55 protein-coding genes and 1 pseudogene (2 of these 56 only partly in view) are annotated in these 56245 nt (G+C 64.8%); 38 read left to right on the top strand and 18 right to left on the bottom strand.

What is annotated here, in order from left to right; genetic code table 11:
- The 4 genes from ugpQ to OKW38_RS17485 all read left to right on the top strand — a co-directional run.
- A protein-coding gene (gene ugpQ / locus OKW38_RS17500; RefSeq protein ID WP_429362460.1) for a glycerophosphodiester phosphodiesterase crosses the window boundary here: on the top strand, positions 1-350 show its end. 403 nt of this gene lie to the left of the window's left edge; the window shows 350 of its 753 coding nt (coding positions 404-753); its start codon lies off the left edge, out of view; it ends in the stop codon at positions 348-350.
- Positions 351-726: 376 nt separating this feature from the next.
- Entirely contained in the window at positions 727-2007 is a 1281-nt protein-coding gene (locus tag OKW38_RS17495) for a dicarboxylate/amino acid:cation symporter (protein ID WP_184062578.1), read from the top strand.
- A gap of 45 nt (positions 2008-2052) precedes the next feature.
- Positions 2053-4119, top strand: a complete 2067-nt coding sequence (locus OKW38_RS17490; RefSeq protein ID WP_429362459.1) for a sensor histidine kinase — start codon at positions 2053-2055, stop codon at positions 4117-4119.
- 31 nt (positions 4120-4150) lie between these two features.
- The gene (locus OKW38_RS17485; protein ID WP_018419283.1) at positions 4151-5500 is read left to right on the top strand and encodes a sigma-54-dependent transcriptional regulator; all 1350 of its coding nucleotides are present in this window, start codon (positions 4151-4153) and stop codon (positions 5498-5500) included.
- A gap of 59 nt (positions 5501-5559) precedes the next feature.
- On the opposite strand, the gene OKW38_RS17480 is transcribed toward OKW38_RS17485, so the two are convergent.
- Positions 5560-6096 (bottom strand): TlpA disulfide reductase family protein, encoded by a 537-nt coding sequence (locus tag OKW38_RS17480; protein ID WP_429362457.1) that lies wholly within the window; start codon positions 6094-6096, stop codon positions 5560-5562.
- Positions 6097-6299: 203 nt separating this feature from the next.
- Between OKW38_RS17480 and OKW38_RS17475 the strand changes: the two genes are divergently transcribed.
- Positions 6300-6983 carry a hypothetical protein gene (locus tag OKW38_RS17475; protein WP_429362456.1) on the top strand — a complete coding sequence of 228 codons (684 nt, stop codon included), beginning with the start codon at positions 6300-6302 and terminating at the stop codon, positions 6981-6983.
- 332 nt (positions 6984-7315) lie between these two features.
- Here the strand turns inward: OKW38_RS17475 and OKW38_RS17470 are convergent, their stop codons facing one another.
- Positions 7316-8926: a YifB family Mg chelatase-like AAA ATPase gene (locus OKW38_RS17470; protein ID WP_429362454.1), complete on the bottom strand. Its 1611-nt coding sequence runs from the start codon at positions 8924-8926 to the stop codon at positions 7316-7318.
- Positions 8927-9046: 120 nt separating this feature from the next.
- Positions 9047-9301, bottom strand: a complete 255-nt coding sequence (locus OKW38_RS17465) for an accessory factor UbiK family protein (RefSeq protein ID WP_026228952.1) — start codon at positions 9299-9301, stop codon at positions 9047-9049.
- A gap of 388 nt (positions 9302-9689) precedes the next feature.
- Here OKW38_RS17465 and OKW38_RS17460 point away from each other — a divergent pair, with 388 nt between their 5' ends.
- The 7 genes from OKW38_RS17460 (at position 9690) to ptsP (OKW38_RS17430) (ending at position 17423) form a co-directional block, all read left to right on the top strand.
- Positions 9690-10028 carry a P-II family nitrogen regulator gene (locus OKW38_RS17460; RefSeq protein ID WP_013088261.1) on the top strand — a complete coding sequence of 113 codons (339 nt, stop codon included), beginning with the start codon at positions 9690-9692 and terminating at the stop codon, positions 10026-10028.
- Between the two features lie 46 nt (positions 10029-10074).
- Positions 10075-11541: an ammonium transporter gene (locus tag OKW38_RS17455; protein ID WP_429362452.1), complete on the top strand. Its 1467-nt coding sequence runs from the start codon at positions 10075-10077 to the stop codon at positions 11539-11541.
- Positions 11542-11793: 252 nt separating this feature from the next.
- Positions 11794-13083 (top strand): glutamate--cysteine ligase, encoded by a 1290-nt coding sequence (gene gshA, locus OKW38_RS17450; protein WP_090802854.1) that lies wholly within the window; start codon positions 11794-11796, stop codon positions 13081-13083.
- A 103-nt stretch (positions 13084-13186) separates the two neighbouring features.
- Positions 13187-14143: a glutathione synthase gene (gene gshB / locus OKW38_RS17445; protein ID WP_090802856.1), complete on the top strand. Its 957-nt coding sequence runs from the start codon at positions 13187-13189 to the stop codon at positions 14141-14143.
- Between the two features lie 243 nt (positions 14144-14386).
- Positions 14387-14914 carry a PTS sugar transporter subunit IIA gene (locus OKW38_RS17440; protein ID WP_429362451.1) on the top strand — a complete coding sequence of 176 codons (528 nt, stop codon included), beginning with the start codon at positions 14387-14389 and terminating at the stop codon, positions 14912-14914.
- A 124-nt stretch (positions 14915-15038) separates the two neighbouring features.
- Positions 15039-15308 (top strand): HPr family phosphocarrier protein, encoded by a 270-nt coding sequence (locus OKW38_RS17435; protein ID WP_018419292.1) that lies wholly within the window; start codon positions 15039-15041, stop codon positions 15306-15308.
- A gap of 372 nt (positions 15309-15680) precedes the next feature.
- Positions 15681-17423 (top strand): phosphoenolpyruvate--protein phosphotransferase, encoded by a 1743-nt coding sequence (gene ptsP, locus OKW38_RS17430; protein ID WP_090805570.1) that lies wholly within the window; start codon positions 15681-15683, stop codon positions 17421-17423.
- Positions 17424-17523: 100 nt separating this feature from the next.
- Here the strand turns inward: ptsP (OKW38_RS17430) and OKW38_RS17425 are convergent, their stop codons facing one another.
- The 3 genes from OKW38_RS17425 to gpmA all read right to left on the bottom strand — a co-directional run bounded on the left by OKW38_RS17425 (position 17524) and on the right by gpmA (position 21195).
- Positions 17524-18282 carry a HesA/MoeB/ThiF family protein gene (locus tag OKW38_RS17425; RefSeq protein ID WP_090802861.1) on the bottom strand — a complete coding sequence of 253 codons (759 nt, stop codon included), beginning with the start codon at positions 18280-18282 and terminating at the stop codon, positions 17524-17526.
- 234 nt (positions 18283-18516) lie between these two features.
- A complete protein-coding gene (locus OKW38_RS17420; protein ID WP_090802863.1) occupies positions 18517-20094 on the bottom strand; it encodes a S41 family peptidase in 1578 nt (525 codons plus the stop codon).
- Between the two features lie 354 nt (positions 20095-20448).
- Positions 20449-21195 (bottom strand): 2,3-diphosphoglycerate-dependent phosphoglycerate mutase, encoded by a 747-nt coding sequence (gpmA, locus tag OKW38_RS17415; RefSeq protein ID WP_429335688.1) that lies wholly within the window; start codon positions 21193-21195, stop codon positions 20449-20451.
- A gap of 137 nt (positions 21196-21332) precedes the next feature.
- On the opposite strand from gpmA, the gene OKW38_RS17410 reads away from it, so the two are divergent.
- From OKW38_RS17410 to OKW38_RS17390, 5 genes are all read left to right on the top strand, one after another.
- Entirely contained in the window at positions 21333-21758 is a 426-nt protein-coding gene (locus OKW38_RS17410) for a rhodanese-like domain-containing protein (protein ID WP_090802869.1), read from the top strand.
- On the top strand, positions 21755-22015 hold the full coding sequence (grxC, locus tag OKW38_RS17405) for a glutaredoxin 3 (protein ID WP_090802871.1): 261 nt from the start codon (positions 21755-21757) through the stop codon (positions 22013-22015). The genes OKW38_RS17410 and grxC overlap by 4 nt, the downstream gene beginning before the upstream one ends.
- A gap of 147 nt (positions 22016-22162) precedes the next feature.
- Positions 22163-22639, top strand: a complete 477-nt coding sequence (gene secB / locus OKW38_RS17400) for a protein-export chaperone SecB (protein WP_018419299.1) — start codon at positions 22163-22165, stop codon at positions 22637-22639.
- Between the two features lie 22 nt (positions 22640-22661).
- Positions 22662-23660: an NAD(P)H-dependent glycerol-3-phosphate dehydrogenase gene (locus tag OKW38_RS17395; RefSeq protein ID WP_429362450.1), complete on the top strand. Its 999-nt coding sequence runs from the start codon at positions 22662-22664 to the stop codon at positions 23658-23660.
- A gap of 111 nt (positions 23661-23771) precedes the next feature.
- Positions 23772-24332 carry an O-acetyl-ADP-ribose deacetylase gene (locus tag OKW38_RS17390; protein WP_429362448.1) on the top strand — a complete coding sequence of 187 codons (561 nt, stop codon included), beginning with the start codon at positions 23772-23774 and terminating at the stop codon, positions 24330-24332.
- Here OKW38_RS17390 and trmL read toward each other — a convergent pair.
- Entirely contained in the window at positions 24305-24775 is a 471-nt protein-coding gene (gene trmL, locus OKW38_RS17385; protein WP_090802877.1) for a tRNA (uridine(34)/cytosine(34)/5-carboxymethylaminomethyluridine(34)-2'-O)-methyltransferase TrmL, read from the bottom strand. The two genes, OKW38_RS17390 and trmL, sit on opposite strands and share 28 nt — an antisense overlap.
- Positions 24776-24793: 18 nt before the next feature.
- A complete protein-coding gene (locus tag OKW38_RS17380; protein WP_429362447.1) occupies positions 24794-25540 on the bottom strand; it encodes a phosphoribosyltransferase family protein in 747 nt (248 codons plus the stop codon).
- Between the two features lie 121 nt (positions 25541-25661).
- Here OKW38_RS17380 and OKW38_RS17375 point away from each other — a divergent pair, with 121 nt between their 5' ends.
- The 8 genes from OKW38_RS17375 to OKW38_RS17340 all read left to right on the top strand — a co-directional run bounded on the left by OKW38_RS17375 (position 25662) and on the right by OKW38_RS17340 (position 33045).
- Positions 25662-26627, top strand: coding sequence for a methyltransferase domain-containing protein (locus tag OKW38_RS17375; protein WP_429335691.1), 966 nt, complete (start codon positions 25662-25664; stop codon positions 26625-26627).
- A 396-nt stretch (positions 26628-27023) separates the two neighbouring features.
- Positions 27024-27500 (top strand): DUF2244 domain-containing protein, encoded by a 477-nt coding sequence (locus tag OKW38_RS17370; RefSeq protein ID WP_429362446.1) that lies wholly within the window; start codon positions 27024-27026, stop codon positions 27498-27500.
- Between the two features lie 64 nt (positions 27501-27564).
- Complete coding sequence (gene coxB / locus OKW38_RS17365) at positions 27565-29217, top strand: cytochrome c oxidase subunit II (RefSeq protein WP_090802883.1); 1653 nt, start codon at positions 27565-27567, stop codon at positions 29215-29217.
- Positions 29218-29261: 44 nt separating this feature from the next.
- Positions 29262-30875 (top strand): cytochrome c oxidase subunit I, encoded by a 1614-nt coding sequence (gene ctaD / locus OKW38_RS17360; protein ID WP_429362445.1) that lies wholly within the window; start codon positions 29262-29264, stop codon positions 30873-30875.
- Between the two features lie 109 nt (positions 30876-30984).
- Positions 30985-31119, top strand: a complete 135-nt coding sequence (locus OKW38_RS17355; RefSeq protein WP_090802886.1) for a cytochrome oxidase small assembly protein — start codon at positions 30985-30987, stop codon at positions 31117-31119.
- 42 nt (positions 31120-31161) lie between these two features.
- Positions 31162-31800: a cytochrome c oxidase assembly protein gene (locus tag OKW38_RS17350; RefSeq protein ID WP_429362444.1), complete on the top strand. Its 639-nt coding sequence runs from the start codon at positions 31162-31164 to the stop codon at positions 31798-31800.
- A gap of 50 nt (positions 31801-31850) precedes the next feature.
- A complete protein-coding gene (locus tag OKW38_RS17345; RefSeq protein ID WP_090802890.1) occupies positions 31851-32060 on the top strand; it encodes a DUF2970 domain-containing protein in 210 nt (69 codons plus the stop codon).
- A gap of 127 nt (positions 32061-32187) precedes the next feature.
- Positions 32188-33045: a cytochrome c oxidase subunit 3 gene (locus OKW38_RS17340; RefSeq protein WP_429362443.1), complete on the top strand. Its 858-nt coding sequence runs from the start codon at positions 32188-32190 to the stop codon at positions 33043-33045.
- 160 nt (positions 33046-33205) lie between these two features.
- Here OKW38_RS17340 and OKW38_RS17335 read toward each other — a convergent pair whose 3' ends face one another.
- Positions 33206-33415: a twin transmembrane helix small protein gene (locus tag OKW38_RS17335; protein ID WP_074300894.1), complete on the bottom strand. Its 210-nt coding sequence runs from the start codon at positions 33413-33415 to the stop codon at positions 33206-33208.
- A 111-nt stretch (positions 33416-33526) separates the two neighbouring features.
- Between OKW38_RS17335 and OKW38_RS17330 the strand changes: the two genes are divergently transcribed.
- From OKW38_RS17330 to OKW38_RS17310, 5 genes are read left to right on the top strand one after another with little or no spacing between them, the layout of a single operon-like run.
- On the top strand, positions 33527-34243 hold the full coding sequence (locus OKW38_RS17330; protein ID WP_429362441.1) for an SURF1 family protein: 717 nt from the start codon (positions 33527-33529) through the stop codon (positions 34241-34243).
- Positions 34244-34294: 51 nt separating this feature from the next.
- On the top strand, positions 34295-34969 hold the full coding sequence (locus OKW38_RS17325; protein WP_184066991.1) for an SCO family protein: 675 nt from the start codon (positions 34295-34297) through the stop codon (positions 34967-34969).
- A 22-nt stretch (positions 34970-34991) separates the two neighbouring features.
- Positions 34992-36101 (top strand): COX15/CtaA family protein, encoded by a 1110-nt coding sequence (locus OKW38_RS17320; RefSeq protein ID WP_090802896.1) that lies wholly within the window; start codon positions 34992-34994, stop codon positions 36099-36101.
- Between the two features lie 5 nt (positions 36102-36106).
- Positions 36107-37012 (top strand): heme o synthase, encoded by a 906-nt coding sequence (cyoE, locus tag OKW38_RS17315; RefSeq protein ID WP_090802898.1) that lies wholly within the window; start codon positions 36107-36109, stop codon positions 37010-37012.
- 4 nt (positions 37013-37016) lie between these two features.
- Entirely contained in the window at positions 37017-37646 is a 630-nt protein-coding gene (locus OKW38_RS17310) for an SCO family protein (protein WP_429362440.1), read from the top strand.
- Between the two features lie 75 nt (positions 37647-37721).
- Here the strand turns inward: OKW38_RS17310 and OKW38_RS17305 are convergent, their stop codons facing one another.
- On the bottom strand, positions 37722-38012 hold the full coding sequence (locus tag OKW38_RS17305; protein WP_090802901.1) for a YciI family protein: 291 nt from the start codon (positions 38010-38012) through the stop codon (positions 37722-37724).
- A 270-nt stretch (positions 38013-38282) separates the two neighbouring features.
- Between OKW38_RS17305 and OKW38_RS17300 the strand changes: the two genes are divergently transcribed.
- On the top strand, positions 38283-39095 hold the full coding sequence (locus tag OKW38_RS17300) for a MetQ/NlpA family ABC transporter substrate-binding protein (protein WP_429362439.1): 813 nt from the start codon (positions 38283-38285) through the stop codon (positions 39093-39095).
- 77 nt (positions 39096-39172) lie between these two features.
- Here OKW38_RS17300 and OKW38_RS17295 read toward each other — a convergent pair whose 3' ends face one another.
- Positions 39173-40099, bottom strand: coding sequence for a bifunctional helix-turn-helix transcriptional regulator/GNAT family N-acetyltransferase (locus tag OKW38_RS17295; RefSeq protein ID WP_429362437.1), 927 nt, complete (start codon positions 40097-40099; stop codon positions 39173-39175).
- Between the two features lie 366 nt (positions 40100-40465).
- Here OKW38_RS17295 and OKW38_RS17290 point away from each other — a divergent pair, with 366 nt between their 5' ends.
- The 5 genes from OKW38_RS17290 (at position 40466) to nagE (ending at position 47931) form a co-directional block, all read left to right on the top strand.
- Positions 40466-41200 carry a GntR family transcriptional regulator gene (locus tag OKW38_RS17290; RefSeq protein WP_090802906.1) on the top strand — a complete coding sequence of 245 codons (735 nt, stop codon included), beginning with the start codon at positions 40466-40468 and terminating at the stop codon, positions 41198-41200.
- 74 nt (positions 41201-41274) lie between these two features.
- Positions 41275-42378 carry an N-acetylglucosamine-6-phosphate deacetylase gene (nagA, locus tag OKW38_RS17285; RefSeq protein ID WP_429362435.1) on the top strand — a complete coding sequence of 368 codons (1104 nt, stop codon included), beginning with the start codon at positions 41275-41277 and terminating at the stop codon, positions 42376-42378.
- Complete coding sequence (locus tag OKW38_RS17280) at positions 42362-43378, top strand: SIS domain-containing protein (RefSeq protein WP_429362433.1); 1017 nt, start codon at positions 42362-42364, stop codon at positions 43376-43378. The genes nagA and OKW38_RS17280 overlap by 17 nt, the downstream gene beginning before the upstream one ends.
- A gap of 38 nt (positions 43379-43416) precedes the next feature.
- A complete protein-coding gene (gene ptsP / locus OKW38_RS17275; protein WP_429363783.1) occupies positions 43417-45984 on the top strand; it encodes a phosphoenolpyruvate--protein phosphotransferase in 2568 nt (855 codons plus the stop codon).
- Between the two features lie 132 nt (positions 45985-46116).
- A complete protein-coding gene (gene nagE / locus OKW38_RS17270) occupies positions 46117-47931 on the top strand; it encodes an N-acetylglucosamine-specific PTS transporter subunit IIBC (protein ID WP_429362432.1) in 1815 nt (604 codons plus the stop codon).
- A gap of 107 nt (positions 47932-48038) precedes the next feature.
- Here nagE and cydX read toward each other — a convergent pair whose 3' ends face one another.
- The 5 genes from cydX to rpoH form a co-directional block, all read right to left on the bottom strand.
- Positions 48039-48155, bottom strand: a complete 117-nt coding sequence (cydX, locus tag OKW38_RS17265; protein WP_184062516.1) for a cytochrome bd-I oxidase subunit CydX — start codon at positions 48153-48155, stop codon at positions 48039-48041.
- A gap of 36 nt (positions 48156-48191) precedes the next feature.
- A complete protein-coding gene (gene cydB / locus OKW38_RS17260) occupies positions 48192-49328 on the bottom strand; it encodes a cytochrome d ubiquinol oxidase subunit II (protein WP_429362430.1) in 1137 nt (378 codons plus the stop codon).
- A gap of 34 nt (positions 49329-49362) precedes the next feature.
- Complete coding sequence (locus tag OKW38_RS17255; RefSeq protein WP_090802916.1) at positions 49363-50955, bottom strand: cytochrome ubiquinol oxidase subunit I; 1593 nt, start codon at positions 50953-50955, stop codon at positions 49363-49365.
- Positions 50945-51205: a cytochrome oxidase putative small subunit CydP gene (gene cydP, locus OKW38_RS17250; protein ID WP_018419327.1), complete on the bottom strand. Its 261-nt coding sequence runs from the start codon at positions 51203-51205 to the stop codon at positions 50945-50947. The genes OKW38_RS17255 and cydP overlap by 11 nt, the downstream gene beginning before the upstream one ends.
- Before the next feature lie 417 nt (positions 51206-51622).
- The gene (rpoH, locus tag OKW38_RS17245) at positions 51623-52558 is read right to left on the bottom strand and encodes an RNA polymerase sigma factor RpoH (RefSeq protein ID WP_090802918.1); all 936 of its coding nucleotides are present in this window, start codon (positions 52556-52558) and stop codon (positions 51623-51625) included.
- A gap of 354 nt (positions 52559-52912) precedes the next feature.
- Between rpoH and OKW38_RS17240 the strand changes: the two genes are divergently transcribed.
- Both OKW38_RS17240 and OKW38_RS17235 read left to right on the top strand, forming a co-directional pair.
- A complete protein-coding gene (locus OKW38_RS17240) occupies positions 52913-53485 on the top strand; it encodes an acyloxyacyl hydrolase (protein WP_429362428.1) in 573 nt (190 codons plus the stop codon).
- Positions 53486-53526: 41 nt separating this feature from the next.
- Positions 53527-53910, top strand: coding sequence for a nuclear transport factor 2 family protein (locus OKW38_RS17235; protein ID WP_008921685.1), 384 nt, complete (start codon positions 53527-53529; stop codon positions 53908-53910).
- A 197-nt stretch (positions 53911-54107) separates the two neighbouring features.
- On the opposite strand, the pseudogene OKW38_RS17230 reads toward OKW38_RS17235, so the two are convergent.
- A pseudogene (locus tag OKW38_RS17230) lies at positions 54108-55094 on the bottom strand (2-isopropylmalate synthase); the annotation flags it as partial.
- 381 nt (positions 55095-55475) lie between these two features.
- Positions 55476-56245, bottom strand: the 3' portion of a protein-coding gene (ybiB, locus tag OKW38_RS17225; RefSeq protein ID WP_187628737.1) for a DNA-binding protein YbiB. Its footprint extends 202 nt past the window's final position; the window shows 770 of its 972 coding nt (coding positions 203-972); its start codon lies off the right edge, out of view; the stop codon is at positions 55476-55478.

The raw sequence follows: 56245 nt of genomic DNA, 5'->3' as shown, positions 1-56245 counted from the left end.
GCGCACTGGTCGCCCAAGGCGCGCTCGAGCTTTGGCAAGGGCAGACGCAGCCGCTGTTGTCGTCGTTTTCGTTCGATGCGCTCGCCGCCGCGCGCGATGCCGCGCCATCGCTGCCGCGCGGCATGCTGTTCGAGCAGGTACCGGCGGACTGGCTGCGCATCGTGCGCGAACTCGACTGCGTCTCGCTGCACGCGAGTCACCGCTATCTGAGCGAACCGCTGGTCGCGCGGATCCGCGCGGCCGGGCTGCGCGTGCTCGCTTACACGGTGAACGATCCGGCGCGCGCGCGGTTGCTCGAAGAATGGGGCGTCGACATGATCTGCACGGACCGGATCGATCTGTTGACGTGACGTTGCGCTCGCAAGCTCCGCACAAACCCCTGCGGGTTTCCCCGCAAACGCGCGCGCACCGAATTCCGGATTCCCCGACAGCGCTCGTCCTGATTTCCGGAAACCCGGACGGCGCGCGCCGAGCTGTGCCGGAAAATCCATAAAAATCAAGGCTTCCAGTCTGAAATCAAACTGGCATCGACCTTGCGAAAGAAAGCGCGTGGCCGCCACGGCCCGACAAAAAAGCAAGGAGACAAAATGTCCGATTTCCCTTCCCGGTATTTCTGAATTCGTCGTCTTTGCAGCGGTCCGCCAACGTGCGCCCGCGCGACGACGTTTCGTTCGCGTGTCGCGCCTCGCGGCGGGTCATCAGCTCATATCCCTCGCAGGAACCATCGTGAAGAAACCTATCCATAAAGTGCTGTACGTCCAGGTGATCGTGGCGATCATCGTCGGCATCGTACTCGGGCATTTCTACCCGAACCTCGCCATCGACATGAAGCCGCTCGGCGATGGCTTCATCAAGCTGATCAAGATGGTGATCGGGCCGATCATCTTCTGCACGGTCGTGACGGGCATCGCCGGCATGGAGGACATGAAGAAGGTTGGACGCGTCGGCGGCAAGGCGCTGTTGTACTTCGAAATCGTCTCGACCTTCGCGCTGGTACTCGGCCTCGCCGCCACGCACCTGCTGCGACCGGGCGCCGGCTTCAACGTCGATCCGGCCTCGCTCGACGGCCGCGCGGTTGCGTCGTATGCCGCGAAGGCGCACGGCCAGTCGACGGTCGACTTCTTCATGCACATCATTCCGGACACGCTGTTGTCGGCGTTCGCGCAGGGTGAGATCCTGCAGATCCTGTTGATCGCGCTGCTGTTCGGCGCCGTGCTCGCAACGGCCGGTGAGAAGGGCAAGCCGGTGACCAACTTCATCGAAGGGCTCTCGCACATCCTGTTCGGCATGGTGCGCATCATCACGAAGCTCGCGCCGATCGGCGCGTTCGGCGCGATGGCCTTCACGATCGGCAAGTACGGCATCGGCTCGCTGCTGCCGATGCTCAAGCTGGTCGGCACGTTCTATCTGACCTCGATCGTGTTCGTGGTGGTCGTGCTCGGCGCGATCGCGCGGGCGGTGGGCTTCAACATCCTGCGTTTCGTCGCATACATCAAGGAAGAGATGCTGATCGTGCTCGGCACGAGCTCGTCCGAAGCCGCGCTGCCGCAGCTGATGCTGAAACTCGAAAAGCTCGGCTGCTCGCGCTCGGTGGTGGGCCTCGTGGTGCCGACCGGCTACTCGTTCAACCTCGACGGCACCAACATCTACATGACGATGGCGGTGCTGTTCATCGCTCAGGCGACCAACACCGACCTTACGTGGGGCCAGCAGCTGACGCTGCTCGCGGTGACGATGCTGACCTCGAAGGGCGCGAGCGGCGTGACCGGCGCGGGCTTCATCACGCTCGCGGCGACGCTGGCCGTGGTGCCGACGATTCCGCTGTCGGGCATGGTGCTGATCCTTGGCATCGACCGGTTCATGAGCGAGTGCCGCGCGCTGACGAACATCGTCGGCAACGGTGTCGCGACGGTCGTCGTGTCGGCCTGGGAAAAGGAGCTCGATCGCAGCAAGCTGAACAAGGTGCTGCGCGGCGAGGTGGCGGTCAAAGAGCCGGCCGGCGTTTGAGTCGCGCCTCGCCAACCCTGTCGTGACCAGCGCGGACGCTTAAGCATGAAACCGGCGTCCGCGCGACCTTCCGAGGCGTCTGGCGGCGAGACCGCCGGCAAAAGTCGCGGCCCAGCCCTCGACGCGTCTGGCGGCGACGCCTTGCCGCCCTATGCCACAATGTCCGATGCACATCGTTCGGACTTTGCCAACGTGACCCGCCGCCTGCTGATTCTCTTCGCGCTCGCAGCCGGGCTCGCGGCGGCATGCTGGCTCACCTACAGCCTTGCGTGGAAAAGCGGTGTCGACACGCTGCGGCGCAACGCCGCCGTGCGCGCCGAGCGCACCGCGAGCGCGCTCAAGAGCACGCTCGAACGCTACGAATCGCTGCCGTATCTGCTCGCCGAGCATCCGATCGTGCAGGATGTGCTGATCGATCCGAATCCCGCCAACGTCAAGCGAGCGAATCTCTATCTCGAAGACCTGAACCGCCACGCGCGCGCGACGGTCACCTACATCATTTCGCTCGACGGCTACTGCATCGCCGCCAGCAACTGGCGCGGGCCGGGCAGCTTCGTCGGCGCGGGCTATCAGTTCCGGCCGTATTTCGTCGATGCAATGAAAGGCGGCGTCGGCCGCTTCTTCGGCATCGGCACGATTTCGCAGGCGCCCGGCTACTACATCTCGCAGCCGGTGCGGCGCGACGGCAAGATCGTCGGTGTGGCGGTCGTCAAGCTCGATCTCGAATGGTTTCAGGGCGTGGACGCGTCCGAGCCGCTCGTCGTCACCGACGATCATGGCGTGATCTTCCTGTCGTCGGTGCCGGCATGGAAGTACCACACGATTCGGCCGCTGCCCGGCCAGATCGCCAATTCGATCTACCAGGCTCGCCAGTACGCGCGGCAGCCGATCGAGCCGCTACCGGTGACGGTCGAGCGCATACTCGAAGGCAATGCGCAGATCCTGCGCATCGGCGGCGGGCGCTCCGCGCCGCGCTTCCTCGCGTCGCGTCACGCCATGGGCGAGCCGGACTGGCATCTGATCACGATGTCGCCGGTCGATCCGGTCGATGCCGACGCGCGCAAGGCGACCATCGTCACCGGCTTCGGCTATGTATCGCTGGTGCTGCTCGCGTTCTACTGGCGCATGCGGCGCGCGCGCGTGCGCGAAATGATGCGCAGCCGCGCGCTGCTGCAGAAGGCCTATGCCGAGCTGAATCAGCGCGTCGCCGAGCGCACCGCCGATCTGTCCGAGGCGAACGAGCAGTTGCACAAGGAAGTCGCCGAGCGTACACGCGCCGAGCAGGAACTGCGCGCCGCGCAAGACGAACTGATCCAGGCGAGCAAGCTGGCCGCGCTCGGTCAGATGGCGGCCGGCATCACGCACGAGCTGAACCAGCCGCTCGCTGCGCTGCGCAGTTTTTCCGATAACACGCGCGTGCTGCTCGAACGCGGCGATCAGGCATCGGCGCGCGAGAATCTCGAAGCGATCGCGGCGCTCACCGAGCGCATGGGCAACATCACGAACCAGTTGAAGCTGTTCGTCGGCCGCGCGCGGCCGCGCAGCGCGCGCGCGTCGATCGTGCGGGCCCTGCGCAACGTCGTCGCGTTGCTGCAAAAGCGCCTGCAGGGCGTCGAACTCGAGTTCGTGCTGATCGATATCGCGGCCGACATCGACACCGACGCCGCCGCTGCGGCAGGCGGCGCGCGCACGCCGCTGAATCTCGCCGACGATCATCCGGAGCTGGTCGCGAATTGCGACGATCTGCGGCTCGAACAGGTGCTGATCAACCTGCTCGGCAACGCGCTCGACGCAACCGCCGGCATGAACCCGCCGCATATCACGGTCGAGGTGGAGGCCGGCGTCGCGAACCTGTCGATCGCGGTCGGCGACAACGGCCCCGGCATTCCCGACGACGTGTTGCCGCACCTGTTCGAACCGTTTTTCACGACGAAGGAAATGGGCCAGGGGCTCGGCCTTGGCCTCGCGATTTCATCGTCGATCGCGCGCGATTGCGGCGGCTCGCTCGTCGCGCGCAACGCGCCGCACGGTGGCGCATCGTTCGTGTTGACGCTGCGTCGTGCGCGTGTGCAGACCAGCCCCTCGTACGATCCGCTGACCGCGGGCTCCTGATTTCACCCCGAAGCATCACCCGGAACACGCAATGAACGACGGCCTGCAAGTGCTGTATATCGAAGACGACGAACTGGTGCGCCGCGCGAGCGTGCAGAGCCTGCAACTGGCGGGCTTCGACGTGGTCGGCCATGCGTCGGTCGAGGCTGCGGCGAAGCTGATCAGCGCGGACTTCTCCGGCGTGATCGTCAGCGATATCCGGCTGCCCGGCGCGAGCGGTCTCGACCTGCTCGCGCAGTGCCACGAGCGCGCGCCCGACGTGCCGGTGATTCTGGTCACCGGCCACGGCGATATCTCGATGGCCGTGCAGGCGATGCGCGACGGCGCCTACGACTTCATCGAAAAGCCGTTCGCGTCCGAGCGGCTGATCGAAACCGTGCGGCGCGCGCTGGAGCGCCGCAAGCTCGTGCTCGAAAACCTCGCGCTGCGCCGTGAGCTGGCCGGGCAGAACGCGGTCGCGCCGCGCATCATCGGCCGCAGTCCGGCGATCGAGCAGGTGCGGCGGCTGATCGCCAACGTCGCGCCGACCGATGCGTCCGTCCTGATCAACGGCGATACCGGCGCGGGCAAGGAGCTGATCGCGCGCAGCCTGCACGAGTTGTCGCCGCGGCGTGACAAGCCGTTCATCGCGGTGAACTGCGGCGCGCTGCCCGAGCCGATGTTCGAATCGGAGATGTTCGGCTACGAGCCGGGCGCGTTCACCGGCGCGGCCAAACGGCGGATCGGCAAGCTCGAACATGCGTCGGGCGGCACGCTGTTTCTCGACGAGATCGAGAGCATGCCGCTCGCGCTGCAGGTCAAGCTGCTGCGCGTGCTGCAGGACGGCGTGCTGGAACGGCTCGGCTCGAATCAGCCGATTCGCGTCAATTGCCGCGTGGTCGCGGCTGCAAAAGGCGACATGGCCGAGCACGTCGCGGATGGCTCGTTCCGGCGCGATCTGCTGTACCGGCTCAACGTGGTGACGATCGCGCTGCCGCCTTTGAGCGAGCGTCGCGAGGACATCGTGCCGCTGTTCGAGCATTTCCTGCTCGATGCTGCCGTCCGTTATCAGCGGCCGGCGCCGATGCTCACCGATCGCCAACGTGCGAGTCTGATGCAGCGAGACTGGCCGGGCAACGTGCGCGAGCTGCGTAATGCCGCCGACCGCTTCGTGCTCGGCATCGCCGACGAACCGGTGCTGTCGTTCGGCGAAGACGGCGGGGCCACCCATCCGCTGAAGGAGCGTGTCGAGCAGTTCGAGCGCGCGATGATCGCCGAGGCGTTGGAGCAGGCGGGCGGCGTGGTCGCGGTCGCGGCGGACCGGCTGCAGCTCGGCAAGGCGACGCTCTACGAGAAGATCAAGCGATATGGCCTTGCGGCCAAAGGGGAAGGGGAGCGGTGAGGAGGCGTACGCCGGCGGCGGGAGGTTGCGCCGGCGCGTGGGGATCTGCTTGCGCCGGCTTAAGCCGCGCCAGCCTTCAGCGCTTTCGCGAGCAACTGGTCGAGTTCCGCGAACTGCGGCTCGCCGACATAGCGCTTCAGGATCTTGCCGTCTTTATCGACGACGAAGGTGGTCGGCGTGAGCTGCACGTTGCCGAACCGCTTGGCGGCCGAGCCGTCGTCCATCGCGACCTTGAACGGCAGCTGACGCGTTTGCGTGTAATTGGTCACGTACATCGGCGCGTCGTAGTTCATTGCCACCGCGACGAATTCGAGGCCCTGGCCCTTGAAGCGGTTATAGGTCTCGACCATCTGCGGCATTTCCTTCATGCAGGTGTCGCAACTCGTTGCCCAGAAGTTGACCAGATAAACCTTGCCTTTGAGGTCCGCGGTCGTGAGCTTCTGTCCCGATAGCAGCGTGAAGGTCGCATCGGGTACGCGCTGCTGGCCGGCAAACGCGAAGTAACCGGCGACGGCGAGCGCAATGGCGATGGCCACCGCAATCAGATAGCGAAGCGGGTTCGTGCGCCGGACGGCGGTCGGTGAATTGGAACTCATGGACGGATCCTCGTGAGTCGCGCGCGGCGCGGAACAATGGGGCGGTGTGATGGCCCGCGGGCCGGTACTGAGCAACGCTTCTATTCTAGCTCCAATGGGTTCGGCTGCGCCGAAATGGCGGGACGGCTGCGCTCCGCGTCGGCCCGGCAGTCGATCAGCGGATAATGGCGCTTTACGCTCCGAGAAGCCCGATCTTCCGTCCCATGCTCCGAACCGTTCTTCGCGTCTGCTCTTTAGTTGCCCGCGTTTCTTGCCGTTTTCCGTTGATCAGCCGATTGTCCGCCCGCCGTGCGGGCGTGTTCCAACCGGCGGGCCTATTTCTCCGCGCATTCACGCGATCCGGTCACGCTCGAACCGTGATCGGCGCGGCGACGGCCGCGTTGGCGCTCGGCGTCGCGCTCAGCGCCTGCTCACCGACCTTCAACTGGCGCACCGTGATGAACAACGACAAGGGCTACACGGTCGACTTCCCAGCCAAGCCGGGCAACGATCAGCGCGCGGTGCAGATCGGCGGCACACCGATGCAGATGGCAATGCAGACCGCCGAAGCGGGCAATGCGGTCTTTGCGGTCGGCACCGTGATGCTGCCCGACGACAGCGACGCGACCCAGCGTGCCGCACTCGATTTCCTGCGCGCGGGACTGGCGCGCAATGTCGGCGCGACGCCCGATGCTCACCCAGCGCAAATCCCGCTGGCGGCGGGCGGCAAGATACCGGGGCTGGAAATGACGGTGAGCGGCGCGGCGGGCGCCAAACACGAGACGCGCACGGTGTATGCGCGGCTCGTCGCGCGCGGCCGGCACGTGTACCAGGCGGCGATCATCGCCGATCAACCGCTGCCGCAAGAGCAGGTCGACCAGTTTTTTTCGTCGTTCCAGCTGTACTGAATGCGGTATTTTTGGCCGGTCGGGCGCACCTCAGAGGGCCGAACGCAGTGAAAGTTCCTTCGCAGGTTTGTACGCTAATTGCCGGTTTACGTTGAGATTTTTGAGTTACGCGCACAGCCTGTGGATAACTCTGTTGAGAAGTCGGCCTCAATGGCCGCAAAAGCCCATCAGGCGGGCCTTCCGGCAAAATCCACAGGCGTAGGGAATTTAAAAAAATACATTTGAATCAATGGCTTGGCGAGATGCGCGTCTGCGCGCTTTTGAGTTGTATCAAAATCTAACAGGATCGCGCGTATGTGAATAAGTCAAGTCTTGACAGTCGTTTTTTCTCCTCATAACGAGCCAAAAGCGCGGCGGTATTGGATTGCCTCGGCGACCTGCGCGGCGCTCGGCATCGCCGCGCCAGCCAGGTCCGCGACGGTGCGCGCGACCTTCAACACCCGGTAGTACGCCCGCGCCGACCAGCCAAAGCGCTCGCCGGCTTCGCGCAGCAGCGCCTCGCCCGCTGCGTCCGGGCGGCATACATCGTCCACTTCGCGTCCGTCCAGCTCGCGGTTGGTCTTGCCTTGCCGGGCCAGTTGCCGCTCGCGCGCAGCGCTCACGCGCTCTGCGATCGCCACGCTTGCTTCGCCGGTGGTGGCGGCGCGTGCCGCGAGTTCGGTGGCGGTCAGTGCTGGAATTTCGAGCTGGATGTCGATGCGGTCGAGCAGCGGTCCCGACAATTTACGCAAATAGCGCGCCGCAACTTCAGGCGTACAGCGGCAGCGCCCGCCCGGATCGCCGCGCCAGCCGCACGGGCACGGGTTCATTGCGGCGATCAGTTGGCAGGCGGCGGGGAAATCCGCTTGCCAGGCGGCGCGCGAGATCGTGATGCGGCCAGCTTCGAGCGGCTCGCGCAGCGTTTCGAGCACCACGCGATCGAATTCGGGAAGTTCGTCCAGAAAGAGCACGCCCAGATGCGCGAGCGTGATCTCGCCAGGCTGCGGCGGATTGCGTCCGCCGACCAGCGCCGCCGCGCTCGACGAATGGTGCGGCGCGCGAAACGGCCGCTGGCGCCACTGCGACGGCTTGAAGCCGATGCGGCTCGCGGACAGTAGCGCGGCGGAGGCGAGCGCTTCGTCGTCGGTCATGGGCGGCAGCAAGCTGGGCAGGCGTGCCGCGAGCATCGACTTGCCGGCGCCGGGCGGTCCGATCAGCAGCACGTGATGGCCGCCGGCCGCCGCGACTTCGAGGGCGCGCCGAGCGGCGCGCTGGCCAATCACGTCGGCCATGTCCGGCGCCGGGGCAGCGGCGTGCTCGTTGAGCTCGGGCGCGGCGACAGGACTAAGACGCGCGTCCGGCGAGCCTGCGAGATGCGCGCATAGCGACGGCAGATCGGCGGCGCCGAACACGTCGACGCCGGGCACGAGCGCCGCTTCCGCCGCGCTCGCGGCCGGCAGGTAAAGCTGTGGGGTATGGAAGGCCGGTGCGGCTAGTTGATCGAGGAGGGCGGGCAACGCAGAACGCGCTTCAGATGAAGCGTCGGCGTCGCCGGCGTTCGCCAGAGCGCCGCGCGCGGTGCCGCAGGCCATCGCGAACGCGCCGCGCATCGGCCGCAGCGCGCCGGTCAGCGAGAGCTCGCCGGCAAACTCGCGATGGAGCAGCGATTCGGCGGGAATCTGCCCGCTTGCGGCGAGGATGCCGAGCGCGATCGGCAGATCGAAACGACCGGATTCTTTCGGTAGATCGGCCGGCGCGAGGTTGACGGTGATGCGGCGGACTGGAAAATCGAAACCGCAGTTCTGCAGCGCCGCGCGCACGCGTTCACGGCTCTCGCGCACTTCCAGATCGGGCAGGCCGACGATCGAAAAGGACGGCAGCCCATTGGCGAGGTGAACCTCGACGGTCACATCGGGCGCACGGCCAGCGGCCGGCGCGCGGCTGCGCACCACGGCAAGCGACATATTCTCTCCCGTCGGACGGCGCGCTCACATCGCGCGCAAATCCCCTAAAACGCTGATGACGTCACGGCCCGCTTGCCTGTGATGAGCGGCACTGCGCAGCGCGAAGGCTGCGAGCAGCGCTTACGGCGTCTGCGTGAGCGGCAATTTCTGCTCGAGCTCGGCGACGCGGCGCTCGAGTTCTTCGAGGCGCGCGCGCGTACGCACGAGCACCTGGGTCTGCGTATCGAATTCCTCGCGCGTGACCAGATCGAGCTTCGAGAAGCCCTGCGACAGCATTGCCTTGACGTTGCGTTCGACATCCTTGGCCGGCGAATTCTTGAACAGATCGCTGACGCGAGCCTGGAAGTCGTTAAAAACGTCGTTCGGTTGTTTCATCGTATTCCCCTTGGTGCACAAAAAAAGTGCATGTTTCATTGCGCCCGTGCCCCGTTACGGCGAACGGGCGATCCTGGTGCGCGCGACGTATTGGTTGCCGCGGCCGCGTGAGCGTGTTTGGTGCGCGCCCTCGCGTTCAGAACGTTCGAACACTCTAGCAACGATCCCCCCGCCGCGCCACCGCCCGCCGCGCCGCTGGCCGTTCGGACAAGGCCGCTCGGGCGCGCTGCGCCACGCGCGCGAGGCGCGCTCCGACACAACATGGCATAGGAGTTGCTGTTACTGCCCCGCGCGCGCACTGCCAGGGCGCTTTTCCCGGTAGCGCAGGAGACACCGTCACGGGTACGCCACGGGGCACAACGGATCAGCAATAACTAGCGAGGATTTCATGAAACTCATTACCGCAATCATCAAGCCGTTCAAGCTGGATGAAGCGCGCGAAGCCCTGTCGGCGATCGGCGTGTCGGGCATCACGGTGACCGAAGTCAAAGGCTTCGGACGGCAGAAGGGCCACACCGAGCTGTATCGGGGCGCCGAATACGTCGTCGACTTTCTGCCGAAGGTGAAGATCGAAGCGGCGGTATCGGACGACATCGTCGATCAGGCGATCGAGGCGCTCGAGCGCGCCGCGCGTACCGGCAAGATCGGCGACGGCAAGATCTTCGTCACGCCGATCGAGCAGGTGGTTCGGATCCGCACCGGCGAGACCGGCGCGGACGCACTGTAAAAGACCAGAACATCGCGACACGGACAGCGACAAGAGGAAAACCAAGATGCGCAAACTAATGATGTCCCTGCTGATGGCCGGCTCGCTGCTCGCGGGCGGTGTCGGCACCGCCCTCGCGGACGATGCGTCCGCTCCCGCAGCCGCCTCCGCTCCCGATACGACGGCGAGCGCGCCCGCACCGGACGCCTCCGCCGCAGCCGCTGCCCCGGCGGCCTCGGCTCCCGCCGCCGATGCATCGGCCGCCGCCGCGGCCGCGCCGGCCACCCCGACCGCGCCGTTCTCGGTCGATTCGTCGAAGATCAACTCCGGCGACACCGCGTGGATGCTGACCTCCACCGCGCTGGTGCTGTTCATGACGATCCCGGGTCTCGCGCTGTTCTACGGCGGCATGGTCCGCAAGAAGAACGTGCTCGCGACGCTGATGCAAAGCTTCGCGATCACCTGTGTCGTGACGATCGTCTGGACCGTGGTGGGCTACAGCCTCGCGTTCACGCCTGGCAGCTCGTTCATCGGCGGCTTCTCGCGCGTGTTCATGACGGGCATGAACTACATCAAGGGCGACAAGGCCACGACGCTGACCGTCAGCCACCTCGCGCCGACGATCCCCGAGACGGTCTACTTCGTCTACCAGATGACCTTCGCGATCATCACGCCGGCGCTGATCACCGGTGCGTTCGCGGATCGCATGAAGTTCTCGGCGATGCTGGTGTTCATGACGCTGTGGTCGATCATCGTCTACTCGCCGATCGCGCACATGGTGTGGGAGCCGAGCGGCTGGCTGGCTAGCGCGGGCATCCTCGACTTCGCGGGCGGCACGGTGGTGCACATCAACGCCGGTATCGCGGGTCTGGTCTGCTGTCTGGTGCTCGGCAAGCGCGTCGGCTATGGCAAGGAAGCGATGGCGCCGCACAACCTGACGCTCACGCTGATCGGTGGCGCGATGCTGTGGGTCGGCTGGTTCGGCTTCAACGCGGGTTCGGCCGTGGCAGCGGATGGCCGTGCCGGCTTCGCGATGTTCGCGACGCAGGTGGCGACCGCCGCGGCGGCGCTCGCGTGGATGTTCGCCGAATGGGCAGCCAAGGGCAAGCCGTCGGTGCTCGGTATCGTGTCGGGCGCGGTCGCGGGTCTGGTGGCGATTACGCCAGCGTCGGGCTTCGTCGGCACGGTCGGGGCGCTCGTGATCGGTATCGTCGCGGGTGTGGTCTGCTTCTGGGCGGCCACGTGGCTCAAGCACAAGTTCGGGTACGACGATTCGCTTGACGCGTTCGGCGTGCACTGCATCGGCGGGATCATCGGTGCGCTGCTGACCGGCGTGTTCGCGGTCAAGGACATCAGCGGCTCGGACGGCAGCGTGATCCTGCAGGCGAAGGGCGTGCTGACGACGCTGATCTACAGCGGCGTGGTGAGCTTCGTGCTGCTGAAGATCATCGACCTGGTGATGGGCATCCGCGTGACCGAAGAGCAGGAGCGCGAAGGCCTCGACGTGAGCCTGCACGGCGAGAAAGTCGAATAACGGAGAACCTGTCCCGGTTCGGCCCGGGCTCCCGGGCCCGTCAGTAAGAAAAAATGGTTAAGCAAGCGCAGCAATTTCGCCCGCCTTCATGGCGGGCTTTTTTCTTGCTGATCGGGTTGCGAACGGCGATTTTCCGCGCCTATCATCGAGATAGGGAGAATGCATTCGAGTCTGCTTGCGAATGGAGAAACCGTCCCCAAATGGACAAAGCATTTGCTCTACAATCTTTTTTCTCCAGTCTGCGAGTGATCAATGGTTCCGCACCTAGTTACGGCGTTAAACGGCCCGCTGCTCGACCTCGAGCGGAAGATCCTCGACGCCACGCCCGCTATCGAACGCTGGTTCCGGCTCGAATGGCAGGAGCACACGCCACCGTTCTACTGTTCCGTCGATCTGCGTAACGCGGGCTTCAAGCTCGCGCCGGTCGACACCAATCTGTTTCCCGGCGCGTTCAACAATCTGTCGCAGGAAGTGCTGCCGCTCGCGGTGCAGGCCGCGATGGCCTCGATCGAAAAGATCTGCCCGGACGCGAAGAATCTGCTCGTTATTCCCGAGCGTCACACCCGCAACGCGTTCTACCTCGAAAACGTCGCCCGGCTTGCGTCGATCATGCGCCAGGCGGGTCTGAACGTACGCTTCGGCACGCTCGACGAAACCATCAACGGCCCGGTCACGATCGCGCTGTCGGACGGCCAGAAGCTGGTGCTCGAACCGCTCGAGCGCTCGCAGCGGCGCCTTGGTCTGAAGAACTTCGACCCGTGCTCGATCCTTCTGAACAACGATCTGTCCGGCGGTATTCCGCCCGTGCTCGAAAACCTGCACGAGCAGTACCTGCTGCCGCCGCTGCATGCGGGCTGGGCGGTGCGTCGCAAGTCGACGCATTTCTCGTGCTATGACGACGTCGCGAAGAAGTTCGCGAAGATGGTCGAGATCGATCCGTGGATGATCAATCCGTATTTCGCGCACGTCGAGGGCGTCGACTTCCAGCAGCGCACCGGCGAGGAAGCCCTTGCCGATGCGATCGACGGCGTGCTGAAGAAGATCGCGCGCAAGTATCGCGAGTACGGCATCTCCGAAAAACCGTATGTCGTGATCAAGTCCGATGCGGGCACCTACGGCATGGGCGTGATGACCGTGCACGACGCGTCGGAAGTCGCCGCGCTGACGAAGCGCGAACGCACGCGCATGGCCGCGACCAAAGACGGCCTCGAAGTGCACGACGTGATCGTGCAGGAAGGCGTCTACACGTTCGAGCGCATCGGCGAGGAAGTCGCCGAGCCGGTCGTCTACATGATCGACCGCTATGTGGTGGGCGGCTTCTATCGCGTGCACGGCAGCCGCGAGCGCGACCAGAACCTGAACGCGCCGGGCATGCACTTCGTGCCGCTCGGCTTCGAACACACGGCGCTGCCCGATGCGCACGCGAAGCCCGGCGCGGCGCCGCCGAACCGCTTCTATATGTATGGCGTCGTGGCGCGGCTCGGGTTGCTGGCCGCATCGGTCGAACTCGAAAAGACCGATCCTGAAGCGATCCAGGTCTAAGCCGCCTCGCGCGGCAGGATGGCGGCATGCGTGCCGCCATCGCCGTCTTCAAAGACTATATTGACGAACAATGTCACGCCCCTCAGGGCGCACCGGGACTTTCATGGACATTCTTTTCATCGCCGATCCGCTCAGCCATTTCAAGGTCTACAAAGACACGACCTACGCGATGATGGCCGAAGCGGCGCGGCGCGGCCACACGGTGTACACCTGCGGGCCGAAGCATCTGGCGTGGACGGGCGGCGATGTCGAGGCGAACGTGCAGCGCATTGCGATCGTCGGCGATACCACGGATCTGCATCGTGATGTCTGGTTTGCCGCCGATGCCGCCACGCCGCGCGCACTCGCGAGCTTCGGCGCGGTCGTGATGCGCAAGGACCCGCCGTTCGACATGGAATACGTGACGTCGACCTGGCTGCTCGAACTGGCCGAGCGTGGCGGCGCACGCATCTTCAACAAACCGCAGGCGATCCGCGATCATTCGGAGAAGCTCGCAATCGGCGAGTTCGCGCAGTTCGTCGCGCCGACGCTGGTCACTCGCGACCCGGCGCGTCTGCGCGCGTTCCACGAACAGCACGGCGACGTGATCCTGAAGCCGCTCGACGGCATGGGCGGCATGGGCGTATTCCGCGTGAAGGCGGACGGCATGAACCTCGGCTCGATCGTCGAAATGCTGAGCCACGACGGCGCGCGCTCGGTGATGGCGCAGAAATTCATCCCCGAGATCAAGGAAGGTGACAAGCGCATCCTGCTGATCGGCGGCGAAGCGGTGCCGTACTCGCTCGCGCGCATTCCTCAGGGTAATGAGGTGCGCGGCAATCTGGCGGCCGGCGGACTGGGCGTCGCGCGGCCGCTCAGTGAGCAGGATCGCAAGATCGCGGATACGCTCGCGCCGGTGCTGGCGGCGCGCGGCCTGCTGCTGGTCGGACTCGATGCGATCGGCGACTGGCTCACCGAAGTCAACGTCACGAGCCCGACGTGTTTCCGCGAGATCATGGACCAGACCGGCTTCGACGTCGCCGCGATGTTCGTCGACGCGCTGGAGCGCGCGGTCGGCTGACGCGTGGCGCTCGCGTGGCGCGCCGACGCAGCGGCCTTGATTGCCCGGCTGCACCCCCAATCTGTGTAGTAAATCCGCATCAGGCGTGGCGTCGGCATTGGCGCGAAAATGAGGCTGCTACAATGCCCGCTCGCCCGACGATGCATTCCCGCCCTCGCGACCCACGGCCGGTCCGGGGCGATGGCGAACCGGGCTCGAGTCCCGGTCCACGGTTTGGGGCCGTTCTTTTGCAGTAAGGCTGACATGGCAGGCATTCTGATCATTGCGCACGCTCCATTCGCCACCGCGTTGCGCGATTGCATTTCCCACATCTATGGCGGTTTGCCGGCGCGTATCGGCGTGATCGACGTGTCGCCGGATTGCGATCCTGCGCAGGTCGTCGCGTTCGCGAATTCGGAAGTCGTGCGGCTGAAGGAAGAGAACGGCGCGCTCGTGCTGACCGACATGTTCGGCGCGACGCCGGCCAACATCGCGGGCCGGCTCGCCACCGTGCCGGACGTGCGTGTGCTGTGCGGCGTCAATCTGCCGATGCTGGTGCGCGCGGTCTGCTATCGCGCGACGCCGCTCGACACGCTCGTCGACAAGGCGCTCGCCGGCGCGACCAAGGGCGTGCACGCGATCGGACCGGCGATGCCGACGCCGGTCACGCCGCCAGCGTGCGCTGCCGAGTGCCTGTCGGCGCTGCCGCCTGACGCGGCGGCCGCCGACTGTGTTCCCGCTTTGCCGGCCGATGCCGATCTGACGCAAAAGACGGACGCGACCGGCCTGTAAGCCGGGCTGGTTCGCAGGCAAGCTTCGACGGATTCAAGCGGTTTCACAACGGTGCCGATCGCATTGAAGCCGCTTTGCAGTAACACTTTTCACCATTTCATTCACCCGCGCTTCGGACCATCACATGCTGCAACAGGAAACGACAATTGTGAACAAGCTGGGGCTGCACGCGCGCGCGTCGGCCAAGTTGACGCAACTCGCGGGCAACTACCAGGCGGAAATCTGGATGAGCCGCAATGGCCGTCGTATCAACGCGAAGAGCATCATGGGCGTGATGATGCTGGCCGCGGGCATCGGCAGTACCGTGCTGATCGAAACGGAAGGCACCGACGAACAGGACGCGATGGACGCGCTCTTGAAACTGATCGCCGATAAATTTGGCGAAGGTCAATAAAGCCGCGCGCTTTGCGTTCGACAAACCCGAAAATGCCGCGGCTCAGTCCGCGGTTTTTTTTCGGTGCGCCGACATCTGAATATCAGAAGAGGCGCGCTGTTAATCGACATTAAAGGGATCTAGAAGCGGCGCGAAAGCCATCGGGAAGAGTGCGTAAGACGACATGCGTTTTCAATGTTTAAACCATATGTTTTGCGCGACGTGTATAGAGCGAAGCTTCGCCGGGTACGAGGGCACCTCATTGCGATAATCCGTGCTGCGCTGCACACACCGCCGACACACTTCAAAAAGGCGCGGAATTTATAATGCCCAGTACAGTCTGAGAGCATTGCAGCGGTTTGCCGCGGCATTACACAACTAGAGGAGGTGCGCGTGTCATTCACGCTGCATGGAATTCCCGTGTCACGCGGTATCGCCATCGGGCGGGCCTATCTGATCGCCCCGGCAGCACTCGACGTAGACCACTATCTGATCGAACCGCCCCAGATCGAAGGGGAGGTCGGGCGTTTTCGCGCGGCTCAGCAACGCGTGCATGAAGAACTCAACGTATTGCGCGCCGATCTTGCCGCGGATGCCCCGAGCGAAATGGGCGCGTTCATCGATGTTCACACGATGATCCTGAACGACGTCATGCTCGTTCAGGAAACCATCGACCTGATCCGCACGCGCCGCTACAACGTGGAATGGGCGCTGACCGAACAGCTCGAAAGACTGTCGCGCCATTTCGACACTATCGAAGACGAATACCTGCGCGAGCGCAAGGCCGATATCGAGCAGGTCGTCGAGCGCGTGCTGAAGGCGCTCGCGGGCGCGCCGGGCATCGTCGGCAACGTGCATGGCGCGTGCGACGAGATGATCGTGGTCGCGCACGACATCGCGCCGGCCGACATGATGCAGTTCAAGACGCAGACGTTCCAGGGCTTCGTCACCGATCTGGGCGGGCGCACGTCGCACACCGCGATCGTCGCGCGCAGCCTCGGCATTCCGGCCGCGGTCGGCGTGCAGCATGCGAGCGCGCTGATCCGCCAGGACGATCTGATCATCGTCGATGGCGACCACGGCATCGTGATCGTCGATCCCGCGCCGATCGTGCTCGAGGAATACTCGTACCGGCAAAGCGAGAAGGAGCTCGAGCAGCGCAAGCTGCAACGGCTCAAGTTCTCGCCGACGCAAACGCTGTGCGGCACGCGCATCGAACTGTGCGCGAACATCGAGTTGCCGGACGACGCGCGCGCGGCGGTCGAATCGGGCGCGACCGGCGTGGGTCTGTTCCGCACCGAGTTTCTGTTCATGAATCACAAGCACCGGATGCCCGAAGAGGAGGCGCAGTTCAGCGCGTATCGTCGCGCGGTCGAACTGATGAACGGCTTGCCGGTCACGATCCGCACGATCGACGTCGGCGCCGACAAGCCGCTCGATTCGATGGGCGGCGACGGCTACGAGACCGCCGCGAATCCGGCGCTCGGTTTGCGCGCGATTCGCTGGAGCCTGTCCGAGCCGCAGATGTTCCTCACGCAGTTGCGCGCAATCCTGCGCGCGTCGGCGTTCGGCAGGGTGAAGATCCTGATCCCGATGCTCGCGCACGCGCAGGAAATCGACCAGACGCTCGATCTGATCCGCGAAGCGAAGCGTCAACTCGACGATGCGGGTATCGCTTACGATCCGAACGTGCAGGTGGGCGCGATGATCGAGATCCCGGCCGCCGCGATCGCGTTGCCGCTGTTTCTGAAGCGGCTCGATTTCCTGTCGATCGGCACCAACGATCTGATTCAGTACACGCTCGCGATCGATCGCGCGGACAACGCGGTCGCGCATCTGTACGACCCGCTGCATCCGGCCGTGCTGCATCTGATCGCGTTCACGCTGCGCGAGGCGAAGCGCGCGGGCGTGCCCGTGTCGGTGTGCGGTGAGATGGCGGGCGATCCGGCGTTGACGCGTCTGCTGCTCGGCATGGGTCTGACCGAGTTTTCGATGCATCCGAGCCAACTGCTCGAGGTCAAGCAGGAGGTGCTGCGCTCGCATCTGAAGACGCTCGAAAAGCCCGTTGCCGACGTGCTGGCTTCGTTCGAGCCGGAGGAGGTGCAAGCGGCGCTCAAGCGGGTCGCGCTGGTTTGAATCTGACGCGCATCGTCTTGCCTCGTTGAACGAAAAAACGCCGCACATGTGCGGCGTTCTGCTATTTCGGCGTCACGCGAACGGGCAGTGCGGAACCGCCTCAAGACCCGGGCGCGTGGCCGCACACCGGACAATCCGGCTGACGTCCGATGCGCATCGTGTTCCATTCCATCCGCAGCGAATCGAGCATCGTCAGGCGGCCCACGAGCGGCGTGCCGATTGCGCCGATCACCTTCAGCGCTTCGGCAGCCTGCATCGAACCGATGATGCCGACCGTCGGCGCGAACACGCCCATCGTCGAGCATGCGACTTCTTCGAACGGCTGGTCTTCGGGAAACACGCACGCGTAGCACGGCGACGCTTCATCGCGGAAATCGAAAGTGCTGATCTGGCCGTCGAAGCGCAGCGCCGCGCCCGACACGAGCGGCACGCGATGCTTGACGCACGCGCGGTTGATCGCGTGACGCGTCGCGAAGTTGTCGGTGCAATCGAGCACGACACTCGCGTGCGGCACCTCGCGGTCGAGCCACGCATCGTCGACGCGCTCGGCCACCGCGTTGACGACGACCTCGGGATTGATCCGCGCGAGCATGTCGCGCCCGGACTCGACCTTCCTACGTCCAACCGACGCGCTCACGTGCAGGATCTGTCGTTGTAGATTAGTCAGGTCGACGATATCGGCATCGACGAGCGTCAGACGGCCGACGCCCGCCGCCGCGAGATACAGCGCGGCTGGCGAACCGAGCCCGCCCGCGCCGACGATGATCGCGTGGGCGTCGATAAAACGCTGCTGCGCCTCGATGCCGATTTCATCGACGAGGATGTGGCGGGAGTAGCGAAGGAGTTGATCGTCATTCATGGCGGGGCGCGTGGGGTGTGTCGCTATGTCGCGTGTCGCGCAAGGAGAGGCAGGCCGAGGGGCCGCGGCGCGCATTCGTGGCTGTTATTTTAATCGCGCGGGGCGGGTGGCGGTTGCGGCTTGCCGTGATGCGCCACCGGTTAGGCGGCGGCTTTTGCTGAAACTGTTGCGGCGTGTCTTCGCAGACTATCGTGCTGCGAAGACACGCGCGGGGTTCGCTGCCTGTCGGTCAGCTTACTTGCCAGCGGGAGCCGGTGCCGAAGCCGGCGCCGGTCCCGATGCGCCCGGCACCGGTTGCGTCGGCTTCACCGCGACCGGCGCGGAGGCCGACGTGCCCGGCTTGTTCTGCGCGAGACGGCGCTCCATCAGCGACTTCGATTCCTGAACCGGCTTGCCTTCGAGCTTGTCGACCGCCTGTTGCAGCATGAAGTCGTCGGCCGAACCGAACTCGACCGGCTTGCGTTCGCGCTCCTTCTGGCGCTGTTCCGGCGTCTTCTTGTCGTTCTGCTCTTCGAGTTGACGCAGTTGCTCCATGCGCTCCTGCTCGCGCTGCTCCGCTTCCTTCTTCTCGTTCGGGTCCTGCGTGTTCGCGAGGTGATTCGAGTAGTCGACTTCGCGGGTCACGAGCGCGTCGTCCGGATCGCCGTCCGCGTACTGATCGACCGGAATGTCGGGGCGGATGCCCTTGTTCTGGATCGAACGGCCGCTCGGCGTGTAGTAATACGCGGTGGTGAGGCGCAGTGCGGTGTCGGCCGTCAGGGGGCGCACGGTTTGCACCGAACCCTTGCCGAACGTGGTCTTGCCGAGAATCAGCGCGCGGTGCTGATCCTGCAGCGCGCCCGCGACGATTTCCGACGCCGACGCCGAATACGCGTTGGTCAGCACGATCATGGGCACGGTCTTGAAGATGGCCGGGACGTCCTTGAGCGGATCGCTGTCGAACGATTGCAGACGGTAGTTATCGTAGGTGTCGCGATAGATCTGCTTCGAATCCGGAATCTGGCCGTTGGTCGACACCACCACCGAATTCGGCGGCAGGAACGCACCCGCGACGCCAACCGCGCTTTGCAGCAGACCGCCGCCGTTGTTGCGCAGGTCGAGGATGAGGCCCTTCAGGTTCGGCTCCTGGCGCGCGAGATCCTGCAGCTTGGCCGCGAGGTCGGGCGTGGTGCGTTCCTGGAAGCTCGTGATGCGCACGTACGCGAAGCCCGGCGCGACGATCTTGCCCTTCACCGACTGCACCTTGATGATCGCGCGCGTGACGGTGAGCGGGAACGTGCGGTCGTCGGTCTTGCGGAAGATGGTCAGCGTGACCTTGGTGCCCGGATCGCCGCGCATCTGCTTGACCGCCTGGTCGAGCGTCATGCCGCGCACGGGCTTGTCGTTGATGCGCGTGATCAGGTCGCCCGGACGGATGCCGGCGCGGAACGCGGGCGTGTCTTCGATTGGCGAAATCACCTTGATCAGGCCGTCTTCCGACGAAATTTCGATGCCGAGGCCCGCGAAGCGGCCCTTGGTCTGTTCCTGCAGCTCTTCGTAGTCGGTCTTGTCGAGGTACGACGAGTGCGGGTCGAGGCTGGACACCATGCCCTTGATCGCGGCGGTGAGCAGCTTCTTGTCGTCGACCGGTTCAACGTATTCGTGCTTGATCTGCCCGAACACTTCGGCGAAAAGCCTGAGCTGGTCTAGCGGCAGCGGGGCGACCGCAGCGCTAGCGGGTTGCTGGGCCGAGGCGGAGTATTGCAGGGTGGCAAAGACACCGGTAGCAAGGCCCGCGGCAATCAGGCCGAAATTTTTCAGGTTCTTTCGCATAGAGTCTGTTGCGGTCGGAAGCGCGTGGCAGCGTATATAAAGATTGGACGGACAAGTATAACTGCACACCCGCCTGCTCAGGGCGCGGTGCAGGCAATCGTGGTTCGACAGTACGGGAAGGTCCTGGTTCTTGCGACCCGAGCCGCGGATGGCGAGCCGTACGACATGGCACTCGGCGGGTCGGAACTGAGAGTTGCCGCGCAAGGCCAGCGGATGCGCTCGCCGCTACGGTGAAGCCTGCAGCGGGCCTCTGAATCTGCCCGCCGGGCGCAATACAGAATTTCTTGTCGGCCCGGTTGTCTGCGTGCGGCTCCGCGCGTTTTCGTGGCGTGGGCCGCGCCCGGAAATGCCGGATCAGCCCGCCTTGCCCTGGCTCGCGACCGCGGCTTGCGCCTTGGCGATCGCGTCCTGGTCGCCGAGATAGTAGTGCTTGATCGGCTTCAGGTTCTCGTCGAGTTCATAGACGAGCGGCACGCCGTTCGGGATGTTGAGGCCGACGATGTCGTTGTCCGAGATGTTGTCGAGATACTTGACCAGCGCGCGGATCGAGTTGCCGTGCGCGGCGATCAGGATGCTGCGCCCCGACTTGATGGCCGGCGCAATCGACTCGTTCCACAGCGGCAACACGCGCGCGACCGTGTCTTTCAGGCACTCGGTCAGCGGCAGTTGCTCGCGCGGCACCCTGGCGTAGCGCGGATCGGTGTACGGCGCGCGCTCGTCGGTGGGCTCGAGCGCGGGCGGCGGCGTGTCGTAGCTGCGGCGCCAGACCAGCACCTGCTCGTCGCCGAACTTCGCGGCGGTTTCGGCCTTGTTCAGACCCGACAGCGCGCCGTAGTGGCGTTCGTTCAGGCGCCACGAATGCACGACGGGCAGGTACATCAGATCCATCTGGTCCTGCACATGCCACAGCGTGCGGATCGCGCGCTTGAGCACCGACGTGTAGGCGATGTCGAACGTATAGCCCGATTCCCTGAGCAGCCCGCCCGCCTGCTGCGCCTCGAGGTTGCCCTGCTCGGTGAGGTCGACGTCGACCCAGCCGGTGAAGCGGTTTTCCTTGTTCCAAGTCGATTCGCCGTGGCGGATGAGAACGAGTTTGTACATGAGAGTTGCCGGTCGGTAGTGAGGAAGCGGTCTCGCTCTGTGCGGCGCCTCGGGCGGCGCATCGCCATCGCGTCGAACGGTTATTTTATAATGCTCGGGTTGACCTTTTCGATTTCTCTCTTTCCGGCGGATCTTCCGTGAAGTTTTTCACCGAATACACAAACCTTGTCCTGATCGCAATCGTCCTTATCTCTGGTGGGTTGCTGCTGTGGCCGACCATCAGTCGGCGTGGACGTGGCGGCCTGTCGGCCGCTGAAGCCACCCAACTGATCAACCGGCGCAACGCGGCGGTCATCGATCTGCGGCCGTCCGCCGATTACGCCAAGGGGCACCTGCCCTTGGCACGGCATTTCGAATTCGCAGAGTTGCAGGCGAAAGTCACGCAACTCGCGAAGAACAAGAGCAACCCGGTGCTGCTGGTGTGCCAGACCGGCCAGCAGTCGAACAAGGCCGCGCGTATCGTGCAGGAAGCGGGATACGCGGAAGTCCATGTTCTCGAGGGCGGCGTCGACGCCTGGCAGAAAGCCGGTATGCCGGTTGTGAAACAAGGAGCAGCCAAGTGAACAAAGTGATCATGTACAGCACCCAGGTGTGCCCGTATTGCCAGATGGCCGAACGTCTTTTAAAGTCGCGCGGCGTCGAGCACGTTGAGAAAGTACTGATCGACAAGGACCCGGGCCGTCGTGAGGAGATGATGACCCGGACCGGTCGTCGCACGGTGCCGCAGGTGTTCATCGGCGAGACGCATGTGGGCGGCTATGATGACCTTTCCGCGCTCGATCGCGCGGGCGGTCTGACGCCGCTGCTCGAAGCAGCCTGAGTTCGCGCGTTTCGCGCAGCGCGAACGGGCGGACCACTCGATAAGCCGGCGCACGCGCTCCTCGTGGAGCCGGCGAGCCGGCGCAATAATCTGGCGGCCCATGCGTGCATCGGCCGCCGCCACGCACACCTATCAGGAATCACCATCATGTCCGACGAGAATAACCAGCCGTTCTTCAACATCCAGCGCATCTATCTGAAGGACATGTCGCTCGAGCAGCCGAATTCGCCGGGTATCTTCCTCGAGCAGGAAATGCCGTCGGTCGAAGTCGAAGTCGACGTGAAGGCCGAGCGCCTCGCCGAATCCGTGTTCGAAATTCTCGTGACGGGCACGGTCACGGCCAAGGTGTCGGACAAGGTCGCGTTCCTGATCGAAGCGAAACAGGCCGGCATTTTTGACATTCGCAACATTCCTGCCGAGCAGATCGATCCGCTCGTCGGCATTGCCTGCCCGACCATCCTGTTCCCGTACCTGCGCTCGAACATCGCCGATGCGATCACCCGCGCCGGCTTCCCGCCGATCCACCTCGCCGAGATCAACTTCCAGGCGCTGTACGAGCAGCGTCTCGCCCAGATGAGCGCGGCCCAGCAGGACGGCGCGGCGCAAAAAGGCGTCACGCATTAAGGCGCCGCGCGCAGTGCCGGCTATGAAAGTCGCCGTTCTCGGCGCTGGCGCCTGGGGCACCGCCCTCGCCGGCCATCTGGCCTTAAGGCACCACACGGTGTTGTGGGCGCGCGAGTCCGCGCTCATCACCGAGCTTTCCGCTTCGCATGAAAACGCCCGCTATCTGGCGGGCGTCGCGTTGCCGCCCGCGCTTCGCTTTGAAGCGGATCTCGGCGTGGCGCTCGATCACGCGCTCGACGACGATGCGCTGTGCGTGGTCGCGACGCCCGTGGCTGGCCTGCGCGGCCTGTTGCGCGCGATGCGCGATGCGGGCAAGGTGCCCGCGCATATCGTGTGGCTGTGCAAGGGGTTCGAAGCGGATTCGCAGTTGTTGCCGCATCAGGCGGTCGCGGCGGAATTGCCCGAGCATGCGAGCAACGGCGTGTTGTCCGGACCGAGCTTCGCGCGCGAAGTCGGGCAGGGGCTGCCGGTTGCGTTGACGATCGCGAGCCCGTCGGCGGCGTGCCGCGAACGCACGGTCGCGGCGTTCCATCACGGCGCGATGCGCATCTATACCGGCGACGACGTCGTCGGCGTCGAAGTGGGCGGCGCGGTGAAAAACGTGCTCGCCATCGCCACGGGCATCGCCGATGGCCTCGGCCTCGGCCTCAATGCACGCGCGGCGCTGATCACCCGCGGCCTCGCCGAAATGTCGCGCCTTGGCGTGACGCTCGGTGGGCGCGCGGAAACCTTTACCGGGTTGACCGGCCTCGGTGATCTGATTCTGACTGCTACCGGCGATCTGTCGCGCAACCGCACCGTGGGCCTGCAACTCGCCACGGGCCGCACGCTCGACGACATCCTCGGCGGTCTCGGTCACGTGGCCGAAGGCGTGCGCTGCGCGCGGGCGGTACTCTCGATCGCACGTGCTCATGCAATCGAAATGCCGATCACGCAGGCGGTCTGCGCGGTGCTGTTCGACGGCGTGGCGCCGCGCGATGCGGTTAGCGCGCTCCTGCGGCGCGATTCGAAGGCGGAATAAAGCCTTTTCTATCAGCCGTTTAGCGGAAATTCGCGTTGAACGGCTGCCTCGCCTGGTTGTCCACTTCGGGTTGTCCACTTCGTGAGCGAGACTCGGATCAGCGAGGTTCCCATGCCCGCCTTCAATCTCATTCTTGGCACGTGCACGCTCGAAGCGCGCGTGGTCGATATCACGACGCTCGCCGTCGATGCGATCGTCAATGCCGCGAATACTTCGCTGCTCGGTGGCGGCGGTGTGGATGGCGCGATTCATCGCGCGGCCGGCAAGGAGTTGCTGCGCGAATGCGAAACGCTCGGCGGCTGCGCGACCGGCGACGCCAAAATCACCGCCGGCTATCGTCTGCCCGCGAAGCATGTTATTCACGCGGTCGGTCCAGTGTGGCGTGGCGGCGCGCATGGCGAAGCCGACCTGCTCGCATCGTGCTATCAGCGCTCACTCGAAGTCGCGCGCGAAACTCAGTGCACGAGCATCGCGTTTCCAGCGATCAGCTGCGGTATCTACCGTTTCCCCGCCGACGATGCGGTCAGCATCGCGGTCGCGACCGTACTCGACACGTTGCCGCGCACACCACACATGAAGCACGTGACGTTCGCGTGCTTCGACGACGCGATGTTCGCACGCTACGAGGCCGAGCTCGAACGCCGTCAGGCGCCGCCTTCGAAGCCGGCCTGACGCCACGCTTCGAACACCACGATCGCCACCGTATTCGACAGATTCAGACTGCGATTGCCGGGACGCATCGGCAGACGCACGCGCTGTTCGTTCGCAAAGCGCTCGAGCACCGTGCCGGGCAGGCCGCGCGTTTCGGCGCCGAACACGAACCAGTCGCCCGGTTGAAACGCGTGGTCGTGAAAGCGCCCCGAGCCGCGCGTCGTAAATGCGAACATGCGCGACGCGTCGGGCGTTTCTTTCGCGATGAACGCGTCCCAATCGGCATGCACGTTCATTTCCGCGTACTCGTGATAATCGAGGCCGGCGCGCCGCATCTTGGTGTCGTCGAGAGGGAAGCCGAGCGGCTCGATCAGGTGCAGCCGGGCGCCGGTGTTCGCGCACAGGCGAATCACGTTGCCGGTGTTGGGCGGAATTTCGGGTTCTACGAGAACGACGTTGAACATAAGAAGACCACGTAAAAGCTAGTTTTTCGGAGTGCGCAGCGCGACGAAGTTCGTAACCCGCCGCGCGCCGGCGGCCTTCAGCGTATGCGCGAGCGCTTCGAGCGTCGCGCCGCTCGTCATGACATCGTCGACGATGCCGACGTGCAGGCCGCGCACCGGGCGCGCGACGCGAAACGCTCGGCCGACGTTCTGCCGGCGCGCATCGAGATCGAGGCGCGATTGCGGCGCGGTGTCGAGCGTTCGTTCGAGCAGCGTGGGGTCGCCGCGCACGCCGAGCGCCCGGGCGAGCGGCCGCGCGATCTGCCAGGCCTGGTTGTAGCCGCGCTCGACCAGACGGCGACCGGCGAGCGGCACTGGCGCGATCACGTCGGGCCGCTCGGCCGCGTCGTGCCAATTGGCTTCAGCGAGCCGCGCGAGGCGTTGCGCGAAGTCTCGCGCGAGCATCAGCCGGGCGCGGAACTTCAGGCCGACCGCGAGCGTATCGAGCGGCGCGCGATAGTCGGCGAGCGCGAAGCTCGCGTCGAACGGCGGCGGCTCGGCCACGCAATCCGCGCAGCGATACCGCGCCTGAGCGACCCGGCGTGACGCCGGCAACGGCACCGCGCAAACGGTGCAGCGCAGCCGGCTCTCGTTCCAGTAGGCCGCGTCGCAACCGTCGCACAACGTCTTATGCGACAAATTGCCGCACAACGCGCACAGGTTCGGCAGCGCGGCGTTCAAGGCCCGCGGCCATGCCGAATGCAGACCGCGCGCAAAACGCGCCACCTGATTTCGACACGACGAAGAAAATGACTGGAATCGCACAAGTGAGCGCCGGTGAAAGCCGTTCTCGCTGAATGGAGGGGAACGACCGAGTATACTTCGAGCTCACGCCAGCACGACACACATGTCCCCAACATCCGCTCAATCTGGCCGTCCGGCCTACGATTCACGGCGCCTCAGGCGTATTTTCGACCGTCGCGCTGCCACCTTCGACGAGGTTGCGTTCCTGCCGCGAGAGATTGCGCAGCGCATGCGCGAGCGTCTCGATTACATCAAGGTGGCGCCCTCGAGCGTGCTCGACGCCGGTTGCGGCGCGGGCGAAGACCTCCCCGCATTGCGCCAACGCTTTCCCGAGGCGCCGGTGTTCGGCGCTGATCTGTCGCACGGCATGCTCCGCCGCGCGCTGCGTCACGATGCCGGCGACACCAGTTGGCGGCGCTTTCTTCCCGCCTCGCTCGGCAAGGCGCTCGGTGCGCGTGGCCCGCGCTTCGCGCAAACCGATTTCTCCGCGCTGCCGTTCACGTCCGGCGCATTCGAATTCATCTGGTCCAACCTCGCGCTGCACTGGCACTCGCGGCCCGATCTGGTCTTTCCCGAATGGCAGCGCGTGCTGAAGGTCAACGGCCTGCTAATGTTCAGCACGCTCGGCCCCGATACGCTGAAGGAGTTGCGCGGTGCCTACGCCGAGATCGAGGCCGCGCACGGCGTCGCGTCTCGCAAGCATGTGATCGACTTCGTCGACATGCACGACCTCGGCGACATGCTCGTCGAGGCGGGCTTCGAGATTCCGGTGATGGACCAGGAGACGCTGACGATCACCTATAAGTCGCCCGAGTCGCTGCTCGCGGACGTGCGTCGCTGGGGCGCGTACCCGTTCGAGCGCGATGCGCATGACGGCGTGCTCACGCGTCGGTTGCACAAAGCCCTGCTCGCCGCGCTCGAAGCGCGCCGGCGCGCCGACGGCACGATCGCGCTGACCTTCGAGGTGATCTACGGCCACGCATGGAAAGCCGTGCCGCGCACCACGGCGGAAGGACATGGCATCGTGCGGCTCGAGGACATCGGACGAGGTCCGGGCAAGCGTGGGTAGCAGATTGCGGTGCTGTCATCAACTGCTTGCCGACGGTGCGGTTGACGTGTTGCAAAAGCGGTAAAGAGGACATCCGTTATGCCTGGGATTTGCCCTTCAAAAGAGCCGCAAAATGCTGGGCAAAATGGCGCGAAGGCTTGTCGCGCCTGGCTTGTGGGCCGATTGGGGCTTGCTTGTCGATGCTATGGATCACGCCTATAATGCGTCAGTTTGTCACCCGAAGTTCCCACATTTGGGGTGGCAAGCCGCGAGGCGCGGGGCTGCAAAATGAAGTGATGCGGTAGGGGTTGGCGCGCTCGCGAGTGATGCTGGAAACAGTGACTCGAACGGCGGCCGCGAGATGCATCCGGAAGTAAAAGAAGGCAGGCCGGACTCGACGATTCGCAGGAGGCAGCGATGGGCGCATCAGATCATCTGCTGGCGGATTCAGAACCGGTCCTCAGGGACTGGACCATGAAGCGCAACTGTTCGATATCGCCGCGGCAGTTCGTCTGTCTGTACGTGTCGCTTGCGTTGTTTTCATTGGCAATTGCATTCATGCTGGTTCTGGTCGGCGCCTGGCTGGTGTTGCCGTTCACCGGAATCGAATTGCTGGCCGTAGGTATCGCGTTTGCAATATATGCGCGTCATGCTGTCGATTACGAGCGCATCCGGTTGTTTCCGAACCGGCTCGTGATCGAGCAGGTCAGCGCCGAGCAGATTACGCAGTTCGAATTCAATCCGCGCTGGGTGCGGATAGAGCCGGGCGCAACGCCGCGCGATCAGATCAAGCTGGTCTCGCGCGGGCAGACGATCATGATCGGGCAACATCTCGCGCAGAATCGGCGCGCGCAGTTCGCAGGCGAACTACGTACGTGGCTGGCGCGGTGTTAGATGGTGCCGGACGCGCGGCGTTCAAGGGGGCGCGACACGCTGCCAGCGGGGTCGAGGGGTTTGAATGGAAAATTTGGGTAAGGAAGCTATGAAAACAATCAAGCGAGCGCTCATGAGCGTGCTGGCGACGAGCGGACTGCTTTTCGCCGGTGCCGCCCTGGCAGTGGGCGATGCTCCGGGCGGCCCTGCCGTCAACGCGATCAATCTCCAGCCGCCTGCAACGAGAATCGCTGAGGAGCTGTTCAGCCTCCACATGTTCATGCTGGGACTGTGCACCGTGATCTTCATCGGTGTGTTCGGCGTGATGTTCTATTCGATCTTCGCGCACCGCAAATCGAAAGGCCACAACGCAGCCAATTTCCACGAAAGCACCACCGTCGAAATCATCTGGACAATCGTGCCGTTCGTCATCGTCGTGCTGATGGCGCTGCCCGCCACCAAGGCCGTTGTCGCGATGAAGGACACCTCGAACGCCGACCTCACGATCAAGGTCACCGGCTACCAGTGGAAGTGGGGCTACGACTACGTGAAGGGTCCGGGCGAGGGCATCGGCTTCCTGTCCACGCTCGCCACGCCGCGCGCGCAAACCGATGGCCGCGAGCCGATCTCCACGCTGTATCTGCAGGAAGTCGACAACCCGCTCGTGGTGCCGGTCGACAAGAAAATCCGCATCATCACCACCGCGAACGACGTGGTCCACTCCTGGTACGTGCCGGCCTTCGGCGTGAAGCAGGACGCGATTCCCGGCTTCGTGCGCGACACGTGGTTCAAGGCCAACCGCACCGGTACGTTCCGCGGCTTCTGTACCGAACTGTGCGGCAAGGAACACGCGTTCATGCCGGTCGTCGTCGAGGTGCTGTCTGCCGACGACTACGCGAAGTGGGTCGACGAGGAGAAGAAGAAAATGGCCGCCGGCCAGGACGATCCGAACAAGACCTACACGATGGCCGAGCTGATGGAACGCGGCGGCAAGGTCTACGCGGCGAACTGCGCGGTCTGCCACCAGCCGACCGGCAAGGGCGCGGGCGCATTCCCGGCGCTCGACGGCAGCAAGATCGCCAACGGTCCGATCGGGCAGCACGTGAGCCTCGTGTTGAAGGGCAAGAACGCGATGCCTTCGTGGGCGCCGACGCTGGACGACGTCGAAATCGCCGCGGTGATCACGTACGAACGTAACTCGTGGGGCAACCACACGGGCGACATCCTGCAGCCGAAGCAGGTCGCCGACGCGCGCAACGGCAAGCTGCCGGAAGGCGGCGATCATCTGGCCAACGCCGGTGCTGCCGCGAGCGGCGCCGTTGCGGCATCGGGCGCGCAAGCAGCGTCGGGCGCAGAAGCGGCGTCCGCACCGGCCGCATCGGGCAACGAGGCTGGCGCGGCGGCTTCGAACAGCGCAGAGGCCGCGCTGCCGGCGAGCATCTACTTCGAGACCGGCAAGAGCACGCTGCCGGCCGACGCGAAAGCGGCGGTCGACGCGGCCGCGGCCTACGCGAAGGCGCATCCGGACGCGAAATTCACGCTGTCGGGCTTCACCGACGCAACCGGCTCCGCCGACGTCAACGCGAAGCTCGCGAAGAGTCGTGCCGAAGCCGTTCGCGACGCGCTGAAAGCAGCCGGCATTGCCGACGATCATATTATTTTGAAGAAGCCGGAAACGATCACCGGCGGCACCGACGCGAAGGAAGCCCGGCGCGTTCAGATCAGCCCGGCAGCCTGACGTGTTCATGGTCAGCACCGCAGAATTCGCTTTAGGAGATTGTCATGTCTAGCATCGGACACGATGTAGTCGCGGGCCACGAGCACGTGCACGGCGACCATGCCCACGAAACGCCGCACGGCTGGCGTCGTTGGCTGTTCGCAACCAACCACAAGGACATCGGTACGCTGTATCTGATCTTCTCGTTCACCATGTTCCTGTCCGGGGGCGTGATGGCGCTGATGATCCGTGCCGAGCTGTTCGAGCCGGGTCTGCAGATCATGCGTCCCGAGTTCTTCAACCAGTTGACCACCATGCACGGGCTGATCATGGTGTTCGGCGCGATCATGCCGGCGTTCGTCGGCTTCGCGAACTGGATGGTGCCGCTGCAGATCGGCGCATCGGACATGGCTTTCGCGCGGATGAACAACTTCAGCTTCTGGCTGCTGCCGGTCGCCGCTGTGCTGCTGGTCGGCTCGTTCTTCGCACCGGGCGGCGCGACCGCCGCGGGCTGGACGCTGTACACGCCGCTCTCCACGCAGATGGGCCCGGGCATGGACTTCGCGATTTTCGCGCTCCACCTGATGGGTGCGTCGTCGATCATGGGCGGTATCAACATCGTCGTGACGATCCTGAACTTGCGCGCACCCGGCCTCACGCTGATGAAGATGCCGATGTTCGTCTGGACCTGGCTGATCACCGCGTACCTGCTGATCGCCGTGATGCCAGTTCTGGCGGGCGCGATCACGATGGTGCTGTTCGACCGTCACTTCGGCACGTCGTTCTTCAATGCGGCAGGCGGCGGCGACCCGGTCATGTACCAGCACATCTTCTGGTTCTTCGGGCACCCCGAGGTGTACATCATGATCTTGCCTGCGTTCGGGATCGTCTCGCAGGTGATCCCGGCGTTCTCGCGCAAGCCGCTGTTCGGCTATAGCTCGATGGTGTACGCAACGGCATCGATCGCGATCCTGTCGTTCATGGTGTGGGCGCACCACATGTTCGCGACCGGCATGCCGGTCACGGGCCAGCTGTTCTTCATGTACGCGACGATGCTGATCGCGGTGCCGACCGGCGTGAAGGTGTTTAACTGGGTCGCGACGATGTGGCGCGGTTCGCTGTCGTTCGAAACGCCGATGCTGTTCGCGGTCGGCTTCCTGATCGTGTTCACGTTCGGTGGCCTGTCGGGTCTGATGCTCGCCATGGCGCCGCTCGACATCCAGTATCACGGCACTTATTTCGTGGTCGCGCACTTCCACTACGTGCTGGTGGCGGGGTCGCTGTTCGCGCTGTTCGCCGGCTGGTACTACTGGTCGCCGAAGTGGACCGGCTGGATGTACAACGAAACGCGCGGCAAGATCCACTTCTGGGCGTCGATGTTCTTCTTCAACCTCGCGTTCCTGCCGATGCACTTCGTCGGTCTCGCGGGCATGCCGCGTCGTTACGCCGATTACCCGGCGCAGTTCACCGACTGGAACCAGGTGATCTCGATCGGTGCGTTCGGCTTTGGTCTCTCACAGGTGTACTTCCTGTTCGCGGTGGCGCTGCCGGCCTACCGTGGCGGTGGCGAGCACGTAGAAGCGGGCGACAAGCCGTGGGACGGCGCAACGGGCCTCGAGTGGACCGTACCGAGCCCGGCTCCGTTCCACACGTTCGAGCATCCGCCGACCGTCGAGTAAGCCTATCCCGGCGAGGTGCCGGGTTCCGGCGGCGCGACATGCCGCCACCGGACTCGGGCGCTTCGCGCGGCGGCCTCGCCAGTCAAGAACCGTACTCAGAAAGTCGAGCATGACGCGCAATCCACAGGAAAGACGTACGCCGGAGCAGATTCGCGCGAGCAACAGGCGGATAGGGTTGGTGATGTTCGCGATCGCCGCGGTGTTTTTCGCGAGCGCGATTCTGAAGCAGTGCTGGTTCAGCTAACGCCGCCTTCGCAGTCCGTAGGCAGGTTTGTTGAGGATTCAGATGTCGACGCAACCGCCGGCTGAGGCCGACCGCTCTTTCAACCGTTCGATGCTGATCAAGCTGTTCGTCGTCGCGTTGATGATGTTCGGTTTCGGTTTCGCGCTGGTGCCGATGTATCGCGCGATCTGCCAGATCACCGGCGTGAACAACCTCGTGCGGCGCGACGTTTCAGCGCGCGAGGCGAAGAATACGCAGGTCGACATGAGCCGCACGATTTCGATCGAATTCGATGCGAACGCGCGGGGCCTGTTGGGTTTCAAGCCGGAGCAGCGCAGTCTCGACGTGCATCCGGGCGAAGTAACGACGGTCATGTACGACGTCAGCAACGAGCAGTCGCGCACGATCCGTGCGCAGGCCATTCCGAGCTACGCGCCGAAGCAGGCGACCGGGTACTTCAGGAAGATCGAGTGTTTCTGCTTCACGCAGCAGACGTTGAACGCGAACGAGACGAAGCGGATGCCGGTGGTGTTCGTCGTCGACCCGAAGTTGCCGAAGGACGTGAAGACGATCACGCTGTCGTACACGTTTTTCGAGTTGAACACGCCGGCGGCGGCTAGCGCGGATGATGCGGCGCCGAAGGCGAATGCAGTGAACGATGCAGTGACCAGCGCGGCAGCCACTCCCGCGAAGCCGGCCTGAAGCAGATTTGACGGCGCGAGCCGCGGACGAACGAAGGAAGACGAAGCGACATGAACGATAACGGCGGCAGTCCGCGCAAGAGCAGTTTCGGTCAATCGTTGCGCGCGGTGTTCTGGTCGTTTTTCGGCGTGCGCAAGCGCCGCGATCTCGAGGCGGACGCGACGCAACTGAACCCGCTGCATGTGATCGTGGCGGCGCTGATCGGCGCGGCGGTTCTGATCGGGGTGCTGATTCTGGTCGTGCGCCTCGTGGTCGGTTGAGACAGTAGCAGGGCGCAGCACAGCAGAGAAGAGCCCACGAATTAGAGAGAAGCGGTGCGGTATCGACGCGCCGCCGAAGATACAGCCGGAGATTCCGGAACAACTGGACTGAAGTGGAGAATCAAGAATGAGCGGTCAAAACGAGAGCCCGTACTATTTCGTACCGCATCCGTCGCGGCATCCGATCAGCGCCGCTACGGGGTTGCTGGTCATGCTCGGATCGCTTGCGGCCTGGATCAACGACCATACCTGGGCGCCGCTTGGCGTGCTCATCGGTCTGCTGTGGCTGCTCTTTACGCTGTGGCATTGGTTCGGCGACGCGATCGCCGAGTCGGAAGGCGGCATGTACGGCAAGAACGTCGACCGGTCGTACCGCTGGAGCATGAGCTGGTTCATATTCTCCGAAGTGATGTTCTTCGGCGCATTCTTCGGCGCGCTGTTCTATGCCCGCGAAATCGCGCTGCATCAACTCGGCAGCCTCGACTACAAACTGATCTGGCCGGATTTTACGGCGGTGTGGCCGAACAACGGCCCGGCCGAACTCGTGGGCACCTACAAGTCGATGCAGCCGTGGCCGGTGCCGACCATCAACACGGCGCTGCTGCTGTCGTCGGGTGCGACGCTGACGGTGTCGCACCACGCGCTGCGCGACAACCATCGCAAGAAGGCGATTGCGTGGCTCGCGGCGACAATCGTGCTGGGCGCGAGCTTCCTGTTCCTGCAGGGCTTCGAATACTTCCACGCGTACAACGAGCTGAACCTGACGCTGGCTTCGGGCATCTACGGTTCGACGTTCTTCCTGCTGACCGGCTTCCACGGCTTTCACGTGTTCCTCGGCGGCACGATGCTCTCCGTTGTGCTGGTGCGCCTGATTCGCGGCCACTTCACGCCGGAACATCACTTCGCGTTCGAAGGCGCGGCCTGGTACTGGCACTTCGTCGACGTCGTGTGGCTCGGGCTGTACGTCGTCGTGTACTGGCTGTAATGCGGCCAGATCCGTGCGCGCAACGCCGTTCAGGCGGCGCGCACGAGCAGTATGCAAGGCTGAATGCAGCGCCGCCCTCGACCTCTCAGGGCGGCGTTTTGTTTGGCGGCGAGGAAAATTTGCCGCTGACGGGGATGCGGCGGCGAGCTATCCGCGAGCGTCAGCGCCCGTACGGAATCCCGGTCGACTGAATCCAGCCCATCCAGTGTGCGAACAGGATGAACAGGAACAGCGAGATCGACAGGCCCACCCGCGTGGCGAGTGACCAGACCATCCGCTTGGTCTTGCCCTTGTCGTGCATCATGAAATACAGCGCCGACGCCATGCTGGCGATGATGAGAGCAAAGGCGATGGGAACGATAATGTGCATGGAACCAACTGAAACCGGAAAGCGCAGTGGCAAGACATTCATTATCGCACCGCGAGCAGGCGTCTGCCGCAGGTTCCCGGCGGCCCTGAGCGCGATGCCGGAGCGCCCGCAATGAAGTTTCGCCTGATTCCCGCGCTGCTGATCCTGCTGGTCGTCGTCGTGACGATGCGGCTCGGTTTCTGGCAGCGCGATCGCGCGCATCAGAAGGAAGCGCTCGAGGCGCGCATCACGCAGTTCGAGAACGCGCCCGCGTTGCCGGTCAGCGCGGCGCCGCTCGCGCTGAAGGACGTCGAGTTTCATCGCGTGAAAGCGCGCGGCAGTTTCGTCACGGACAAGGTCGTGTACCTCGATAATCGTCCGTATAACGATCAGCCGGGCTTTTACGTCGTGATGCCATTTAAACTCGCCGACGGCGGTTACGTGCTCGTCAATCGCGGCTGGCTGCCGCGCAACCTGAGCAATCGCGAGACCATCGCGCCGTACACGACGCCGCCGCGCGAGGTCGAGATCGAAGGGATTGCGCGTGCCGACGCGTCGCGCGCGTTCGAGCTCGGCGAGGGCGGATCGGCCGCGCATCGCCTGATCCGGCAGAATCTCGATGTCGGCTCGTACGCCGCGGAGACCGGGCTGCCGCTGCAATCGTTCGTGATCCAGCAGACCGGCGATGCCGGCGACGGCCTGGTGCGCGACTGGCCCGCACCGACCACCGGCGTCGAGCGCAACTACGGCTACATGCTGCAGTGGTGGGGCATGGCCGCCGCCGCGCTCGCCTTCGGTCTGTATGCGGCGCGCCGCGCGGGCAAAAAAAAGCACGCGCCCGGCGCGTGAGGAACGCAAGGCACGGCTCGCCGCCGTCCAAACATTGAAAGAGGTTCTGTAGTGTCGACTCAAACTCCCCGTTCGCCGGAAGCTGGCAAATCCAGCGGCAAACCCGCCGCGGCCAAAGCGATGCCCGGCCAACCGAACGGCCCGGGCTCGTGGCGGCGCGGCCGCTGGGTGCTGCTGCTGCTCGCGGTGATCTGCGCGGCGCCGATCGCGATCTCGTACTTCATGTACTTCGTCGTGAAGCCGACCGGCGGCAGCACGAACTACGGCGCGCTGATCGAGCCGCAACGGCCGATCCCGGACTCGCTCATGGTCACCGGCGCGGACGGCAAGCCGCTGAAGCTCGCCTCGCTGCATGGCCGCTGGCTCATGATCTCGGTGGACAACAGCGCGTGCGACCAAGCCTGCGTGACGAAGCTCTACTTCATGCGACAAATCCGCGCAGCTCAGGGGCCGGAACGCGAGCGCGTCATGGAAGTGTGGCTGCGCACCGATGCAGACAAGGTCGCGGACGTGATACAAACCGCCTACCCCAACACCGACATGCTGATCGCCGATCCGGCGCAGGTCGCCGCGTGGCTGCCTGCCGACACCGGCACGCGGATCACCGACCACATCTATCTGGTCGATCCGAACGGCAATCTGATGATGCGTTTTCCGAAAGACGCGAACCCGAGCAAGATCAAAGGCGACCTGACCAAGCTGCTCAAATGGTCGACCATCGGCTGACGCCCCAACCTGGGTAAATGAGATGTTCGTATTGCAACTGGGCCTGATCGGCTTGTGTATCGCGTTGCTGCCGCTGTCCTACGTGTGGGTCAAGGCCGACGACAACAAATTCCGCAAGCTGGTCTGGCTCACCACTTTCCTGACGCTCGATCTCGTGATGTTCGGCGGCTTCACGCGCCTCACCGATTCGGGCCTCGGCTGCCCGGATTGGCCCGGCTGCTACGGCACGTCGTCGCCGTTCATCGCGCACGCGGCGATCTCCGCGGCCTATCAGGCGATGCCGAGCGGCCCCGTCAGCATGACGAAGGCGTGGATCGAAATGATCCATCGCTACTTCGCGATGGCGATCGGCGTGCTGATCATCGCGCAGACGATCATTGCCTGGACGGCGCGTATCAAGCGTCGTCCGCTGCATGTGTCGCCGTGGTGGCCGACTTCGCTGCTGCTGCTGATCGTCGTGCAGGGCGTGTTCGGCGCGTGGACCGTGACCATGAGGCTGCAGCCGATCATCGTGACCACGCATCTGCTGCTCGGCCTGGCGCTGCTCGGCACGCTCGGCTGGCTCGCGGCGCGCTTGACGCCGCTGCCGGCCTACGAACCCGAGGCCGCGCGCTGGCGCGTGGCCGCGCTCGCGGGTCTCGCGCTGCTGGTACTGCAAATCGCGCTCGGTGGCTGGGTCAGCACGAACTACGCGGTGCTCGCGTGCACCGACTTCCCGACCTGCAACGGCCAATGGATTCCGCCGATGGACTTCGCGCACGGCTTCCACCTGTGGCGCGCGCTCGGCATGACCGGCGACGGCGACATGATTACGCAGGATGCGCTGGTCGCGATTCACTGGACGCATCGCACGTTCGCGTTCGCTGTGATCGCCTATCTGGTGTGGTTCGCGTTGAAGATGCGCCGCTTCGAGTCACTGCGGCGACCCGCCAACGGCGTGCTGCTGGTGGTGCTGATCCAGTTCGTCACCGGCTTGTCGAATATCGTGCTGCAATGGCCGTTACCGATTGCGGTCGCCCATAACGGCGGGGCCGCGATCCTGCTGCTGCTGCTCGTTATGTTAAACTTTCGGATCGCTTATAGCCGTCCCGGCCGCGCCGCGCTCCCTGCGCGCGAAGCCGCGCCAGCGTGACTCACATGGACAGCACAACACTCTCCCAAACGCCCGGCAGCCGGGTCTCCCAATATCTCGCACTGACCAAGCCGCGTGTTACGCAGCTTGCGGTGTTCTGCGCGGTCATCGGCATGTTCCTGTCGACGCCGGGCATGGTGCCATGGACCGTACTGATCGGCGGCACGGTCGGCATCTGGCTGCTGGCCGGCGCCGCGTTCGCGATCAACTGCCTCGTCGAGCAGCAGATCGACGCCAAAATGCGCCGCACGTCGTGGCGTCCGTCCGCGCGCGGCGAAATCACCACCCCGCAGATCCTGCTGTTCTCGGCCGTGCTCGGCGGCCTCGGCATGTGGACGCTGTACACGTTCGCCAATGCGCTGACCATGTGGCTCACGCTCGCCACGTTCGTCGGTTATGCGGTTATCTATACGCTGCTGCTGAAGCCAGCCACGCCGCAGAACATCGTGATCGGCGGCGCGTCGGGCGCGATGCCGCCCGCGCTCGGCTGGGCCGCGGTAACGGGCCACGTGCCCGCCGACGCGTGGATCCTCGTGCTGATCATCTTCGTGTGGACCCCGCCGCATTTCTGGGCGCTCGCGCTGTATCGCCGCAAGGACTACGAAAACGCCGGCCTGCCGATGCTGCCGAACACGCACGGCGAAAAGTACACGCGCCTGCATATCCTTCTCTACACGATCATCCTGTTCGCGGTCACGCTGATGCCGTTCATCTCCGGCATGAGCGGCGTCGTGTATCTCGCGTCGGCGGTGCTGCTCGGCGCCGTGTTTCTCGCTTATGCGTGGAAGATCTACCGGGAGTATTCGGACGAGCTCGCGCGCAAAACCTTCCGTTATTCGATCGTCTATCTGTCGCTGCTGTTCGCCGCGCTGCTGATCGACCACTACGCCCGCGTCGTGATAGGCGCGTAACACCATGCTCAACAATCGCTTTGCGCGCATTGCGCGCGCCGCTGTGATGGCTTGCACGCTCGGCGCGACGCTGGGCGGCACACTGTTGATGACGGGTTGCGGCAAGCAGCCGCCGGCTTTTACGAATCTCGACATCACCGGCAATACGCAATTCGCCAGCGATTTCTCGTTGCCCGACACGTCCGGCAAGATCCGCACGCTTGCCGACTACAAAGGCAAGGTCGTCGTGCTGTTCTTCGGCTATACACATTGCCCGGACGTCTGCCCGACGACGATGGCCGAGCTGTCACAGGCGTTACAGCAACTCGGTCCGGAGGACGCGAAGCGCGTGCAGGTGCTGTTCGTCACCGTCGACCTTGAGCGCGATACGCCGCAGTTGCTCGCGCAATACGTGCCGGCGTTCAATCCGAGCTTCGTGGGCTTGCGTCCCGCCAGCGAAGAACAGCTCGCGAAGGTCGCGAAAGACTTCCGCGTGTACTACGCGAAGGTCCCGGGCAAGACGCCCGACAGCTACACGATGGACCACACGGCCGCGAGCTATGTGTTCGACACGGACGGCAAGCTGCGTCTGTTCGCGCGCGATGGCCAAGGCGCGACACCATGGGTGCATGACCTCAAGCTGCTGCTTGATTGACGCGCATCGCAGGCGGCTTTTTAAAGCGGCGCCGCTCACGCCTCCCCGCATCCCTCCCCTCTTCGCCACTCGCGCTCAGACCGGAATCGGCAAATTCAGCCCCGGCGCGAGACGCGTCGTCTTGAACTCCGTCACCTCGTAGCGCGCGAGCTGTTGCAGGGCGAACGGATCGCTCGCGAGAATGCGATCCAGCCTGTCGCGCTCGATACGAACCGCGAGGATGATGCCGCCGTCGCGCGGCACTTTCGGCCCGGCCGCGACGAAGATGCCCGCGTCGAACTGCTCCGCGAGAAACGCGCGATGCGCGTCGAGCGCGTCGTCGATACGATCGAGCGGGGCGGTGTAGATCAGGTTGATCATGTACATGGTCGTTCTCAGGGGCGGGTGAGTGGGCCGTGCGCGGCTACGGCTCTGGATTATCGGTCAGCCGTAGGTTTTGCGTTGCGCTAGCCATTGCGCTTGCGCTCCGCATAACCATATGCGGTAAGGGTATTTCCCAGCTTGCCGCCCATATGAAAGAATTTTGGGCTTGGCCGACGGCGCGCCAGCACGAACCGGAGCGCCGCCCATTTCATCCGACTCCGACATCGATCGGAGCCATCGACTCAAACGTCGAACCGCAACAGCGAGAATCACATGCAGCGCAGAAATATCCTCAAAGCCCTCACCGCAGTCGTCGCCGGTGCGGCGATCCTGACCAGCTTCGGCGCGCACGCCGACGACAAGGTCATCAAGGTCGGCACGATCGGCGGCCCGGACGCGCAGATCTGGGAAGTCGTCACCAGGGTCGCGAAGCGCGAAGGCCTGAACGTGAAGGTCGTCGAGTTCAACGACTACATTCAGCCGAACGCCGCGCTCGACGCGGGCGACCTCGACGCCAACAGCTTCCAGCACCAGCCGTACCTCAATAGCCAGATCAAGCAGCGCGGCTACAAGCTCGTCAACGCGGGCCTCACGTACATCTCGCCGCTCGGCGCGTACTCGAAGAAGCTGAAGTCGTTGAAGGACCTGCCGCAGGGCGCGAAGGTCGCGGTGCCAAACGATCCGTCGAACGAAAATCGCGCACTGCTGTTGCTGCAGGCGCAAGGGCTGATCAAGCTGAAGGACGGCGCGGCCACAGGCGGCAACAACGCGACGCCGCTCGATGTCGTCGACAATCCGAAGAAGATCAGGTTCGTCGAGCTCGACGCCGCGCAACTGCCGCGTTCGCTCGCCGACGTCGACGCTGCCGTCATCAATACGAACTTCGCGCTGGCCGCCGGCCTGCAGCCGACCAAGGACGCGATCGCGCTCGAAGACATCCACAGCCCGAACGCGAACCTGATCGCCGTGCGCGCGAAGGACAAGGATCAGCCATGGGTGAAGAAGCTGGTCGCGGCGTATCAGTCGGAAGACGTGCGCCAGTTCATCATGACGCAGTTCAAGGGTTCGATGGTGCCGTCGTTCTAAGCGACGCGTTCAGCGCGATCGCAAGCGCAGCCGCACGGCATCAGGAAAGGCACGCGCCGTACAGGCGCGTGCTTTTTTTATAGCTCCAGCTCCCATCTTTCGATTATCAGATCCTGGCCGAAGCGGCGCTGCGCCGCGCTGCCGGCCAACTCGAACCCAGCGCGCTCGCAAAGCCGCCGTGGCTCTGCCAATGCGCTCGCGGTGGTCAGCGTGAGCTTCGTGTAGCCCGCGCGCCGCGCGAAGCGCACGCATTCGCTGAGCAATTGCGTGCCGATGCCGAGCTTCCGCACGTCCGGTTCGACCCACAGCAGGCGCACGCCCGCGACCGTCGTCGAGACCCCGACGAGGCAAACCGAGCCGACCACCAGACCCTCCTGTTCGGCGATCCAGCACTTCTCGCGCAGCGGATCGTTGCGCTGCGCGTACTCGGCGACGACGCGCGCGAGCAAGCCCTCGAACGTGTGATCCAAGCCGTACTGCGCGGCGAACCACTGCGCCTGACGATGCACGAGCCAGCCACATTCGCCGGCGCGCGGCTGACGCAGCATCACGAGCTCGTGCTTCGGCTTGTCGCCGAGCAGGCGCTCGATCAGCTTCATCGCGGCGATCAACTGCTCCTGCGATAGCGCGCTGAGTCTGTCGAGCAGGCCGAGTGCTTCGTGGATGGCGGCGGCGTCGAGCGGCGCGTAGATCGCGTGGCCGTGCTCGGTGAGCGCGATCAGCGACTGGCGTGCGTCGGTGTCGGACGGACGGCGGGTGATCAGCTTGCGTCGCTCGAAACTGCTCAGCAGGCGGCTCAGATAGCCGCTATCGAGCCCGAGCGCGCGCCCGAGCACCGACGCGGTCTGCGCGCGGGCGCATGATAGCTCGTGTAGCACGCGCACTTCCGTCAGCGAGAACCCGCTTCGAGCCAGATGCTCGTGCAGGGCACCGATGCATTGGGTATAGAAGCGATTGAAATGGCGGACGGCCTGAGCGCGCCGCAGCGCCTCGGAATCTGTCAAGGGCGGCTCCCCGGGACTTTTTATGGTCGGTACAGCGCACTATATCGGCACGACCCTTATTTACAAAGCCACTCCACCCCCGCGAGACACCAACTGGTATTAAATAGGTATTGATTATTTTGGCTGTTGATACCACCAGGAGCCGATAACGACTCGCTGGTATCGTCAAATGCGTGCGATGCGGGAAAGTCCCTGGTCTGCCAATCCCTCCGACGGAGCCCTTGAATCCCGCTGTGATCCCCACTCAGCAAGGCTTTCCGGCGATCCGGACCGGCATGGAACCAGTCCGTTGACTGGTATTATGTTGGTTATATAATGGGCTCTCAATTTTCCGGGCTGTACTGCTCACGGCGTCCCTGGAGCCCCATGGAAACTCGCTGGTCCGCATTGATGCCTGACGTGCGCAACGTCACGCCGCTCTACCTGCAGCTCGCGCGCAACCTGGCGACGGCGATCCATTGCGGCGTCTGGTCGGCCGGCGAGGCGCTGCCTTCCGAGCGTACGCTGTCCGACGCGATCGGCGTGTCGCGCGTGACCGCGCGCAAGGCGATCGAACTGCTGGTCGAGCAGGGGCTGATCCGGCGCTCGCGCGGCGCGGGCAGCTTCATCACGCCGCGCGTCGAAGATCCGCTGTCGCGTCTCACCGGCTTCACGAAGAAGATGCAGCAGCGCGGTTTCCGGCCCGATTCGGTCTGGCTCGAACGCGACGTGCGCGCCGCCAATCGCGACGAGCTGCTGCGCCTCGGCTTGTCACCCGGCGCGGCCGTCACGAGCCTGCGGCGGCTGCGGCGCGCGGACGGCATCGTGATGGCGGTCGAACATTCGGCGCTGCCGGTCGCGATCGTGCCTGATCCGCTCGTGATCGGCGACTCGCTGTACAGCTATCTCGAGCAGCGCGGCGCGGCGGTCGTGCGCGCGTTGCAGCACTTCCGCGCGGTCAACGCGTCGAGCGAAATCGCCGCGCTGATGGACATCGAACCGCGCACCGCGCTGCTGGTCATCACCCGGATCGGCTACTGCGCGGATCAACGCGCGATCGAGCTGACCGACACCTATTGCCGCGACGACTACTACGACTTCGTCGCTGAATTGCGCACCTGAGCTGCGCGGCCCTCGCAGGCCGCAAGTCCGGCGGACGCCATTTGCCGCATACGTATCACGCACCAGAGAGACTCATGCTGACCGGAAACATACTCACCACCGAAGGGTGGATCCACGGCACGCTCGAATACGAAAACGGCCGCATCACGACGCTGTCCGGCGAGCGCGTCGATCCGTCGACGAACGACGCACCGTACATCCTGCCCGGCTTCATCGATCTGCACGTGCATGGCGGCGGCGGCGCCGACGTGATGGAAGCTGGCGACGCGATCGAAACGATCACCCGCACGCATGCGCGCTACGGCACCACGAGCCTGCTCGCAACGACCATGACCGCGCCGCGCGACGAGCTGATGAACGTCGTCGCCGGGCTCGGCAACGTCACGCGGGTGCGCACGCCGGGTTGCGCGCGCGTGCTCGGCGTGCATCTGGAAGGACCGTACATCAACCCCGGCAAGCTCGGCGCGCAGCCCGACGCGGCGGTATCGGCGGTGTTGGACGAGGTGCTCAGATATCTGTCGATCGCGCCGATCCGCGTCGTCACGCTGGCGCCCGAGATCGCCGGCCACATGGAGATCATCTCGGAGATGGCGGCGCGCGGCGTACGCGTGCAGCTCGGCCATTCGCTCGGCACCTACGACGACGCGGTCGCCGCGCTCAAGCACGGCGCGTGCGGCTTCACGCATCTGTTCAACGCGATGTCGCCGCTGCATCACCGCAACCCTGGCCTCGTCGGCGCTGCGCTTGCGCACGCCGAATACGCCGAAATCATTCCCGACCTGCTGCACGTGCATCCGGGGGCGATCCGCACCGCGCTGCGCGCGATTCCGCGCCTGTATGTGGTGACGGACAGCACGTCGGCCACCGGCATGCCCGACGGCGAATACCGCCTCGGCAGCCAGCACGTAACCAAGTGCCTCGGCGGCGTACGTCTGGCCGACGGCACGCTCGCGGGCAGCACGCTGACGATGGATCAGGCGCTGCGCAATCTCGTCTCGATCGGCCTGCCGATCGCCGATGTATCCCACCGTTTGTCACGCTACGCCGCCGACTATCTCGGCATCGAGGACCGCGGCCGCATCGCGCGCGGTGCGTGGGCCGACGTGGTCGTATTCGACCGCGAGCTGGCGCTGAACGCGACCTACGTCGAAGGAGAAGCCATTGTCGAATATGCTTAAGGAAGCGCTCGCGTCCGCCGCAACAGTAGCCGGGCAGCTCAAGGACACCTCGCATGTCGCGGCGCTCGCCGCGAAGCTCGCGCAACAGCCGCGCCATGTCGCGCTGACCGTCGCGCGCGGCAGCTCGGACCATGCCGCCAGCTACTTTGCATCGCTGACGATGAGCCGCCTCGGCGTGCCGGTTGCGTCGCTGCCGATGTCGGTCGCGACGCTGCAGCAGGCGCCGCTGCAGGTGCGCGACCAGCTTGCGCTCGCGTTTTCGCAATCGGGCAAGAGCCCCGACCTCGTCGGCACGATGAACGCGTTGCGCGCGGCCGGTGCATTGACGGTCGCCGCCGTGAACGCACCGAGCTCGCCGCTCGCCGACGCGTGCGAATGGCATCTGCCGCTCGTAGCCGGTCCCGAGCTGAGCGTCGCGGCGACCAAGAGCTATATCGCCATGCTGTCGATCTCCGCGCAGCTGGTTGCGCATTGGCAGAACGACGCCGAGTTGCTCGATGGACTGAATACGCTGCCCGACGCGCTGGAACGCGCGGGCCGGCTCGACTGGTCGATGGCCGTGAACGAGTTGCGCGGTATCGAACGGATGATCGTGATTGGCCGCGGTCTTGGCCTCGCGATCGCGCAGGAAGCCGCGCTGAAGCTGAAGGAAACTTCCGGCATCCAGGCCGAAGCGTTTTCGAGCGCGGAAGTGCGTCATGGTCCGATGGAGCTGATCGACCGCGACTATCCGCTGCTCGTGTTCGCGCCGCGTGGCCCGGAGCAGGCGGGTCTGCTGCAGCTCGCGCACGACATGAGCGCGCGCGGCGCGCGCGTGCTGCTCGCGGCGCCCGATGACGTCGCGCAAGCCTCGCTGCCGCTCGTCGCCACCGCACACGCGGCGCTCGATCCGATCGCCGCCATCCTGTCCTTTTACGTGATGGCCGCGGATCTTGCCGCCGCGCGCGGGCGCAATCCCGACGCGCCTCGCCATCTCAACAAAGTCACCGAAACTCACTGACGAGAATGACGATGCGACGTGTCGAGAAGTCCAATCTGATGAGCCATTCCGAGAATCACATTGTTTTGCTTGCACCGCTGACCGGACCGGTCGTGCCGCTCGCGAAGGTGCCGGACCCGGTGTTTTCGGGCGGCATGTTCGGCGACGGCATCGGCGTCGATCCGCTCGAGGGTCGGCTCGTCGCGCCATGCGACGGCGTCGTCACGCATCTCGCGCGCACCGGCCACGCGGTAACGCTCGAGAGCGCCGAGGGCGCGCAGATTCTGCTGCATATCGGTATCGACACCGTCGGACTGAACGGCAAGGGATTTGCGCCGATGGTCGAGCAGGGCGCGCAGGTGCGCGCCGGTGACGTGCTGATCGAGTTCGATCTGGATCAGATCGCGCTGAATGCGCCGAGCCTCGTCTCGGTGATCGCGATTGCGAATTCGGATGCGTTCGAGGTCATCGAGCGGGCGCCGAACGGGCATGTCAAGGCCGGCGAAACGACGCTGCTGGTGCTGCGCGCGCGCGAGGGCGTCAGCCACGACGCGGTGCGCGAGGCGAGCGCCGCGCAGGTGATGGACGGAGCGCGCCGGCAGATCACGCTGACGCATGCGGGCGGCCTGCATGCGCGGCCCGCGGCGCGGGCGCGCGAAGCGGCGCGCCGCTTCGACGCACGGGTCGAGGTGCGCTACGACGGGCGCAAGGCGTCGATCGAAAGCGTGGTGGGTTTGCTTGGACTCGGTGCCGGCGAAGGCGCAAGCGTCGAGTTGCTCGGCGTCGGTCCGCACGCGCAGGCGGCGGTCGATGCAATCGCTGACGAACTGACGCGCGAAGCGCACGGCGAGGTCGAACCGAAGCGCGAACAGAAAGCGGCGCGGCCCGCGGCAGTCGTTGCGGCGCCCGCCGCGGGCGAGCCGCTCGCGCCGAACACGCTCGCGGGCGTGTGCGCCGCGCCGGGCATCGCGCTCGGCAAGCTGGTGCGCTGGGACGACGCGGATCTCGAGCCGCCGGAACAGGCGAGCGGCACGTCGGCGGCGGAAAGCCGTCTGCTCGACAAGGCGATCGCGACCGTCGACGCCGATCTCGACACGATCGTGCGCGATGCGTCGCAACGCGGCTCGGTCGGCGAGGCTGGGATTTTCGCGGTGCATCGCGTGCTGCTCGAAGATCCGACACTGCTCGACGCCGCGCGCGATCTGATCAGCCTCGGCAAGAGCGCCGGTTTTGCGTGGCGCGAAGCGATCCGCGCGCAAGTAGGCATTCTGAGTAATGTGGAGGACGCACTGCTCGCCGAGCGGGCCGCCGATCTGCGCGACATCGAAAAGCGCGTGCAGCGCGCGCTCGGCTACACGAGCAGCGCGGCTCGCACCCTGCCGGACGAGGCGGTGCTCGCGGCCGACGAATTCACGCCGTCGGATCTGTCGTCGCTCGATCGCACGCGCGTGACCGCGCTCGTGATGGCACGCGGCGGCGCGACCTCGCACGCGGCGATTCTCGCGCGTCAGGCGGGCATTCCGGCGCTGGTCGCGCTCGGCGACGCGTTGCATGCGATACCCGAGGGCACTCAGGTGGTGGTGAACGCGAGCACCGGCCGGCTCGAATTCGCGCCGACTGAACTCGACGTCGAACGCGCGCGACGCGAACGCGGCCGCCTCGCCGACGTGCGCGAAGCGAATCGCCGCACCTCGCAGCAGGCAGCGGCGACCGCCGACGGCCGCGCGATCGAAGTGGCCGCCAACATCGCCACACTCGACGACGCGAACGCCGCGGTCGACAACGGCGCGGACGCGGTCGGCCTGCTGCGCACCGAGCTGCTGTTCATCCACCGCCCGGCCGCGCCGAGCGCGGACGAGCATCGCCAGAGCTATCAGGCGATCGTCGATGCGTTGCGCGGCCGCGCCGCGATCATCCGCACGCTCGACGTCGGCGCGGACAAGGAAGTCGATTATCTGACGCTGCCGCCCGAGCCGAACCCCGCACTCGGCCTGCGCGGCGTGCGCCTCGCGCAGGTGCGCCCCGATCTGCTCGACGACCAGTTGCGTGGCCTGCTCGCGGTGCGTCCGGTCGGCGCCGTGCGCATCCTGCTGCCGATGGTCACCGATGCGGGCGAACTGATCCGCATCCGCAAGCGTATCGACGAGCTTGCACGCGAAGCGGGTAGATCGGAGCCGGTCGAAGTTGGCGTGATGATCGAAGTGCCGTCGGCTGCATTGCTGGCCGATCAGCTCGCGCAGCACGCCGATTTCCTGTCGATCGGCACCAACGACCTGACCCAATACACGCTCGCGATGGACCGCTGCCAGCCCGATCTCGCGGCGCAGGCGGACGGCCTGCATCCGGCGGTGCTGCGCCTGATCGCGGCGACCGTCGAAGGTGCCGCGAAGCACGGCAAATGGGTCGGCGTGTGCGGCGCGCTCGCCGGCGACCCGCTCGCGATGCCGCTGCTGGTGGGCCTCGGTGTGACCGAGCTGTCGGTCGATCCGGTCTCCGTGCCAGGCATCAAGGCACGCGTGCGCACGCTCGACTATCAGCTGTGTCGCCAGCGCGCCCGCGATGCGCTAGCGCTCGACTCGGCGCAGGCGGTCAGAGCCGCAAGCCGCGCCACGTGGCCCCTCGATTGAAACACTAGCGAATTTGAGAACCCGCACGCCGTGCGCCCGGCAGCACGTCTGCCTTCACGCGCGGCGCGATTCTCCGTATAGCTGCACCACTCAACCAAGACCTACCCCTACGAGACAAAATTGGAGATACCGATGGATGGAAATCCGTTTCTGAAGATTCAGCGCCTGGGACGCGCGCTGATGCTGCCGATCGCGGTGCTACCGGTGGCCGGCCTGTTGCTGCGGCTCGGCCAGCCCGACGTGTTCAACATCAAGATGATCGCCGATGCGGGCGGCGCGATCTTCGACAACCTGCCGCTCCTGTTCGCGATCGGCGTGGCGGTCGGCTTCGCGAAAGACAACAACGGCGTCGCGGGTCTGGCTGGCGCGATCGGCTATCTGGTGCAGATCGCGGTGATGAAGGACATCAACGACAAGCTCAACATGGGCGTGCTGTCGGGGATCATCGCGGGCATCGTCGCGGGGCTGCTGTACAACCGCTACAAGGACATCAAGCTGCCCGACTACCTGGCGTTCTTCGGCGGCAAACGCTTCGTGCCGATCGTGACAGGGGTGGTCTGCGTGGTGCTAGGCATCGTATTCGGGCATGTGTGGGAGCCGGTGCAGAACGCGATCGACGTGGCCGGCCACTGGCTCACGACGGCCGGCGCGCTCGGCGCCTTCGTGTTCGGCGTGCTGAACCGGTTGCTGCTCGTCACGGGCTTGCATCACATCCTCAACTCGCTGACGTGGTTCGTGTTCGGCACCTTCACGCCGGCGGGCGGTGCGCCCGTCACGGGCGACCTGCACCGCTTCTTCGCTGGCGATCCGACCGCGGGCACCTTCATGACCGGCTTCTTCCCGGTGATGATGTTCGGCCTGCCGGCCGCATGTCTCGCGATGTATCACGAGGCGCCGAAAGAGCGTCGCGCGATGGTGTTCGGCCTGCTGTTTTCGATGGCGCTCACGTCGTTCCTGACCGGTGTGACCGAGCCGATCGAGTTCAGCTTCATGTTCCTCGCGCCGGTGCTGTATGCGATCCACGCGCTGCTGACGGGTCTGTCGCTCGCGATCTGCTCGGCGCTCGGGATTCACCTCGGCTTCACGTTCTCGGCGGGCTTCATCGACTACGTGCTGAACTTCGGTTTGTCGACGAAGGGCTGGTGGGCGATTCCGCTCGGCATCGTGTACTCGGTCGTGTACTACGGTCTGTTCCGCTTCTTCATCCGTAAGTTCAACATGGCGACGCCGGGCCGTGAGCCCGCCGCTGCCGACGAGCAGGTCGAGTCGTTCGCGGCGCGCGGTTTCGTCGCGCCGGCGGCTGGTGCGGCCGTGCCGCGTGCGCAGCGCTATATCGCGGCGCTCGGTGGCGCGGCGAATCTGTCGGTCGTGGATGCGTGCACGACGCGTCTGCGTCTGTCTGTCGTCGATACGGGGAAGGTCTCCGAAAGCGAACTGAAGTCGATCGGTGCGCGCGGTGTGCTCAAGCGCGGCACGAACAACGTGCAGGTGATCATCGGACCGGAGGCGGACATCATCGCCGATGAGATGCGTACGGCGATCGCGCAGGGTCAGGGCGACGCGGTGAAGGTGGCGCGTGTTGCTGTATCGGCGCCGGCTGCTGCCGCGGCGGCTACCGCTGCCGCGCCGGTCGCGCGAAACGCTGGGCACGCCGATGACGCGCAAGGCGGTCCGCTCGATCCCGATCCGCTGCGCTGGCTCGCCGTGCTCGGCGGCGTGGGCAACGTGATGTCGCTCGATGCGGTCGCGGCGACGCGTCTGCGGGTAGTCGTGCGCGATCCGTCGGCGGTCGATCGTCAGCGCCTCGCGACGCTCGATACCGCGTGGGTGTCGACCGACACGTTCCATATCGTCGTCGGCGAGGCCGCGCAGCGCTATGCGCAGAAGCTGGCCGAGCGCCTGTCGTCGCAAGGCGGCGGCGCGGGCGCGGCGCCGGTGCCGGCGTGATCGGTTGATGGCTGTCGAGCGCTGTTGAGTTGCACGGCGATCGCAGCACGCCAATAAAAAAGCGGCACCTGGTCCCAAGGTGCCGCTTTCGCGTTTACGACCAGTCCCTAGCGAGTCCCCCGCTTTGCCGAGCGCGCCACCTCGCGCGATTCGAGCCACATCACATTGACGACACCGAACGCCAGCGCGACGCCAACGCCGAGAATCCAGCTGAAATACCACATCGCCAACTCCTGTTTTCTGTTGAAGCGTCGTGCCGGTCAATACATCGAATGGTGGTTTTCCTTGATCGCCGCGGCGGTCACCTTGCCGCGCATCACGCGATACACCCAGCCCGTATAGAGCAGGATGATCGGCAGGAACACGATGACGGCGAACAGCATGATCTCGAGCGTCATGCGGCTCGACGTCGAATCCCACATGGTCAGGCTGCTGCGGCCGTCGAGTGACGATGGCATGATGAACGGGAACATCGAGAAGCCCGCGGTCAAGATCACGCCGACGATCATCAACGACGTCGACAGAAACGCCGTCGCCTCGAAGCGCGAACGCGCGAGCAGCACCGCGAGCACCCCGCCGAGGAGACCCGCGAGCGGCGCAACCGCCATCCACGGGTAGAGCGCGTAGTTGTTCAGCCACAAACCCGGCGCGCCGATCACGGTCTTCATCAACGGATTGGAGACGGCGTCGAGCGGCGGCGCGTCGACGATCTGATAGCCGCCGATCATCGTCGCGACGAGCGCACCCGCGACGAGAAACAACACCACCGTGCACAGCGCCGCGAGCCGCAGCGCCTTCGACGCGCGCTCGTGAACCACCCCATCGGTCTTCCACTTGACGAACGCGGCGCCGTGCGCGGCTAGCATCGACACGCTGACGAGTCCCGTCAGCAGCGCGAACGGATTGAGCAGGCCGAAGAAGCTGCCGTGATAGGTGACGCGCAGATCGGTATCGAACGAGAACGGCACGCCTTGCAGCAGATTGCCGAACGCGACACCGAACACCAGCGCCGGCACGAAGCCGCCGATAAAGAGGCCCCAGTCCCACGCGTTGCGCCAGCGCGGATCCTCGCGCTTGCCGCGATAGTCGAAGCCGACCGGGCGGAAGAACAGCGCGAACAGCACGAGCAGCATCGCGAAGTAGAATCCCGAGAAGGATGCCGCGTAGGCGAGCGGCCACGCGGCGAACATCGCGGCGGCCGCGGTCACGAACCAGACCTGGTTGCCTTCCCACGTCGCGCCGACCGTGTTCACGACGATGCGTCGCTCGGAGTCGGTGTTGGCGATGAACGGCAGCAGGATCGCCGCCCCCATGTCGAAGCCGTCGGTGAGCGCGAAGACGATCAGCAGTACACCTATCAACACCCACCAGATCAGTCTGAGAGCTGCGTAGTCCATATGGGTTTCTCCTCCGGGGCGGTGCAGCGGTGCGTCATGCGGCCGTGTTCGACAGTGGCTGCGTCACCGGCTGTCCGATCTCGTGGTGATAGCGGCCCGTATGCAGCGACGAAGGGCCGAGCCGCGCGTACTTGAACATCAGCATGATCTCGATGACGAACAGCCCCGTGTAGAACAGCACGAAGCCGCCGATGCTCAGATACAGATCGCGCGGCGTCAGCGTCGACGCGGCCAGGTTGGTCGGCAGAATGCCCGCGATGCTCCACGGCTGGCGGCCCATTTCCGCGACGATCCAGCCTAGCTCGGCGGCGAGCCACGGCAGCGGAATCGCGATGACCGCCCAGCGCAGAAACCAGCGGCGCCTTTCGAGCAGCAACGTGCGCTGCGCGCAGAACCAGAAGGCGAGCACGAAGGTCGCGAGGAACAGCAGGCCAAGGCCGACCATCGTGCGGAACGAGAAGAACAGTGTCAACACCGGCGGAACCGTGCTTCGTGCCGCCGCGGCGATCTGGTCTGGCGTCGCGTCGATGACGTTCGGCGTGAACCGCTTGAGCAGCAGGGCGTAGCCGAGATCGTCCTTGTACTTGTCGAACTCCGCATGCGCCTCGTCGCTGGAGTCGCCGCCCTTTAACCGCTGCAACGCCGAATAGGCGAGCATGCCGTCCTTGATGCGACCTTCGTTTTGGGCGATCAGGTCGCGCAGGCCGACCACGGGTTCGTCGAGCGAGCGGGTCGCGATAATGCCGAGCGCGTACGGCACACGGATCGCATAGTCGGTGCGTTGCTCTTTCTGATTGGGGATGCCAAATATCGTGAACGGTGCCGGCGCGGGCGCGGTGTCCCATTCGGATTCGATAGCCGCGAGCTTGATCTGCTGGACTTCACCGGTGCGATAGCCGGATTCGTCGCCCAGCACGATCACGCACAGCGCCGACGCGAGGCCGAAGCCGGCGGCGATCGCGAACGAGCGCAGCGCGAACTCGGTGTCGCGGCGCTTCAACAGATACCACGACGACACGCCGAGTACGAACATCGCCGCGGTCACGTATCCAGCTGATACCGTGTGCACGAACTTGACCTGTGCAACCGGGTTGAAGATCACCGAGCTGATGCTGTCGAGCTCCATGCGCATCGTCTGATAGTTGAACTTCGCGCCGACCGGATTGTTCATCCAGCCGTTGGCAATCAGAATCCACAGCGCCGACAGGTTCGAACCGAGCGCGACACAGAACGTGACGATCAGATGCTGGATTTTCGACAATCTGTTCCAGCCGAAAAAGAACAGACCGACGAACGTCGATTCGAGGAAGAACGCCATCAGCCCTTCGACGGCGAGCGGCACGCCGAAAATGTCGCCGACGTAATGCGAGTAATAAGCCCAGTTGGTGCCGAACTGAAACTCGAGCGTGAGGCCGGTCGCGACGCCCATTGCAAAGTTGATGCCGAACAGCTTGCCCCAGAACTGCGTCATGTCCTTGTAGATCTGCTTGCCGGTCATCACGTAGACCGATTCCATGATGACGAGCAGCCAGGCGAGACCGAGCGTGAGCGGCACGAACAGAAAGTGATAAAGCGCCGTGATGGCGAACTGGAACCGCGACAGTTCTACGACTTCGCTAACGGGCATGTTGATCACCTCGAGACGGATGCGGGGCGGGCACCGACAGCAGCGCCTGCGCGACCTGCTCAGGCGGCAGCATCATGTGCTGCGCCTGTGGATGATTGAAGAATGTGTACTTGAGCGCCATCAGTAGCACGAACTTGATGGCGAGGATGATGGCGATATCGCGCGCCAGCGTTGGACCGCGCACCCACCTGGTGAACCGGCCGCGCAAGCGCGACCGGACAGTGCTGCTGCGATTCAGGGCTATGGTCATGATCGGTCGAAGACGACTTCACGCCGGTGAGTCCGGCTGGATCCAGACCGCCCTGGCCGTCAGGCAGTCTGGCAGTCTGGCGAATGCATGCCGATTGTAGGAGGTGAACCTCGCGCGCTCAGGTTTAGCCATGCGGCAACACGTCGCGAAACTTGCCGCGTCTGTGCAGTATTGCTACCGGACTTGCGATACGTCAAGAAACGCTTACCGGCCTCGACAGGCCGGCTTGCGGATAGGCCGACGCGAATGCGCGGCCGCGGGGACGCAAGAAAGGGCGAAAAGAATGAAAAAGCCCCGCCGTCTTGCGAGGGCGGGGCTTGAGCGCGATGGTCGCTAAATGGCGCGACCGATTAACGCGTGTCGTTTTTACCTATGTCATAGGCGGGACACAATTGACGCGCGCATGGCTTCGACGCTTTACGCGTATTCGGTCAGCGCGCCGCGCATCTTCTTCATCGCGCTGGCTTCGATCTGGCGGATACGTTCGGCCGAGACACCGAACTCGTCGGCCAGCTCGTGCAACGTGGAGCCGCCCGAGCCGTCGTCGGCCACCTTCAGCCAGCGCGCTTCGATGATGCGGCGGCTGCGCGGATCGAGCGCGTCGAGCGCGCTTGCGATGCCGTCGCTTTGCAGCCGGTCGCGCTGACGCGAAGCCAGCACGGCAGTCGGTTCACTATGCGAGTCGGCCAGATAGGCGATTGGCGCGTACGACTCCTCGCCGTCTTCGACCTGACCTTCGAGCGCGATATCGCCGCCTGACAGACGCGTCTCCATCTCCGCGACCTCTTCGCGCTTCACGTTCAGCTCCTTCGCGAGACCGTCGATCTCGTCCGGCGTGAACGCGCCAAGCCCCTGCTTGTGGCTGCGCAGGTTGAAGAACAGCTTACGCTGCGCCTTGGTGGTGGCGACCTTCACCATGCGCCAGTTGCGCAGGATGTACTCGTGGATCTCGGCCTTGATCCAGTGCATCGCGTACGACACGAGGCGCACGTTTTGCTCGGGATCGAAGCGCTTGACCGCTTTCATCAGGCCGATGTTGCCTTCCTGGATCAGATCGGCGTGCGGCAACCCGTAACCGAGGTAGTTACGCGCGATGGACACGACGAGTCGCAGGTGCGACAGCACCAGGCGGCGCGCCGCCTCCAGATTGTCGTGTTCGCGCAATTCGGTGGCGAACTGGCGTTCCTCCGCCGGCGTCAGCATCGGAATCCGGTTGACCGCCTGGATGTAGGCGTCGATGTTGCCCAGGTGACCGGACAGCAGCGAGGAATGCGAGAGCGCCAGTGCACCTGCCGGAGCGGCCTTAGCCGACGACGGGCTCAAAGTACTCGGAAGGGTCATTGCATGGCTCACGTTTGAAGCTCCTTTGGAATCAGACAATTGCGTACTCAGTAAACGACTCCAGCGACGGATGTTAGCACTCAGATCTGCCGAGTGCTAATACTTAGAGGTCGCAGGGGTATCCGAGTTCCCAAAAACCCTATTGAGTTTTGACTTCCGATAGCCATCATACGCCCTATTTGCCCTGCGCGTTGGACCTGTACAAAGTACCGCCCGGAGCGGGTGCAGGCTCACGTTTGACTGATATCATCCGGTTTTGAAGAGAATAATTGCTGATCATGGGCATTATCTGGGAAATACTTGCTCCTGAATTCGTGCCTGGAATAAAGGGGGCGCTCGCTTAATACTCGGCAGTATGGGGGGCGGATGAACCGGCAGAATCTTGTGGTGCGTGGGCTTAGTCTAAAAAGCACGGTTGCCGTTCTGCTCGTTCTGCTGTTGAGCGCGGCGGGCGCGTCCCAAGCTGAGCAGTTCGGCGTGCAGGTGGCCGCCGGCGTCGGCGACCATCACGTCAGGACGCTCGATCTCGGCGTGGTCTGGGATCCAAACCTGACCTGGTGGCAGATCGGCGACTGGCATTTCGCGCTGCTCGGCGAGGCGCATGTCGCGTGGTGGCACACCAATGAAGGAAACGTTCACGACAACATCGGCGAGATCGGCGTGACGCCGGTGATCCGCTTCATCAGGTCGTCGGGTTCGGTGCGGCCATTCATCGAGGTGGGTGCCGGCGTCCGGCTGCTGACCAGCCCGCGCATTTCTTCCGACTTCACGTTGGGCACCGCGTTCCAGTTCGCCGAGATGGCGGGCGTCGGGCTGCAGTTCGGCGCTCGTGAGCAGTATGTCGCCGGCTACCGCTTCCAGCATGTCTCCAATGGCGGTATCAAAGAGCCGAATCCTGGTATAAATTTCAGCCAGCTATATTTGCAATATCACTTCTGACCGTGGCCGCCTGCGGCTCGCGGTGTTCGAGGGGCTCTGCAATGGCGGCAAAGATGATCGAAGCGATTCGCGGGCTCGAGCGAGAGCGTTTTCGCGCGATGGTCGATGGCGATGGGCAGTCGCTCGACACGCTGCTCGCGGACAACGTGAGCTACGTCCATACGAATGGCAAGCGCGAGACGAAGCGGCAGTTCATCGACGGGATCACCGCGGGGCGCCGTCGTTATCGGCAAATCGAGGTGCAGTCGCAGGATGTCTTGCCGGCCGGGCGCGAGACCTACGTCGTCACGGGCCGCGCGCTGATCGAGATGGAGGCCAACAACGGCGCGCTCCTGTTTCCGATTGCCTATACCGCGATTCACACGCACGAAGACGGGCAGTGGCGACTGATCGCGTGGCAGGCGACCCGTTGCGCGCTCGAGTGAGATTCTCATCGGGCGGGCGCGCCTCGTGAGCGCGTCTCCAGCGGCAGCGGAATGCGGGTGTGCACTCCGCTGCAGCAGGCTCGAGGCCCAACGCGAATTCACGCGGTCACGCATTCGCCAGCTTTGTCGCGGCTGTTTGCGCCGTGCTCGTCTACATCGGCATCCGCGTCGCGCGCCTCGCGCGTGCCGCGCATCGCTACCTGTCCCGCATACGGATGCCGCGCCGCAACCGGAAGCCGCGTGCAGTGCTCCGCCACGCGCCTGATCGTCGCGAGATCCGAGAAATCCAGACCGCTGTCGATACCCATCGCGTCGAGATTCATCGCGACTGTGACGAGATCGACGTTGCCGGTGCGCTCGCCATTGCCGAACAGACAGCCTTCGATGCGATCCGCGCCCGCCAGCAGCGCGAGCTGCGCCGCGGCCACGGCGGTGCCGCGATCGTTGTGCGGATGCACCGACAGCACGATGCTGTCGCGGTAACCGAGGTTGCGATGCATCCATTCGATCTGGTCGGCGAACACGTTCGGCGTGGCCGCTTCGACGCTTGCCGGCAGGTTGACGATCATCTTGTGATCGCGCGTAGGCCGCCACGTTTGCGCGAGCGCGTCGCACACCTCGCGCGCGAACGGCAGCTCGGTCGTGTTGAAGGTCTCGGGCGAGTACTGGAAGGTCCAGCGCGTGCCCGGCCGCGCCTGCGCGTGTTCCTTGATGAGGCCCGTGCCTTCGACGGCGAGCGCCTTGGTCTCATCCTTCGACTGCTGGAACACGATGCGCCGGAACGACGGGCAGATCGCGTTGTACAGATGCACGATCGCGCGCGGCGCGCCTTCGAGCGCGTCGAACGTGCGTGCGATCAGCTCCGCGCGCGACGGCACGAAGACTTCGATCGTGACGTCGTCGGGAATGCGTCGCTCGTCGATCAGCTTGCGCACGAAGTCGAAATCGGTCTGCGACGCCGACGGAAAGCCCACTTCGATTTCCTTGAAACCGATCGCGACCAGCATCTCGAAGTATTCGAGTTTCTGCGCGGCGTTCATCGGTTCGATCAGCGCCTGATTGCCGTCCCGCAGGTCCGTGCTCATCCAGACGGGTGCGGCGTCGACCGTGCGACTCGGCCATTTGCGGCCGGTCAGCCTGACGGCGGGAAAAGGGCGGTACTTTTCAGCGGGATTGCGCAACATGGTGAGGTGCCTCATTCGTGGCGTCGTCGGCGGAGGGTGGGGACGTCGAGCGGTTGGCCGACTGTTCACGCATGCACGCTGCGGATGCTGCCCATGCAACGTACATGTGATCCTCTCGCATCGCCCGCGCGGTAACCGGACGAATGCAAACGACGACAGGTTGTGGAGAACTACGACGGGGGTGAAGCGAAACTGCGGGAACTACGGGGAGGACCGCCGACGGCAACCGGAGCTGCCAGCGCGCGGCGCTACGCGAGACTTAGGCCAGGCGTAGCGATAGGGGCCGCGCCAGGCGGCCGGAGATAATTCGGAGGGTGTTCGGAAGGGAACGCATGAGGCCAAATGTATGACGGCGTGCGTTGGCCTGTCAACCCGCGGCCGTCAGGCCGCCGTCTTCGCGATATCGACGATCAGCTCGACCTGCCGCTCGAGCGCGCCAGGCACCGGCGCTTCGCCGCGCAGCACGGCGTCGATCCAGGCGGCCGTGGTCGCCGCGTCGCGCGCTTCGGGCAGTTCCACTTCGGGCGCATCGGGCGACGAGCGCTCGTGCGGCAGCCGCGTCTCGCAGATGCCGTCATGCAGCCAGTCGACCTGCACCTGGCGGCGCGTATCGGCGACCGCCTCGCCTTCGGTGCCGCGCGCGAGCAGCGCACCGCCGACGGCCGCATCGGGATGCGTGACGAACAGCTGAGTGAGACTGTCGCGATACGGCGGATGCGTGTAGTTCACGAGCCGCAATCCCGCGGGTGCGAACGGCTGCAGCAGCTTCACGAGCGTATGCGTCGAATTGCGCACGCCCATGCGCCGGCGCAGCGCGAGCAGGCGCGCGAGCTTGGGCGCCAGTACGTCGATCGAGGCGAACGCGACGCGGCGCTCCGCAAGTCCAGCTTCGATCTGCGTGTGCGACTGCGCATGGGCGATGCGCAGATGTGTGAAGATTTCCGCGCTCGTCACCCGACCCAGATCCTCGGTGACGCCGTGAACCAGCACCGGCACGCCTTCGCGGGCGAGCAGCAGCGCGAGCAGCGGCACGAGGTTCGGCTGCTTGCGCGCGCCGTTGTACGACGGAATCGACACCGGCCGAAACGCGCCGTGCGGCAGCCGCACCGGCTCGAACGACGTATGCGCGGCGGCCAGCATCGCGGCGAGTT

Origin of the sequence: Paraburkholderia sp. MM5496-R1, assembly GCF_050436205.1 — a bacterium.
GTDB classification, from domain to species: Bacteria; Pseudomonadota; Gammaproteobacteria; order Burkholderiales; family Burkholderiaceae; genus Paraburkholderia; species Paraburkholderia tuberum.
The sequence above is the reverse complement of the archived record's forward strand: the minus strand, read 5'-3'. Positions and strand labels throughout refer to the sequence as shown.

Bases quoted from the DNA above. Each gene is read 5' to 3' on its own strand.
- OKW38_RS17490 (WP_429362459.1), top strand. From the start codon at position 2,053: ATGAAACCGGCGTCCGCGCGACCTTCCGAGGCGTCTGGCGGCGAGACC.
- OKW38_RS17485 (WP_018419283.1), top strand. From the start codon at position 4,151: ATGAACGACGGCCTGCAAGTGCTGTATATCGAAGACGACGAACTGGTG.
- OKW38_RS17480 (WP_429362457.1), bottom strand. From the start codon at position 6,096: ATGAGTTCCAATTCACCGACCGCCGTCCGGCGCACGAACCCGCTTCGC.
- OKW38_RS17475 (WP_429362456.1), top strand. From the start codon at position 6,300: ATGCTCCGAACCGTTCTTCGCGTCTGCTCTTTAGTTGCCCGCGTTTCT.
- OKW38_RS17470 (WP_429362454.1), bottom strand. From the start codon at position 8,926: ATGTCGCTTGCCGTGGTGCGCAGCCGCGCGCCGGCCGCTGGCCGTGCG.
- OKW38_RS17465 (WP_026228952.1), bottom strand. From the start codon at position 9,301: ATGAAACAACCGAACGACGTTTTTAACGACTTCCAGGCTCGCGTCAGC.
- OKW38_RS17460 (WP_013088261.1), top strand. From the start codon at position 9,690: ATGAAACTCATTACCGCAATCATCAAGCCGTTCAAGCTGGATGAAGCG.
- OKW38_RS17455 (WP_429362452.1), top strand. From the start codon at position 10,075: ATGCGCAAACTAATGATGTCCCTGCTGATGGCCGGCTCGCTGCTCGCG.
- gshA (WP_090802854.1), top strand. From the start codon at position 11,794: ATGGTTCCGCACCTAGTTACGGCGTTAAACGGCCCGCTGCTCGACCTC.
- gshB (WP_090802856.1), top strand. From the start codon at position 13,187: ATGGACATTCTTTTCATCGCCGATCCGCTCAGCCATTTCAAGGTCTAC.
- OKW38_RS17440 (WP_429362451.1), top strand. From the start codon at position 14,387: ATGGCAGGCATTCTGATCATTGCGCACGCTCCATTCGCCACCGCGTTG.
- OKW38_RS17435 (WP_018419292.1), top strand. From the start codon at position 15,039: ATGCTGCAACAGGAAACGACAATTGTGAACAAGCTGGGGCTGCACGCG.
- OKW38_RS17425 (WP_090802861.1), bottom strand. From the start codon at position 18,282: ATGAATGACGATCAACTCCTTCGCTACTCCCGCCACATCCTCGTCGAT.
- OKW38_RS17420 (WP_090802863.1), bottom strand. From the start codon at position 20,094: ATGCGAAAGAACCTGAAAAATTTCGGCCTGATTGCCGCGGGCCTTGCT.
- gpmA (WP_429335688.1), bottom strand. From the start codon at position 21,195: ATGTACAAACTCGTTCTCATCCGCCACGGCGAATCGACTTGGAACAAG.
- secB (WP_018419299.1), top strand. From the start codon at position 22,163: ATGTCCGACGAGAATAACCAGCCGTTCTTCAACATCCAGCGCATCTAT.
- OKW38_RS17395 (WP_429362450.1), top strand. From the start codon at position 22,662: ATGAAAGTCGCCGTTCTCGGCGCTGGCGCCTGGGGCACCGCCCTCGCC.
- OKW38_RS17390 (WP_429362448.1), top strand. From the start codon at position 23,772: ATGCCCGCCTTCAATCTCATTCTTGGCACGTGCACGCTCGAAGCGCGC.
- trmL (WP_090802877.1), bottom strand. From the start codon at position 24,775: ATGTTCAACGTCGTTCTCGTAGAACCCGAAATTCCGCCCAACACCGGC.
- OKW38_RS17375 (WP_429335691.1), top strand. From the start codon at position 25,662: ATGTCCCCAACATCCGCTCAATCTGGCCGTCCGGCCTACGATTCACGG.
- OKW38_RS17370 (WP_429362446.1), top strand. From the start codon at position 27,024: ATGGGCGCATCAGATCATCTGCTGGCGGATTCAGAACCGGTCCTCAGG.
- coxB (WP_090802883.1), top strand. From the start codon at position 27,565: ATGGAAAATTTGGGTAAGGAAGCTATGAAAACAATCAAGCGAGCGCTC.
- ctaD (WP_429362445.1), top strand. From the start codon at position 29,262: ATGTCTAGCATCGGACACGATGTAGTCGCGGGCCACGAGCACGTGCAC.
- OKW38_RS17355 (WP_090802886.1), top strand. From the start codon at position 30,985: ATGACGCGCAATCCACAGGAAAGACGTACGCCGGAGCAGATTCGCGCG.
- OKW38_RS17350 (WP_429362444.1), top strand. From the start codon at position 31,162: ATGTCGACGCAACCGCCGGCTGAGGCCGACCGCTCTTTCAACCGTTCG.
- OKW38_RS17345 (WP_090802890.1), top strand. From the start codon at position 31,851: ATGAACGATAACGGCGGCAGTCCGCGCAAGAGCAGTTTCGGTCAATCG.
- OKW38_RS17340 (WP_429362443.1), top strand. From the start codon at position 32,188: ATGAGCGGTCAAAACGAGAGCCCGTACTATTTCGTACCGCATCCGTCG.
- OKW38_RS17335 (WP_074300894.1), bottom strand. From the start codon at position 33,415: ATGCACATTATCGTTCCCATCGCCTTTGCTCTCATCATCGCCAGCATG.
- OKW38_RS17330 (WP_429362441.1), top strand. From the start codon at position 33,527: ATGAAGTTTCGCCTGATTCCCGCGCTGCTGATCCTGCTGGTCGTCGTC.
- OKW38_RS17320 (WP_090802896.1), top strand. From the start codon at position 34,992: ATGTTCGTATTGCAACTGGGCCTGATCGGCTTGTGTATCGCGTTGCTG.
- cyoE (WP_090802898.1), top strand. From the start codon at position 36,107: ATGGACAGCACAACACTCTCCCAAACGCCCGGCAGCCGGGTCTCCCAA.
- OKW38_RS17310 (WP_429362440.1), top strand. From the start codon at position 37,017: ATGCTCAACAATCGCTTTGCGCGCATTGCGCGCGCCGCTGTGATGGCT.
- OKW38_RS17305 (WP_090802901.1), bottom strand. From the start codon at position 38,012: ATGTACATGATCAACCTGATCTACACCGCCCCGCTCGATCGTATCGAC.
- OKW38_RS17300 (WP_429362439.1), top strand. From the start codon at position 38,283: ATGCAGCGCAGAAATATCCTCAAAGCCCTCACCGCAGTCGTCGCCGGT.
- OKW38_RS17290 (WP_090802906.1), top strand. From the start codon at position 40,466: ATGGAAACTCGCTGGTCCGCATTGATGCCTGACGTGCGCAACGTCACG.
- nagA (WP_429362435.1), top strand. From the start codon at position 41,275: ATGCTGACCGGAAACATACTCACCACCGAAGGGTGGATCCACGGCACG.
- ptsP (WP_429363783.1), top strand. From the start codon at position 43,417: ATGAGCCATTCCGAGAATCACATTGTTTTGCTTGCACCGCTGACCGGA.
- nagE (WP_429362432.1), top strand. From the start codon at position 46,117: ATGGATGGAAATCCGTTTCTGAAGATTCAGCGCCTGGGACGCGCGCTG.
- cydX (WP_184062516.1), bottom strand. From the start codon at position 48,155: ATGTGGTATTTCAGCTGGATTCTCGGCGTTGGCGTCGCGCTGGCGTTC.
- cydB (WP_429362430.1), bottom strand. From the start codon at position 49,328: ATGGACTACGCAGCTCTCAGACTGATCTGGTGGGTGTTGATAGGTGTA.
- OKW38_RS17255 (WP_090802916.1), bottom strand. From the start codon at position 50,955: ATGCCCGTTAGCGAAGTCGTAGAACTGTCGCGGTTCCAGTTCGCCATC.
- cydP (WP_018419327.1), bottom strand. From the start codon at position 51,205: ATGACCATAGCCCTGAATCGCAGCAGCACTGTCCGGTCGCGCTTGCGC.
- OKW38_RS17240 (WP_429362428.1), top strand. From the start codon at position 52,913: ATGAACCGGCAGAATCTTGTGGTGCGTGGGCTTAGTCTAAAAAGCACG.
- OKW38_RS17235 (WP_008921685.1), top strand. From the start codon at position 53,527: ATGGCGGCAAAGATGATCGAAGCGATTCGCGGGCTCGAGCGAGAGCGT.